Below are 52424 nucleotides of genomic sequence, written 5' to 3' on the forward strand. Positions count from 1 at the left end.
GGCAGTTCGGGCGTGAAGACGACGGCCTCGGGTCTGGCGAACGGACCGATCGCCTCCTCGACGCTCGCGACGATCCGCTCGCGCAGCGCCTCGCTCGGCTCGTGGCTGTGGTCGGTGCTGACGTAGGCGTGGACCGCGGTCCCGTCGCGTTCGTGATCGCCGCCGACGACGGCGGCCTCGGCGACGCCCTCGATATCGACGATGGCGCTCTCGATCTCCATGGTTCCCAGGCGATGGCCCGAGACGTTGATCACGTCGTCGACCCGGCCGAGCACCGTGATGTAGCCGTCCTCGTCGACTTTCGCGCCGTCGCCGGAGAAGTAGACCCAGTCGTCGCCCTCCGAGAACGGTTCCCAGTACTCGTCCCGGTAGCGCTCGTCGTCCCCGTAGAGGCTCCGGAACATCCCCGGCCACGGCCGGTCGACGACGAGGTAGCCCGTCTCGCCGGGATCGACCGGCGATCCGTCCTCGCCGACGACGCGCGCGCCGATCCCCGGGAGCGGCGGGCCCGCCGAGCCGGGCTTCATCGACGAGACCCCTGGCAGGGTGGTGACCATCATCCCGCCGGTCTCGGTCTGCCACCACGTGTCCACGACCGGGCAGTCACCACCGCCGATATGCTCGCGGTACCAGTTCCAGGCCCGTGGGTTGATGGGCTCTCCGACGGTGCCCAACAACCGCAGCGAGGAGAGGTCGTGCCCGTCGGGGTACTCCTCGCCCCACTTCATGAACGCCCGAATCGCGGTGGGGGCCGTGTAGAACACGTCGACGGCGTTCCGTTCGACGATCTCCCAGAGCCGCGAGCGATCGGGGTAGTCCGGCGTCCCCTCGTACAGCAGCGTCGTCGTCCCGAGCGCGAGCGGGCCGTAGACGGTGTAGGAGTGGCCGGTGATCCAGCCGATGTCGGCCGAACACCAGTAGGTGTCCTCGGGTTCGAGGTCGAGCACCGCCCGGGAGGTCCAGGCGGCATAGGAGAGATACCCCCCCGTCGAGTGGGTGATGCCCTTTGGCTCGCCGGTGGTGCCGGAGGTGTACATCAGGAACAGCATGTCACCGGCCTCGCGCGGGACGGGGTCGACGGTCGCGCCCGCGTGGGCGAACAACAGCTCCCCGTAGTCGTACTGGCCGGCGTCGAGGCCGTGATCGAGGTCGGGTCCGAGGCGATCGACGACCACCGTCGTCACCTCGCGGTCGAGCGCCATGAGCGCGTTGTCGGCCTTGCTCTTCTGGTTGAAGGCGTTGCCCCGGCGGTAGTAGCCGTCGCAGGTGATCAGGTACTCCGAGTCGGCCGACTCCATCCGGGTGGCGAGCGCATCGGCGGAGAACCCCGCAAAGACGGCCGAGTGGGGTGCCCCGATGCGCGCGCACGCGAGCATCGTGATCGGGAGCTCGGGGATCATCGGGAGGTAGATCGTCACGACGTCGCCCTCCTCGACGCCCAGGTCGCGCAGCGCTGCGGCGGCCTCGTTGACCTCGCCGTAGAGGTCCTGGTAGGTGTAGGTGCGCGTCTCGCGGCGCTTTCCCTCCCACTTGAGCGCGGCCTGGGTCTTGCGGCCCGCCTCGATGTGGCGGTCGACGCAGTTGTAGGCGGCGTTGAGCTCTCCGCCGGGGAACCACTCGTAGAAGGGCGCGTTCGCGTCGTCGAGGACCCGATCGTGTTCGCGGTGCCAGTCCAGGAGGGCGGCCGCTCGCTCCCAACAGTCGGGCCACTCGTCCTCGAACTCCTCGTAGATCCCCGGATCCGAGACGTTCGCCTGCTCGGCGAACGGACGGGGCGGCTCGTATCGCTCGTCCGCGGGGGCGGTCATCGTGTGAACGTTCATGAGGATCGACGAATAAGTTTTCGCCCCCGACGACAGCCATTTCTACACGGCGGCGGTACTGTGAGTGTGCAGATCGTGGGCTACGAGTCGGGGGCCGGAGACGGGGAGCCGGCCCTGCTTCTCGCATGGGAGGGGGCGCTCGAACGCGAGCCGCTGCGCCCGGGCGATCCCCTCGAGTACGCCCTCGGCGAGCGCCGCTGTGCGGGAACGATCACCGACGAGGGTCATCGAGCGTGCCCGAACTCCGATGCCCCCTACTGCGAGGACCACAGCTACACCTGGGTCTGTGCGCGCTGTACGGGCACCTGCCTGAAGGACCAGATGGACTGTTTCGAGGAGCACGCGGTCTACCTCGCCGCCTTCGCCCCGGCGACGTTCAAGGTCGGCGTCACCAAGGCGTGGCGCCTCGAGACCCGCCTGCGCGAGCAGGGCGCCGACCGCGCGGCCCACCTCCACACGGTGTCGAACGGCCGGATCGCCCGCGAGATCGAGAGCGAGATCGCCCGCGAGGTCGGCGACAGCGTGCGCGTCCCGACGAAGATCCGCGGGCTGGCCGCCCCGGTCGACGCCGCGGCCTGGGACGCGCTCGTGGGGGAGTACGATCCCATCGAGACGTTCGCCTTCGAGTACGGCCTCGCGCTCACCGAGCGCCCGGTCCGGGAGACGATCGCGAGCGGAACGGTTCTGGGAACCAAGGGGAGGGTCCTGGTGCTCGAACGCGGCGCGACGACCTACGCGGTCGACATGCGCGACCTCGTGGGCTACGAGGTCCGCGAGGGCACGAGCGATCGCGCGCTCCAGTCGAGCCTGGGCGCGTTCGGCTGAAATGGCTCCGTTGAAATGCTCTACAGATGATCTATTAGAGATACCCAGCGTTACATACAGGAGAAGGAAGTAACGGGACAGCAATCAACCTCACCGGTAGCTGGCAAGAACAGCATGCGAGGTACAGAGTATGAGTTCAGCACAACTACTTCGCTCGTTTCGAGCGGATCTAGTAATCTAACAACCACTATTCAGTAAATTCATCTGTGTAATTATATACCATGTCATAATATATGCTGTGGATCCCAACAGATGATAGGATATGCTCACAGAAGACTGGGAGGAACTTTCCATTGAGACTCTTATTCGAGCTATAGAAAACGGGTACTCAGAAGGAAAGGAGCTTGAATTCAAACGTCAGCAAAACCCGGATGAAGTAGGCCACAAACAGACGACAGTTGGAGAGGTGATTTCGTTCGCAAACGCGAGTGGCGGTGATCTCGTCATTGGGATGGCCGAGGATGAAGGAGTAGCATCCGGACTCTGGCCAGTCCAGTATGACGATGTTGACGATGAGAAGAATCGTTGGATTGATATTATTAAACGGAATACAGATCCGGAACTTCCACAACATCTCATCGACATTAAACCCGTGGAGGTCACAGACGACTATGCGGAATATGTTGATGACGACTGTCCATTACAAACAGGTTATGTTCTCGTAACCCGAGTCCAACGCAGTTGGCGAGCCCCACACCGGGAGACACTGAAACACCAGTTTTATGAACGGAGTTCAGGAGGGAAGACCGAGTTAGATACTGGGGCAATTCGACAGGCAATGTTCCAAGGCGAATTACTCACCGAAAGGGCGCGCGAGTTTCGTGATAATCGGCTTGCTGCAATCCGTGCTGATGATGTGACGGTACGGATGAAGTCTGACCCGAAAATGGTCCTCCATGTCGTTCCGAGTAATGCCTTCTCTCTTGAACGCTTGATCGATCCGTCTGCTGCGGCTCCAGACCAAGCAGATCAGGATGTTCCTTCTCTTCTGCATCCAAGAGGAATTATTGGTAACTGGACACGGTATACTGCTGATGGCTTTCTTCGTGCACAAACTGATTCGGAAGACTGGTGTACGAGTTATACGTTAACGTTCCGTTCTGGCGTCATCGAGGCACTAACTACAAATTCGTATATCGAGGACTCTGAATACATTTCTTCGGGGCACGTTCGGAACTGTCTGGAAGAGGGACTTCCAACATACGAGGAGTTCCTAGTTCATCAAGGCGGTACGTATCCAATATACTGTTTCTTAAGCGTACTCGGGGGGCAGGGACTTCCAGTACAGGAAACTTCCCATCGAAAACCTGATGATCTGGAGAGGATTGACCGAGATGTGGCTCAATTACCAGCAGTTCGGATTGAGTCCTCCCAGACCGATCTCGGTACTATAATCAATGAACTGCTTGATTCCTTATATAATGCGAGCGGAAGGGCTCAGGAGATGAGATCTGAGGATTGAGTATAGTTTTCGGTTGTGCTGCATTTGCGCGCTGTATTCAGTACAACTCTATTAATATCACTAATAACTGACAGAAGAACTTGTGTTAGATTCGCACGAACTACCTAACGGTTGTTTCGGTAGCGAGGATGTCGAATTAATAGAATTTCCACAGAGCCGCTGAAATAGGATCAGTCGTCGGCGCGCGCTTCCGTGCCCGCGAGCATTTCGATGACCTGCATCACGCCCGAGTTGTCGTCCCGGCCTATGTCGTTGCCGACCATCGACTTGTAGAGCTCGTGGGCCAGTTCGGTCTGGGGCATCGGGGCGCCGAACGCCTCGCCCGCGTCGGTGGCGATCCGGAGGTCCTTGTACTGGTACTCGGCGAAGAACCCTGGATCGAAGTCGCCCTGGATCATGTCCGGCGCGCGGTTGTCGAGCGTCCAGCAGCCCGCCGCGCCCCCACTGATGGCGTCGACGACGCTCTCGAGGTCCGCGCCCGCTTGGCTCGCGAACACCAGCGCCTCGCTGACGCCGACCATCTGGGCGGCGACGACGATCTGGTTCGCGGCCTTGGTCGTCTGGCCCGCGCCGCTCGGGCCACAGTGCGTCACCGTCTCGCCCATCACGTCGAGCAGGTCGCGCTGCTCCTCGAGGGCCTCCTCGCTTCCCCCGACCATGATCGAGAGCGTCCCCTCGATCGCTCCCTCCTCACCACCCGAAATCGGTGCGTCGAGCAGTTCAATACCCAATTCCGCGAGCTCCGCGGCAATCTCCTCGGTGACCGTCGGCGAGATCGTCGAGTGATCTATGACAACCATTCCGTCGCTCAGTCCCTCGGTTATCGGACTGTCCTCGTTCTCATCACCGAGGATGATCCGCTCGACGTCCGGCGAGTCGGGGAGACACATGAGAACTACGTCGCTTTCTTCGGCGACACCCGCGGGGGATTCCCCATTCTTGCCGCCGTGCTCGACCAACTCCTCGACGGGGTCCGCAGAACGGTTGTGCCCGACAACGGGATACCCTGCATCGAGGAGGTTTTTCGCCATCGCCAATCCCATGATTCCGAGTCCGACGAAACCGATCGTTTTGTCTGGCATCTCGGCGAATCGTCTCGCGCTAGCAGTAAATACGTTGAGCATCCACACAGAAATCGCCTGCAAAAACCGCAAACAGGTCGGCGGTTCGATCCGTGTTCCGAATTAGCACTCGATGACCATCGGTTATTCCATCGACTCGGCGATCTTCTCGATAGCCAGTACGGCTCTCCAGAGCAGGTACAGCAGTACGCCCGAGAGGATGATTCCGACCCACGCAACGAGCACCGGAAGAATGGGTTGTGCAAGCAGGATCGTGTACAGGAGGCTCAGCCCCACCAATGCCCAAATAGCGAAGACAAGGTATTTGCTCTGATCCGTGTCGAGGAACTCGTTATTTCTGACGAACATGTGATAATAAACACTATGAAATGATAAAATCTTTTGGTTCATGTGTTTGGTAGTGCCACTCTATGTCTGTTTGAGAAAACAGTATTTCAGAAACTAGATTTTTATATTTTCCAGTAATATTATTTATATAGATGTAGGCGGAATACGACCTTGGTTTCTTTTTCGGAAATAAAACGCCAGAACAAGGATTCCGCCGATCATTGGTAGTGCAATGAATGCGATGAAGAATCCAATTGCCCACAAGTCTGCCGTATTCATGTTTCGTTTTTCCCCGTCTTGATAGATCCATATGGCTCCAAGAATCCCTGAAAGAATTCCAATGGATAATGGTAAATGAAGGTCAATCTGAAACATTTTAACGATATTTCATGAATGTTCTAGCCAATTCTGGAAATCAGAGATTATTACTTAGCAGGTCGAACTGTGAATGTTCCATGTATGGGTCAGTTCGTACGCTAACCCCCATGTAGCTTCGGCTTCAAGAGCGACGACATCTTGGTCACCAGAGCAATGTGCGGGATCCGAAACGACGTGGCTACCGGGGTAGAACCAGCTTGTTCCGCTGTTCGGGATGTCGTTTGTCCACGACACAGTAGCGCCCGCATTATTGAGGCCCTGGGTAATGTCTCCGTCCGCGTTGAAGGTCCAACTCAGATCAGCGGACGGCGGGAATCCGATACTAGCGGTTGTGGTACCAGATCCGGTTGTTGACGGATCAGCATCGTGGAGGCTTTCGTTGTTCAGTTGACTGACGCTCCAATCGTGTTCGATGTTGATGTGGCGGTTGTATGGATTAATCGTATCGTCGGTACTCGCAGCGCTTGTTCGAAATGCGTTGCGTTCTTGAGCTGAATCACGAATGCGGTACCGCTCGTAATTGTTGTTCAGTTCCCCCCAGTGGTCGGTTAAGTGAGCCTGATTGTCTCCGATATAACTCCAATCTGGCCCCGCACTGACCGACTGGATCGAAACATCTTGCTGCTCAAGAGAATCTTCCTTGTCATCAGCCTTATCGTGGGCTTCTGCCTCTTTCTCTTCGACTGTTGAACCGTAGTACTGGCTCAAGCTTCCGTGAGAATCGATCCGAGCGAGGTATTCAACGATCTCGTGATCTCCCCCAAATTCAGGCACTGCCCAATCGTTGAGAGAGGACTCGCTTATTCGCGGGTTGCGAGCGACGACTTTTTCAAGACGCTCTCTTGTCTCCTCGAAAGAGAGGGGGCTCTTATACGTTCCCTTTAGGCGAACGATCACGGGTTCATCTTCAGACGCAGCAACAGGAGCGGTGCTTCCGATACCGGCAACCGACATTACTCCGACTGCCTTGAGCAATTTCCGTCGGCTAACACCACCTCCATCAGCATCTGTATGATTGGTGGGCATATATAATCAGAAACCACGTCCTATGTATTAAAACTATTTTTAGTAGAATTGAATCACCGGCAGATAGTGTGTAATATTCTTCCCCACGCTGGACCCGGCAGGAGACAACCCAACCCTTTTCGGTTCGGCCGAAGAACCCGGGGGCATGGCAGAAGACAACGGCGAGAGCGGCGAGCCCGGCGAGGGTGGCGAGGAGGAGAAATCGTTCCGCGAGCGCGTCGAGGAGATCCGCGAGCAGCGCGAGGCCGAGGGCGGGCCCGACGGCGAGGGCGAGGGCTCCCGGGAGGAGCGCCTCGAGGAGATGATGGGCGGCGGCGGTGGCGGCCCCGGCGGCATGGGCGGCAACCCGTTCGCCCAGATGATGGGCGGCATGATGGGCGGCGGCGGTGGCGGCCCCGGCGCGATGGGCGGCGGCCCCGGTGGCGGCGGTCCCGGCGGCGAGGGCGACAACGAGCAGCTCGTGCGCGAGGTCCGTCAGCTGCGCGACGAGGTCCGCGACGTCAATCGACACCTCGAGCGCATCGCCGACTCCCTCGAGGACTGAGGCACCGGGAGCTCCGACCGGCATCGAACACCGCTTTTTCGCGTCCCGTCGTATCCCGTGCCCCGACGAGCCTCCCGGCTACCGATCAGGGTTCGCCGTCACGGGGTCACCGATCGAGTCCCCTCACCGTGTCGAACTTCATAAAGGAAGAGGGGAGCAGAAGAACCATGCAAGGACGGACTCCGGACCCAACGAACACGCCGTACAGCCCCCACCTCCGTGCGATACGGTCGGCGATAGCCGCGCTGGCGCTCGCGGTGCTGGCCGTTCCACTACTCTCCCAGGGGGGCGGCGAGCTCGGGCTCTGGTTCGTGGCGGGCGCGCTCCTCCTGCTCGCCCATGCGTTTGCGGTGCCGGCGTGGGATCGGTACGAGTCGCCCCGATCGCACAAGAGCTAAACGGCCCTGCCGTCCTCTTCGAGGTAGTATGTCCATCGCCCGCGAGCGCATCGACCGACTGGAGGCGCTGGCCCGCGAGGCCGCCGCCGAGGGCGAGGACGACCGGGCCCGCGAGTACGTCGCGCTCGCGCGGCGGATCGCCGAGCGGAACCGCCTTCGGTTCCCCCGGTCGTTCGAGCGGGCGACCTGTAGTCGCTGTGATCGGTACCACCGTCCGGGCCGCAACGCCCGCGTCAGGCTGCAGGACGGCCACGTCGTCGTGACCTGCGAGTGTGGTGCCCACGGCCGATACCCCTATCGCTCGTAGCTTCTCCGTAGCTCGCCCGTACGTCCGCGGATCGAACGTTCAAAGTGTGCCGGCCGTATAGCGGGGGTAATGAGCGACCAGCGAGACGTGCAGGACCTCCGCAAGGAGGCCCACGAAACGGACGTGACGGTGTGGGTCGGTAAGAGCGGGATCGACGCGGTCACCGAGGAGCTCGACGACCAGCTCTCGGCCCGCGAACTGGTGAAGGTGAAGTTCCACCGGGCGGCCCGCGGCGGGACGACGACCGAGGCGCTCGCCGAGGAGCTCGCCGACGCGGTCGACGCTACCCTCGTCGAGACGCGGGGCAACACGGCGGTGTACCACTGATGGTGCTGGAGGGGGTCCTCGTCGATCTCGGGCTCGCGCAGGGTCCGGCGGCCGCGATCGACGGCGCGATCCGCTTTCTCGTCGCGTTCGTCGTCCTCCTGCTGGTCGGGCGCGCGCTCGTCCTGCCGGTCCTCGACCGAGCCTTCGAGAGCCGCGACCTCGATCCCCACGCCCGCCGCCCGCTGCGGAAGCTCGCGTGGTTCGGGCTGCTGTTCGGGATCGTCGCGGTCGCCTTCGGCTTCGCGGGTTACGGGAACTTCCTCACCTCGCTGGCGACGATCGCCGCCGCCGCGGCGCTCGCGATCGGGATCGCGATGCAGTCGGTGATCTCGAACTTCGTCGCCGGCGTCTTCATCTTCACCGAGAAGCCGTTCCGGATCGGCGACTGGATCGAGTGGGATGGCGGCGAGTACTCGGGGATCGTCGAGGACATCAGCCTCCGCGTGACGCGGGTGCGTACCTTCGACAACGAGCTCGTCACCGTCCCGAACTCCGAGCTCACGGACAACGCGGTGAAGAACCCCGTCGCGAAGGACAAGCTCCGACAGAAGTTCGTCTTCGGCGTCGGCTACGACGACGACATCGGGCAGGCGAGCGATATCATCATCGAGGAGGCCGAGGACCACGAGGAGATCCTCGAGAGCCCCGAGCCGACGGTCAGGCTCACGGAGCTCAACGACTCCGACGTCGGCCTGCAGTCGCGCTACTGGATCGCCGACCCCGCCCGCGCGGACTTCGTTCGGATCCGCGGGGAGTACGTCCAACGGGTGAAGGAGCGCTTCGACCGCGAGGCGATCGACATTCCCTACCCGTATCGCACCCTCGAGGGCGGCCTCTCCGTCGAGAGCCTCGATTCGCTCCGCCAGGGCGGCGAACCGGCCGAGTAGGCCACGGCATCTGCAAGTCGAGAACTGATTTAGATACGTATCGCAGTGCGGTGTGGGTGTATGATGCGCTACGTCTGTACCGACTGCGATTGGCACGTCGACTCGGACGGATCGATCGCTGACGACCTCGGCGCGCTGGCCGTCGAGCATCACGTTCGTTTCGGACACCCGGTCGAACTGAGGAACGGCGACCGCCCGCGGGACGAACGGACGGCCGACAATCCGGTCGAGACGTAGCTCGCGGGCGGTTCGTCGTTCTTCGACGGTTCTTATCGCTCGTCCTGGCTGTTGGCGACGCCGCTCGTGATGATCGCCTGGACGCTCTCCTCGACGGTCATGTCGACGTCGATCACCCGCTTCTCGGGGACGTAGATCAGGAAGCCGCCCATCACGGGGTTGGGCGCGAACGGCACGAAGATCGTCAACATCTCGTCGTAACCCGCTGCCGCGACCATCTCCGCGGGCGGCCGTCCCGTCAGGTAGCCGATCGTGTAGGTACCGTCCCGCGGGAACTCGACGAGCTTGACGTCCTGAAAGCTCTCGACGTCGCTCTCGATGAGGATGTCGCTCATTCGGCGGAAGCTGTTGTAGATCGAGCTCACGCCGGGGATCGACTCCATCGCGGCGTGAAAGCCGCCCTCGATGCGCTCGCCGTCGGTGTGCTCGGCGACGAGCCCCACGACGACGATCAGCGCGATCAGGGTGAGGATCGTCGTCAGCTGGACGATCGGGTCGGCGACCTCGACCTCCGCGTAGTCCGCGAGCCAGACCACGGGGTTGAGCGTCTGGGCGACGAAGCTCAGGACGAACCCGAGGACGATCAGCGTGAGGATGAACGGGATCGTGATCGCGGTGCCGGTGATCACCGACTGGCGGAGGCGCTCGCGGAGGGAGGGCCGGCGCTGCGGGGAGGGCATGCCCAGTAAGAATTACCTCATATCTGATATGAATGTCGGTTGCACTCGCCTGGCGGGAACCGAGTGACGTCCGTGGAGACACCGGGTAGTCGTGGTTCTGGTGTGGTCGCTCGGGCGAGCCGCCGGCTGCTCGGAAGAGGTATGCGTATGAATGGTGGACGCCCGGGGTTGCCCGGCGTTCCGGCGCGGGGAGTCCCGGTTGCCTCCTCCACCCCGCGATCCGTCGAGCGACAGGTGTCCGATGGCCCGCTGCTCACTTCCGTGCCTGACGGATTTCCATCGGCCAACCGCGACGGCACGTCCCTGCGGACGCTCGCCGCGGACCGCTGTCCCCGACGGACGAGGTTTCTCAGTTGGCTCCCGGGGCCCGCGCCGGTCGGACCGGACGCGCCCGGGGTTCGGTCCCCGCTGAAGACCGTAGTGCGGGTTTCGAGCAGGGCCTAACTGCCCGACCTAGTCCATTCCTCACTACTCGCGTCGACCATAAGAGGGTTTCGCCTCACCGCCCTCGTGCGCTTTACAGCACGCCCAGCGCCCGCGCGTAGAGACCCGCGGCGACCGCCGTGAGTGCGGAGAAGGCCAGAACGAACCAGCGGTGATACGCGAGCCAGTCCTGGGTGGTGATCCCCGTCACGGCGTCGGGCGTCAGCGAGACGATCCACTCGATCGACATCACGGTCATGAACAGCCCGATCACCAGCGCCGCGCCGGCGATCGTCACCGGGTCCGAGCGTTCGCCGAGCCCCGCCCCGAGGACGACGATCGCGACGGCGGCGAAGACGCCGACGAGCCGCGGACCGAAGAAGCCGGCCTCGTAGTAGATGGCGAGCCCGGTCGCGGCGTCCTCCGGGAGGGCGACGTAGGGCGCGATGACGGCGCCGATGACGGCCAGGCAGGCGGCGATCCCCAGCTGCGGGGCGCGTCGCGTGAGGTCCATATCGGGGGGTTCGGCCGACCGGAACCTAAAGTCGGCGTTCACGGACGAACGTAACACCCACATAGCACCGGAAAAAACGATGGGGTATGGGACTCGGAAGCACCACCAAGAAGATCCAGATGATGGCCGACAAGGCCGAACAGCTCTACGCGCAGCTCAACGAGGTCAAGAAACAGCTCGAGGACCTCCGCACGAAGGTCGACACGACCCACGACACGATCTCCGAGCTCGAGGTCCGCCACCAGCAGAACCGCGCGATCCTCGAGGCGCTCGCCGAGGAGCAGGGGATCGACGTCGAGCAGGTGATCACCGACGCCTCGATCGAGGACGCCGAAAGCCGGACGGGCGACGACGGGCCCGACGCCGCCCCCGACGAGGTCGCTCCGGGCGAGCCTGACGAGCCCGCCGGGACTACCGGAACCGCCGGCGACGACGCCGCCTGAACCGAGACCAGTTAAGTAGCTCCGGCAAGCATTGCCAGTCGATGAGCGCCCCTCCCGTCGACAGCGTTCTGGAGACCGTGGGTCGGACGCCGCTGGTCTCCCTGCAGGCCGCCCCCGATTCGGTCCCCGTCTACGCCAAGCTCGAGTCGTTCAACCCCGGCGCGAGCGTCAAGGACCGCATCGGGAAGTACATGCTCGAACGGATGCTCGAGCGGGGCGACGTCTCGCCGGGCGGGACGGTGATCGAGCCCACCGCCGGCAACACGGGGATCGGGATCGCCGTCGCGGCCGGCCAGCTCGATCTGGACGCCGTCTTCGTCGTCCCCGAGCGATTTAGCGTCGAAAAACAGCAGCTCATGGCCGCGCTCGGTGCCGAGGTGATCAACACGCCCACCAGCGAGGGGATGGGCGGCGCGATCGATCGGGCCCACGAGCTCGCCGAGGAGCTCGACGACAGCGTGGTCCCCCAGCAGTTCGCGAACCCGCTGAACACCGAGGCCCACTACGAGACGACCGCTCCCGAGGTTTACGGGGCGCTGGAGGGCGAGGTCGGTGCGGTCGTCGCCGGCTGCGGGACCGCGGGCACGCTGATGGGCCTTGCGAGGTATGCCCGCGAGCAGGACCCCGGCACCTACATCGGGGCGGTCGAACCCGAGGGCTCGCTGTACGCGACGACCAAAGGGGCCGAAAGTGAGGAGGGCGAGTACAAAACGGAGGGGATCGGCACCCACGACCCCGCGACCAACGAGCTGTTCGAGCCCGAACTGGTCGACGACGTGCTCCAAGTGGGCGACCGGGAGACCCACGACGAGCTCAAACGCCTCGCGAGCGAGGAAGGGCACTTGGTCGCCTCCAGCGCGGGCGCGGCGAGCGTCGCCGCGGTACGAGTGGCCGAGCGGATCGCGGCGGGCGAACTCGAGGTCCCCTACGACAGCGTGGTTACGGTCTTCCCGGACTCGAGCGAGCGATACCTCTCGAAGGGGATCTATCGGGAGTTCGAGGAGTGGGAGGATTAGGGTGCGTGCAGGCGCTGGTGTTCGACCTTCATACAGCGGTCGGGAACGACGTGGATCCCCGCCTCCTCGGCACGGGCTTCGGCGTCGGGATCGGAGATGCCGAGCTGGAGCCAGAGCACCTTGGCGTCGTCGCGTTCGAGGGTCTCGTCGACGATCCCCGCCACCTCCTCGCTCGGGCGGAAGACGTCGACGATGTCGATCTCCTCCTCGACGGCCGAGAGCGAGTCGTAGGCGCGCTCGTCGAGGATTTCGTCAGCGTTCGGGTTGACCGGGATCACGTCATAGCCGTGTTCGGTGAGGTATCTCGGGATCTCGTGGGCGTCCTTGCCCGGGGTTGACGAACAGCCGACGACGGCGACTGTGCGAAGGCCGAGCAGCTCGCGCAACTCGGCATCGCTCTCGACTGGCATACACGGACCGAGTACGCCCCTCGGAATAACGCTTCTGACCGCGGCCGATCCTACGCGATCAGACCGGAACGACGGGCGCGGCCCGCCCGAGGACGAACGCCGCCGCCGCGAGGAACATCCCGTACTTCAGGCGCTTCTGGCCCGCCGTCGGGTCCCGAAAGCTCGTCGCTGCCGCCCAGAGCATCACGGCGTTCGCCGGGAGCACGGCGAGCAGGTAGAGGTCGCCGAGCTCGCCCAACAGGTACGGAAGCGGGCTCGCGAGCACGGCCACGAGGAGACAGGCGATGCCGACCCACAGCGCGGGGCGCTCGCCGATCGCGATGGGCAGCGTGTTCAGCCCCTCCTCGCGGTCGCCCGCGACGTCCTCGACGTCCTTGATCACCTCCCGCGTGAACGTCGAGAGGGCGGCGAGAACGAACAGCACGCCCGGCGCGGCGACGTTTCCCACCGCGGCGCCGCCGAACAGGAAGGTGCTGCCCCCGAGGGCGGCGACGACGGCGTTTCCAACTCCAGGGAGACCCTTGAACAGCTGCGTGTAGGCGACCAGCAGGAGGAGGTTCACGATAGCGATCCCGATCGCCAGCGGCGGGAGGGACAGCGCGAGGACGACGGCCCCGGCGAACAGCGCGAGGCTGAACGCGAGCGCGCCCCGCGGCGAGACGGCTCCTCTAGGAATCGGGCGGCCGGGCTGGTTGATCCGGTCGATCTCCCGGTCGAAGTAGTCGTTGATCGCGTTGCCCGCGCCGGTGGCGAAGACGGTCGCGCCGGCCGCGGCGCCCGCGGCGAGCGGGGCGTCGAGCAGCCCGCCGGCGACGAACGCCCCGATCAGGGTCAGGACACCCGCGACGAGCGCGTTGACCGGCCGTGTGAGCTCGAGCAGCCCCCGCCCCGTCGCCCTGACAGCCATTACTCGCCCTCCACGAGCGGGGGGGATAAAAGGCCCGTCTCAGCCCGACCCCTCGAGCGCCTCGACGAGCGAGGCGGTCTTCGAGACCACCCGTTCGACCAGCGCCTCGCCCGCCTCCGCGCTCGCGGCGGTCGGATCGCCGAGGTTCCCAGTCGGTGTGAGCTCGTCCATCTCCTCGGCCGAGAGCGCCCAGCCGACCTCGTTGTCGCCGAGAGCGTCGTAGTCGGTTAGCGGGAGCGACTCGTCGGGTCCCGCGACCGGCTCCGCCCGGTCCATCTCGACGAGCTCGGGAAAGAGCGCGAGCATCATGCTCGTCTCGAACTCCGAGGCGTGAAAGGACAGCTCGCTCTCGCGGATCTCGCTTGCGACGTCCGCGAAGAGGGTCACGAGGGGAACGTGGAACGCCCGTATCCCGTGGTCGGTTCTGAGGTCCCGGACCACGATCTCGAGCTCGGGGTCCTGGACGAGGTAGTGGCCGTTCACCAGCAACACGTTCTCGATGCCCCACTCGCCGGCCGAGACGCAGACGTCCCGGACGTACCGCCGGAACGTCTCGCTCTCGACGGTGACGGTCCCCGGCTTGAACGTGTGATGGGGACTCACCCCGTAGGGGATCGCGGGCGCGAGCAGGCAGGGGCTCCGCTCGGCGATCCGTCGACAGACCGCCTCGGGCATGAAGGTATCGACACCCAGCGGGAGATGCGGGCCGTGCTGTTCGGTGCTTCCCACGGGGAGCAACAGCGTTCCCGTCTCGTCGGTCGCGGCGTCGAGCTCCTCCCACGTCAGGTCGGCGATGGCGTAGCTCTCGATCACGTCGTTCCCTTCCCGGACCCGGTAATAAGTGATCCTGCCGGGCCAATCAGCGCTTCTCGATCCGGTAGATGACGCCGACGTCGCTCGTCGAGAGGTCGGCCCGGCGCTGGCTCGCCTCGCGATGGGTCTCGAACGGTCCCTCGACCACCGTTTCGCCGGTGAGGATGTAGTAATCCGACACGGATTCCGTTCGCGAACCCCGCGGATAGCCGTTTCGCTCGCCCGATCCCATGCAGGTGCAAGCCGAATTATTAGATATATACAGTGACTTCGTTCATTCCCGTCCGGGACGACGTGGGGCGTTCATCCGCAGCCTCGTTACTGCCCCCGTCCCCGGAACATCGAACACACTCATACCGCTATCCATGGGCCACTCACAACGACAGTCGGAACCGAAGGGGGAACTGCGTCCACAATCAACGGCCGTCGACGAGCCGCCCACGAACGAGAACGGCGAGTACGTCTGTAGTCGCCGTTGTGCGAACGGAACGCGCTGCATGATCACGGTCTCGCTCCCGAACATATCGTGTCACCAGCACGATCAGTCGAAGCCAATCGTCACCGAGGAGTGAGCGAAAGGGGGACCCGCGACCCTCGGCCCGATCGAGGCGACGGGACTCGCGCGCCACATACATAGGCCTCGACCCCCTATCGAACGGTATGACGAGCGAAACTGCGACGTTCGGCGGCGGCTGTTTCTGGTGTACCGAGGCCGCGATGAAGGAACTGGAGGGTGTCAGGTCGGTCACCTCGGGCTACGCCGGCGGCGAAACCGCGGACCCGAGCTACGAGGCGGTCTGTTCGGGAAGCACGGGCCACGCGGAGGTCGTCCAGGTCGAGTACGACCCCGGGACGATCACCTACGACGAACTGCTCGAGGTCTTCTTCGCGACCCACGACCCGACCCAGCTGAACCGCCAGGGCCCCGACGTCGGCAGCCAGTACCGATCGATCGTGCTCGCCCACGACGACGAGCAGCGCGAGCAGGCGGCGGCCTACATCGAGGCGCTCAACGAGGAGTACAGCGACGACGTCGTGACCGAGCTCGAACCGCTCGAACGGTTCTGGGCGGCCGAGGAGCACCACCAGGACTACTTCGAGAAGAACCCCACCGACGCCTACTGCCGGATGCACGCCCAGCCGAAGGTCGAGAAGGTCCGCGAACGGTTCCAGAGCAAGCTCCAGCAGGCCTGACCCGGGCGATTTCCCGGCGCGTGCATCGTTTTCCAGCCCTACCCATCTGGACCTCGGGCCGTCCCCCTCCTTTCGACGGCCCGTCACCTCGTTGTCGTCCTATCGGCATCGACACCGTTCTCGATCCGTTCCCTGCCACTCTTCGACTACGGTCCCACCTAATCCATTCCGTATATATAGTCGAAACAAAATTATCGGAATAGATAAATAAGAAAGGAGTCAATAGGCTGCCATGCAACGGAGGAAATTCCTACTGACGACCGGCGCGGCGACCACGGCGCTCCTCGCGGGTTGCACCGGCGACGACGAGGAGGAAGACGACGCCGACCTCGACGACGCCGAGGCCGAAGCCGCCGAGGACGAGGACGGAAACGGTGGGGACGAGGAGGAAGAAGGGGACGGAGGGGACGAAGAGGACGACATCGACCCCGAGGAGGCCCTCGAGGACGAGGACACCGAATCGACGGTCGAAGGGTTAGAGCTCGTCGAACACGAGCTCGTCTCGGACGAGTTCAGCGCCCAGGTCGAGGGCGTCGTCGCGAACGAGACGGGCGAGGAGCTCGGCTACGTCGAGGTCGGCGTCGTCCTCTACAACGAGGAGGAACAGCGTATCGGGGACTCCTTTACCAACACGACGGACCTCCCCGACGGCCAGGAGTGGGCCTTCGAGGTCCTGCTGACGGAGGACGCCGACGACATCGACGACTACGACATCACGGTGACCGACAGCGCGTTCTGAACCGATCGGGCCGTAGGGGGTCTTCGGGGACACACGGTCCGACGGTCGATCGATCAGCGATCTCGGCAGCCGAATCAGTGCCGTACGAACCCGAATCGATCACATCGGAGAACGCCGTCGAGCTCTTACCGTGACGGTTCCGGGGAGAGCCACCGTGTCCGATCGACCCGGTCCGCCGTGACTACCGACGGCCGAACTTCCAGACCGCGGACGACCCGGCCACAGTCATGACCAGCCCGGCGACCGCGGACGCGATGATCCCCAGCTCCAGACCGGCGGTGAGGCTCTCGCCCGCCACGATGACGATGAACCCACCCAGCGCGGCAATGGCACCGGCAGTCGTCTTTCGCCACTCCATCCAGGCGAGAAGTCCCACCAGTGCCGCGACCGAGACGGTGACGAGACCGTCGGAGTCGATCCCCCAGAGGGACGGACCGACGTGCGTCCAGACGAGGAACCCGCTCGTCAACGCCCCGACGGACGCCACGAGTACGGACTGTCGCTCCGTCGATGCGGTCTCCAAGCTGGCGTCGGACTGACGGCCGTCTTTCGTGTTCACGATCGAGTCACCCTCCACTGGCCACGCGAGACCGATAACGCCTGTGTTGTCGCCTGTTGCTCATTCGTTACTCAGGTCGGACGCCTCGAACTGCTGACGGTCCTGGTGATCGTCACGCCGAGCTTCTGCCGGTCGAAGCCGATCGAAACGGGGTCAGATCGCCAATCATTATACACCTCGTGTGACACACCGTTGAACTTCACCCCCGCCTACCGAGTCCGCTCTGTGTGGCTACTCTCGGATACCGACATCTCTTCGATACTTCCCTACGGTTTGGCTCCTGCCGATCGCACGAAGGCGACGACCCGGAACATGGAACGACTTTGGATCAATCGACGGTTTCGTGGGTTCTTTTATAGGGCTCCCGACGCCGTCGTTTGGATTCAGTTCGATAGGAAAACGCATGGGCGCTGCAGGATTTGAACCCGCGGCAGCTTGGTCCGAAGCCAAGTACTCTGTCCAGACTGAGCTAAGCGCCCGACACCTCCGATTCGGGGCTGGCGTTGATAAGTCCCGCGATTCTCTCAGAGATACGCCAGCCACCCGGCGAGCATCAGCACCACGCCGATCCCCATCCCGCTGTAGTTGATCATCCCGCTTGGGGTCATCAGCTCGCTGTAGACGATCAGCGGTATCGCCACGACGATCAGCGAACGGATCACCCATTTTCGCCGGCTCGAACCGCCCGACGTAGCGTCCGCCTCCAGATCCCGTCTGCTCGCCATCAGCTCGCCCGCCCGCTGTACACAGTCGTGTTCCGTCGAAAGTCGCCCCTCGATCCGCTCGCGCCACTCGCGCTCCTCGGCGTCCCTCGCATGGACGGCCGCTCGATCGCTCATCACCCCCCGTTCCCCTTCACCGTGCTTAACCCTTTGTCAGACGTATAGAAAGTTTGTGACACGTTCCTCGTCGTTTTTATCCCTGTCCTTGGAATGTCCGGCAGGGGCTATAAAGGGCTCTCTCGTGTAGCATCGGGTATGGTACTCGGATCGATCGTCGCGTTCGTCGTTGCACTGCTCGTCGGTGGGTTGGCGATCTACCTCAGCGCCAACGTCGTCATGGACGTCCAGGACTACAGCCACGCCGTGATCACGGCGCTCGTGGGGGCCATCGCCTGGGGGCTGACCGCCTGGATCCCGCTGTTCGGACCGATCCTCGCGCTGATCGTCTGGATCGGCGTGATCAACTGGCGCTACCCCGGCGGCTGGGTCGACGCCGCGATCATCGGCGTCATCGCGTGGCTCGCCGCGCTCGCGCTGCTGTTCGTGCTCAACAGCGTTCTGGGCCTCGGCGTCGGCGCGTTCGGCGTCCCGGGCGCCTAATCGGCCCGTAGTTCTTCGTTCACCAGTTCGACGGCGTCGCGGACCGCTCCGATCGAGGAGAGGTATCCGGCGCCGACGCTCGCCTTGAGCGCGAGCGCCGCCCGTCCCCGCAGCACGGTCGGGCCGACCTGCGCGACCGCGCCGTCGCCGATACTGACGAGCCAGCCCGGCGAGTCGAACGAGAAACGCTCGGGCCGGGGACTGAAGCCGCCCGATCCGCCCCCGACCAGCGCCGCGAGGCTCTTCGCGACCACGCGGGCTTCGCGGATCGCCGCCTGCGCGCTCGCGGGGACGGGCTCGCCGTCGTCGTCGATCACGCGGGCAGTGTCGCCGACGACGAAAGTCCGCGAATCGAGCCGCAGGTCGCTTCGGACCCCGGGGCGCTCGCCGCCGAAGGCGCTCGGCCCGCGGATGCCGCCGGTCCAGACGAAGGTATCGTAGGGGATCGACCCGTCGGCCGTCTCGACGGCGTTTTCGGTCGCGCGCTCGACGGTCGTCCCCGTCCGCACGTCGACGCCCCGCGATCCGAGCTCCTCCGCGACCGCCGCCCGGAAGTTCGCCGGGAAGTTCGGGGCCACGCTGTCGAACCGTTCGAGCAGGACCACCGAGAGCTCCCGGTCCATCGCGGCGATCTCGCCCGCGACCTGCACGCCCGAGAGCCCCGCTCCGCCGACGACCACTCGCGACCTACCCTCGACGCTCGCGCGGATCGCTTCGGCGTGTTCGAGGCGCTTCAGCGGGATCGAGAACTCCTCGACGCCCGGCAGGCCGTAGTAGTTCGTTTCGGCGCCGAGACAGACCGCCGCGTAGTCGTACTCGATATCGCCGTCGGACGTGTGGATCACGCGCGCGTCGCGGTCAACCGCCTCGACGGTCGCCTCCCGGACCTCCACCCGATCGAACAGCGAGTCGAGCGAGAGGCTGATCGCGTCCGCGAGGTCGGGCCGGCGGATCACGCGATGGAGCTCGTGTTGGATCAGGTGGTCGGGGTCCCGGTCGACGAGAACGATCCCGGCGTCCGGGAGCTCCCCTTCGAGGCGCTTCGCGAGCGTGACACCGGCGTAGCCCGCCCCACAGACGACGATTCGCATACGCTCGATACGGAGGGCGGGCTAAAAGAGGTGGTCGTCGACCGTCCGGGCTGGGCCACCCACTTCCCAGACGTGGGTCTCGACGCCCGCCTTCGCTACTTCGTCTTCGACCCGCTCGACGTGCTCCTCGGTGGTGTTGACGTAGACGCTCGCGCCCGTGTCAGTCGAGTAGTAGACCGGCACGCCCTCCTCGCGGAGCTCGCGCACGCGATTGAATATCTCGATCGTCTCGGGCTGCCAGTAGACCCAACCCGCGGGTCCGGTCATGGTCGTCGCCGCGAGCGAGAGCGAGTCGTGTTCGGCGAGCTCGAAGGTCCGCTCGAAGTCGCCCTCCCGAAGCGCGTCGCGCAGTTCGGCGATCTGGCCGTGCATGTGGGCCATCCGCGCCTGGAACATGTGGCTGTCGGCGGCTTCTTCATGAGCTTGCTCTGTCTCCTTATACGAGGGGACGAGCCCGCCGACGATCCGCAGCTCCTCCTCGAGCTCGGTCTCGATCCGCTCGGAGCGACAGTCCTCGTCGTTCAACCCGGTATGGAGGTGGCTGAACGCACCCGTGACCGCGCGCGCAGCCGACGACGAACCCCGGCGGGCGACTGTCGAGATCTCGGGCCGCGAGAGGTCGAGCTCCGCGGCCGCACAGAGCGCCATCGCCGCCGCGGCGAAGCCCGACGACGAGGAGCCGAAGCCGACGTTCGACTGAAAGGAGTTCTCGCTTTCGAGGCGCACCCGGTCGTCGAACCCGCCGAGCTCGCGGACGCGATCGACCACCATCTCGACGCGCTCGCGGCCCCGTCCCGTGAGCTCCTCGCCGCCGACGACGTAGACGTCCTCATCGGCGCCGAACTCCGCGGTCGTCTTCGTGTGGCTCGGCGCGGTACAGACGCTGATCGAGTCGTGATACGGCAGCCTGAGCTCCGGGTCGCGCATCCCGTGGTACTTCGCGAGCCCCTGGATAGGATGGGCGATCGCGGTCGCTTTCTTCATACCACGACCGGCGGGTGACTGGCGCATAAACGCTGTGTTGTCCGACCGGCGCGGATCGAACCGCTCAACACGCCAGCCCCTCGACTCCCGGTATGGGAACCCGACTGGACTCGCCGGAGGCGCAGGCCGCGGAGGTCGTCGACCGCCTCTCCGTTGAGTACCCCGATACGACCATCTCGCTTCGTTTCTCGAACCGGCTCGAACTCCTCATCGCGGTGATCCTCTCGGCCCAGTGTACCGACGAGCGGGTCAACCAGGAGACCGAACACCTCTTCGCGAAGTACGACGGGCCCGAGGAGTACGCGAACGCCGATCAGGAGGAGCTCGCCGAGGACCTCAGCTCGATCACCTACTACAACAACAAGGCGGGCTACATCCGCGAGGCCTGCGGGATCATCGTCGAGGAGCACGACGGCGAGGTGCCCGACACGATGAGCAAGCTGACCGATCTACCGGGCGTCGGCAGGAAGACCGCGAACGTCGTGCTCCAGCACGGTCACGAGCTCGTCGAGGGCGTCGTCGTCGACACCCACGTCCAGCGCCTGACCCGTCGGCTCGGGATCACCGAGGAGCGCTCGCCCGAGAAGATCGAACGGGTGCTGATGGAGCTACTCGCGCGCGAGGACTGGCAGGATTTCACCCACCTGTGTATCAGCCACGGCCGGGCGACCTGCACCGCGAGGAACCCGGACTGTTCGGAGTGCGTCCTCGAGGACGTCTGTCCCTCCTCGAAGCTCGACAGCGAGGTGGACCTCGCGAGCGGCGAGGCCTGGTGAGCCGGCGCGGGCGGGCCGAACCGTTTTCATCCTCCGTCGAGAAGGCGAGGGTGTCATGACTGAATCAGACGAACACGGCCGGGACGTCGAACTCGAGAAGGAAAAGGACGAGGAAGAGGAGGCCGACGTCGACGAGGAAATCGCCGAGAAGGACGAGGAGGAGCTCCAACGCCAGCAGGAGGAGGAAGTCGAGGAGAAGCTCGACGCTGAGGACGAACAGCGCGAGGCCGCCGCCGAGGAGACGGCCAACCCCGACGCCCACCGCGACGAGCGACCGTACAACAACGGCTGACCCGGTCTCAGACCGCCGGTAGGACGTAGTTCAGCGCGAACTGGGCGACCCCCAGGACGTACGCGACCAGCCAGCACAGCACGTAGCCGATCACGCCGACGCGCAGCCGGAAGCGCCACGCGCCCATGTTCTCGTGGAGGTCGTCGATGTCAACCTCCTGTCCGGGGTCGCCGTAGAGGTCGTGGCCGTACTTAGCTTGGAAGATCCGGACGATGCCGGTGAGCGCGAACAGGAGGAAGGCGTAGGCCTGGACGCCGAAGACGGCGTGCATCGCCTGGACCCCGGTGAGCTGATCGAGCAGGCGCGGGGCCATCCAGAGCACGACCGGCCCCGTCGTCAGTACGAGACCGGTGACGATGTATTTGAGGTGGCGCGTCAGCACCGCCCAGGTCACCGGCTCGTTCTCGACGATGATCCACGCCCCGTAGAGGTAGAACGGGAAGCTCACCGTCACCGACACCAGGGCGATCGTCGCCCACACGGCTGCCTCGACCATCACTGGCGCTTGGCGTGGGGGCGCGTTAAGCGGCCCGGATCCGCCCGTCCCGGAACACGTATGCCTGCGCCGGTCCAACCGCCGGGCAATGGCTGACGGTCGATCCTCGAGCGACGAGGGGACCCGGAGCGACGAGCCCGAGCGACCGCCGCTCGACGAGGACGTCGACTTCGACGACTTCGGGCCCGAGGACATGGCGCGGATGGACGCCGACGACTGGGAGGCGGCGTTCGATCCCGACTCCTGGATCACCGGCCGGGAGCTGATCGATCGGGTCGAGGCCGACCTTCAGCGGCGGATCGCCGATCGGGACGTCTTCGCGGTGCTCGAACGCTTCGAGGACCCTCCACGGATGCTCGCCTACTCGGACGAGGGGTACGCCATCGTCTACCCCGACGGCAGCGTCGAGGGCCGGGGGACGGTGGTCCGGGACGTGAAGCCGACGGTCGCGCTCTGCTCGATGGACGACTACGAGGTGCCCGACCCGCCCGAGGAGTGGTCGCTGCCCGATCCGCAGGAGGTCCCGGAGGGCAGCGGCGACCTCGGCAACAAGATGCTACAGGTAATCGCCTTCGGGCTGTTGCTCGCGGGGATCGCCGCCTTCGTCGGGCTGTTCGTCGGCGACGTGGGTGATTCGGCGGTGATCGTCCTGGTCGTCTCGATCCTGTTCGTCATCGCGAGCGTCTTCCTCTTCCTGGTCGTCGCCAACGCACGCCTTTCGGATCGCTTCCGCGCCGTCGAATACCGCAACCGCCTCCGTGCGGCGGGCGCCGAGTCGGGCGAGCGCCCGGAGTTCGTCCCCGTCGAGGACGGTGAACTCGTCCCGCTCGAGGAGGGTCGAGAGGGCGCCGAATAGGACGCCTCGTCCGGTCCCCGCGAGCATCCCGAGTCAGCGTCATCGGTGGGTTTAAGCGAACACGGTCCTGAATCCTGCCTGTATGAAGAGGCGGGAGTTTATCACGGCGGCGGGTGTCGGGAGCGCCGCGACAGCGGTCGGTGCGACCGGCGCCGTCGGTACCGCGGCCGCCCAGGAAGACGAGGAGCCCGACTGGGGCGAGTTCGTCGAGGACGCGCCGAACTTCGACGAGACCGAAGACCTGCGCGGCGAGGAAGAGGTCGAAGTGACCGTCGGCGCCGGCGACGGCCTCCAGTTCGAGCCGGCGGCGATCTGGGTCGATCCGGGGACGAACGTCGTCTGGGAGTGGACCGGCGACGGCGGTGGCCACAACGTCGCGAGCACCGAGGGCGAGGAGTTCGAGACCGACGTCACCGACGAGGCCGGCTTCACTTTCGAGCACACCTTCGAGGAGGAGGACCAGATCAACGAGTACGAGTGTACGCCACACACCGCTCAGGACATGCACGGCGGGGTCGCCGTCGGCGACGGCGTCGAGACCCGGGAGGTGGCCGACGAGGGCGTCGTCGAGGACCCCACCGAGATGGGCGTCCAGATCCAGGAGCACTACGTCGGGATCGGGGCGATCCTCATGATCACCGTCTCGCTGGTGTTCACGTTCTTCGTCCTGAAGTACGGCGAGTCGCCACACGCGAAAGGGGGTAACTAAATGTCATCATCAGGAAGCACGTACGGCGATATCCACCGGTACGAGCCGGCCCGCGAGAGCACCGTCGCCGTCATCGGAATCGTCCTCCTGACGCTCCTCGAGGTCGTGTTGGTCGGCCTGTTCACCTACGGGCTCGTGATGGCCTGGGGGACGACCCAAATCGGCAACATCTATCTCGGGCTGCTGCTCGCACTGATCTTCATCGATCTGGCGTTCATCCTTGTGCTCTATCGCAAGGAGTTCCTCCCCGACGTGATGATCGTCAAGAAGCGACGCCGGAAGTGGGAGGACCTCTACGTCCGCGAGGAGCAGGCCGAAGGACAGGAGTTCGCTGACGGCGCACTGGAACACTTCAAACGCGCGGTCTACCCGTACTACAAGAAGAACTAATAATGTCAACAGAAGAAGACAAATATCCGGTCGAATCCGACCGCCGACGGTTCGTCAAGGGCGTCGTCGGCGCGGCGGCGATCGCCGGCATCGGTTCGACGGGCGCAGCGGCAGTCAACACCGCCACCCCGCCGACGGGGACCGGCGGCGGCGTCATCGACTTCATGGGGATCGAGCGAACGGGCGGTCCGGCCCCCCGTGGAATGCCGATCATCCCGGTCGAGATCGACGACGACGGCACCATCAGCGGTCGGTGGCCCGAGGTACAGGAAGTCGAGGTCGAGGGTCAAACGGAGTTCATCGCCGAGGAGGAGCTCGGCGGGCTCACCTACTCCTCGCAGTGGTACCAGTACTGCGGGAAACAGACCTCGCCGGCGCTGCTCCCCCAGGCCCAGCAGAACAACGAGTTCCTCTCCTCGCCCCAGTCGCAGTACGAGTGGCAGGGCGAGCTCGGCGAGGACGAAGCCTTGAACCTCGATCACTTCGACGACTACGAGGAGTGGGGCAACGAGATCGGCGACGACGGCGTCGGCAAGCCCGCCGCCGCGACGTGGCGCTCTGACGGCCTCGACGGCGGGGACGTCCTCGAAGTGATCGTCATCCGCAGCACGGCGATCGAGGAAGCGGCCGAGGAGGACGAGTTCCTCGAGGCCGCAACAGAGGAGGGCGTGTTTGCGTTCCTCAACGTCTGTACGCACTTCTGTTGCATCCCCGGGTTCAAGGTCTCGGAGACCGCCGACAACATCGGCGCTGGAGACAGCGTCTTCTGTCAGTGCCACCAGTCGGTCTACGACCCCTTCTCGATCTTCGAGCAGTCGTTCATCTCGTTCCCGCAGCCCGACGACGTCGAGGAGCCCGAGGGTGGCGGCGACGACGAGGAGGACGGCGATGGCGAAGAGGAAGAAGGCGGTGAAGACGAGGAGGGTGGTGAGGAAGAAGGTGGCGGCGACGAGGACGGCGGCGGTGATGAAGAGGAAGAAGGCGGAGAGGAAGGCGACGACGAGGTCGGCGAAGAAGGCGGCGGCGAAGGAGCCGACGAGGGAGACGAAGAGGACGCCGCCCAAGGCGGGGATGACGGTGCCGAGGGCGCCGAAGGTGCCGCGGGAGGCGGCGGAGAGGACGATAACGGCGGGGAATCGGGTCTATGAGCCTCGAACGCAAGGACGAGCACGATCACCGCGGCTGGATGCAGGAGCGGGATCTGACCCCCATCGAGCAGGGCTATCTGATGACCCTGATGTGGCTCGACAAGCGCTTTCGCATCGTCGACTATCTGGAGCTGCTGGAGACGATGTACTACCGGGTCAACCTCCAGATGCCCAAGAGCCACACCGAGCAGTACAACCTCGACAACAAGTTCTGGTACTGGTACCCGCTGTACTCGCTGGGGGCGTTCTCGACGATCGCATATATCGTCGCGGCGGTGACGGGGGCCTTACTGGGCTTCTACTACGCGCCCTCGACCGCCGACGGGATGGAGGAGACCGTCGCGTACGACGACGTCGTCTTCATCATGCAGGACCTGAACTTCGGGTACTTCCTCCGGAGTCTGCATCGGTGGTCCGCCCAGATCATGACCGCGGCGGTGTTCCTGCACATGCTGCGGGTCTACTTCACGGGCTCGTACAAGGAGCCCCGGGAGGTCAACTGGCTGATCGGGATCGTCCTGATCAGTCTGACGATGGTGTTCGGCTACACGGGCTACCTGCTGCCCTGGAGCCAGCTGTCGTACTGGGCCGGCCAGATCGGCGTCGAGATGGCGCTGTCGATCCCCTTCATCGGCGAGTGGATCGCGCAGCTGATCTTCGGCGGGTTCAGCCTCGACGCATCGACACTCCAGCGGATGTACATCCTGCACGTGTTCATCCTGCCGTTCGTGGTGACGGCGCTGATCGCCATCCACATCGGCATCGTCTGGATGCAGGGAATCGCGGAGCCACACTGATCGACAATGAGCGAAGAAAACGACACACAGACCGACGGGGGAGAGCCCCAGACCGATGGTGGCGGCGGCGTTCCGGCCGTTCCGCCGGACGACGAGACGCCCACCTGGCGCGAGCGTAAGGAACGAACCCAGGGCCTCTCGCGGCTGACCTACGAGTACTTCGAGCGCTCGCGGCGCGAGGACGAGGACCTCAGGCGCGAGTCGACGTACGTCGAGCGCGACGTGCTCGCCTTCCCGACCTGGCCCCACGAGACCATCCGGAACCTCGCACTGACGTGCTTCTTCCTCGGCATGATGTTCTTCGTGGCCGCGGCGCTGCCGCCGCACATGCCGTCGCCGGCGGACCCGAGCTCGACGCCCGAGGTCATCCTGCCCGACTGGTATCTCTACTGGTCGTTCGGCCTGCTGCACCTCGACCCGATCAATCCCGAACTCGCCATTCTCGGCGGCGAGAAGCTGATGAGCGACCGCGTCTACGGCGTGATGGCGAACATCGTCGTCGTCAGCTTCATCGCGATCGTCCCCTTCCTCAACAAGGGGAGCGCCCGTCGGCCCGTCGAGGAGCCATTCTGGGCGGCGCTCGGCGTCGCCGGGATCGTCCTCGCGATCACGCTCGCCGCGCTGCCGCTACAGGACCTGATCGATTTCATCGCGACGGACCTGCTGTTCAACCTGGCGTTCTTCCTGCCGCTGATCGCCTTCTTCATCAGCTACGCGATCCTGAAGACGATGCGCGAGGGCTACATGTACTCGCTCAACCGGCGGTACTACCGGCTCCGACCGCCGAGGTAATACGGCTCCCCGCCTAACCTCACAGCATGTCGGAGTCGTCACCGGAACCGTCGGACGACGGGGTCGTCGTCCCGATGCGCGTCTACAAGACCGTCACCGTGTTCTCGACGCTGTTCGCGGTCGTCGGCGTTGTCGGGGGGTTCGTTCTGCTCGACGTCGCCACCAACCGCGCACAGGCCGATCTCGGGGACGTGAACCCGCTGCTCGCGCTGCTGGGCGTGGCACTGATCGTCGTTTCGGCGGCCACCTACGCCTTTTCGACTCGCTTCCGGGCTGCGGAAATGGGAAACGCTAAAGAGAGCGAGGACGAAGAATCGAACAATGGCTGACGAGTTCATGAAAGGGTTCGGGATCCTGATGGGGTCCGGACTGCTCTGGTTCACGATCGCGTCGTGGTTCAACACCCCCGGGTTCGAGGACACGCAGCTGATCGCGCCCAATCCGGACGACGTCGGCCTCTACGCCGAGGTCCTGATCGCGGTCAAGGACATCGCCTTCTGGTTCGCGATCCTCGGCGCGCTCACCTTCTGGATCGTCATCCCCGCCGCCCGCGAGGGCCGCCGCGCCTACGAGGAGCGCCAGCGGAACGCCGACTAACCGCTCGTTCCCGACGGCCACGGTCCTCGACCGTCGGCGGATCGGCGCCGACGGCCTGACCAGCGATTCCCGGTCACTGTCCCGGGACCGATGGTTCCGCCGTGTTCTCCGTTCCATCCTCTCTTCTCCATCACACTCTATATCGTTCGCACTCCTTCCCGTATCTATACCAGCGAGTAGCGAGTCGATGCCGATCGAGCCAACGGCCCGTCAGTCCGTCAGACGTGGCACTTGGGACTCGCGTCCGGGGACAGGTCAACGCGAACACGGGACGCTTTGCGGTCGAGGGATGAGAAGAAGGCGGAACGAAAACGCGGTTGACAAAGACCTTTCAAAGGTGCGACGGACGAGACTGGAGACTGAACGCGGGACGCGAGAACGAGAGTCCGGGGTAGCTCGCCGCGAGTCGACCGGGACGCTCAAATGACGGGCGTCCAGAACGCGCCGAACGCCGTGAAGAGCGCCGCGAACCCGCCGTAGATGACGACGAACAGCGTCGCGCCGATGGCGGCCTTCGGGGCCTCGAGCGGGCGGTCGGTGCGGGCCTCGACCAGGCGCGACTCGAACTCAAAGAAGTCCGAGATGAACGCCGCCAGGGCGAAAGACGCGAGCGCGACGCCGAAGTGTAGGTCCACAAGGACGTAGTAGAACGTCGCGAAGACGAGCGCGAGCGTCGTCAGTTCGTGGAGGGTGTGCCGCTCGATCCCGTCGGCTCCGTGCTCTTCGGCCTGTGAGACGTGCGAACGGTGCGCGAGGAGTCTCGTCACGAGGTTTGCGAGCGCGAGAGCGAAGACGATGAACGGGATCGCGAACGCGAGCGCCCCGTCGATCGCCTCGAGCTGCAGGGGTAGCATATGCGGATAACGGTCGTTCGTCCATTAGAGTGTTTCCAATTCTCGTCCCCGCGGATGGAGCGTCCGCATGCGACCCCCGACGGTCAATCCGACGCTCCGGCCGGCCTCGACGGAGCCATGGTTGGTTCCGTCGACAAGCAGCGACACGGCGCCCTCCTCGCGAAGCACCGACAGCGAGAGCCCTCCCGACTCCAGCACCCAGTGGCCCGACTGGGTGTGGAAGGGGGCGATCGGAACGGCACAGACCACCGCCGCCGTCGGCGAGAGCCTCGGTCCGCCCGCCGCGGCGGCGTAGCCGAGGCTCCCCGCGGGGGTCGCGACCACGATCCCATCCGCCCGGAAGGACGCGACACGCTCGCCGCGGGCGTCCCCGATCGCGTACTCCGAGATCCGCGCCGGCTCGCTGGTGACGAGGGCGACGTCGAACAGCGCGCTCGCCACTGACTCGTCGCCCATCGAGACGTCCAACAGCGGGCGATCGTACTCGCGACCGTCCGCGAGGGCCTCGCGGATCGCCGCCCGATCGTCTACGCCGGGTCCGATCCCGGTATCAAGCGCCAACACCGGGGCCGACGGACGGCCCGTGGCGACCTCGAGGAGGTCGTCCTCGCCGGCGGTGACGATGGCCGACGCGTCGCTCGCTATCGACGTCGGCGTCGTCCGATTGACGGCATGGCCCGCCCCCTCGATCGTCTCGATCACCCGCTCGGGAACCCCGACGGCGGAGACCGTCACCGCCGGCTCACCCGGGATCGATCGCACATGTCACCGGCTACGCCCCGCAGGCCAAAAGCCCCCGGGATCACTCGTCGTAGGGCCAGTCGCCGATCACGCGCATGCCGGTCGCCTGATCCTCCGCCTCGAGCGCCGCCGCGATCTCCTCGGGCGAACGGTGCTCAACGCTCACGTCCTCGCGCGCGAGCTCGACGACGAGCTCCGTGAGCACGATCGCCTGCTCGCGCAGGTCCCGAACGTCGACCTTCTCGAGGGTGTCGGCGAACGTGTGGCCCCAGCCGCGACCCTGCTCGCCGGTGTCGCTCATGACGTGATAGCCCGGCACGCCCCACTTCACGAACGGCCAGTGGTCGCTGTGGGGACCCATCCGCGGAATCGTCCTCACTGGATGGGAGAAGCGCTCCGCGACCCGCTCGGCCGCCGCTTCGAGTTCGGGGAAGCCGTGGGTGTAGAACTCGAGCGTGCGCCCCCGGACGACGCCGTCGCTGTTGACGATCGCTTTTATCGAACCGTGCTCGGCGTTCGCGGCGTGGTGTTCCGAGCCCACCAGTCCCACCTCCTCGGCGCCGTAGACGACGAACTCCACGCGGGTCTCGAGCTCGTCCGATCGCTCGGAGAGGGCGTTCGCGATCTCGACGACCATCGCGGTCCCCGCCCCGTTGTCCGCGGCGCCCTCCGCGATGTCGTGGGCGTCGACGTGGCCCGTCACGAGGATCGCCTCGTCGGTGTCGGGGCCCATTTCGGCGTGAACGTTGTAGCTCGTCGCGTCGTCGATCCCCGCCTCGACCGAGACGGTCAGCTCCGCGCCGTCGAACCGCCGGGCGAGGCGCGCGCCGACCTCGCTGCTGACGCCTACTGCCGGAACGTCGCCGATCGGGTCCGCCTCGGTTCCCACGCTCCCCGTCGGCGGCAGACAGCCCTCGACGTGGTTGCGATAAATGAAGGCGGCCGCGCCGCCCTCGACCGCGTAGTAGTACTTCTCGCGGCGGTGGATGTAGCGGTCGAAGTAGTCGGGGACGTCGCTTCGGACCATCACGACCTTCCCCTCGATCTCCGCCTCCTCGAAGTCCTCGGGCAGCCCGTAGCCCAGATCGACCAGCTCGCCGCTCGCGTCCTCGCTCGGGCTGCGGGGCAGCGCGATGCAGTCCTGTACCGTCCCCCCGGCCCGGATCTCGCTGTCTTCCCGGACCCAGCCCTGGATGGGGAACGCCTCGAGGCGTGCGTCCCGCGCGCCCGCTTCTGCGAGCGCGTCGCGAGTCAGCTCCGCGCCGCGGCGCTCGCCCTCGGTGCCCGCCATCCGGTCCTCGAGGTCGACGAGCGCCTCTAAGTGATCCCATCCGGCGTCGCTCGTGAACGTCCGTCCGATCCACTCTGTCATACGCTGGCGTGGACCGGACTATGGCCTAAGCGTTTCGTTTCGAAACTCCGCCGATCAGTTCCGATACACGAGGAAACAGCTATGATCTGATAGAACGTCGGACAGGTCATGTTACTGTTCGGCCTCTCTGCGTTCTGCCTCCTGATCGGCTGCTGGGTAGCGGTAAGTGCAAAGCGGGCTGGCGGCCCATCGCCGGCTGCCCGCGGGCTGGGCGTCGCGGCGGTGCTGTTCGTGTCGCCCTTCGTCGTGTTCTTCGCGGTCGGTTCGATGCTCACCGGCACTCTCGCCGCGGTGCTCATGGCGATCCCGGTTGCACTGCTCGGGTTCGGCGCGTACGTGTTCGCGACGGGGACGGTGCCGACGAAACTGCGTGCCCTTCGATAGTCGCTTCGGCCGGTCTCTCGTAGACCTCAAACCCCTGATCGGATGCGAACCGAGCGCGCGGAGCGCGCTCGGAGGTTTTTGCGCCCAGCGCGGGACCAGCGGTCCCGCGGGCCGTGCGAACGGGCGCTTCGCGCCCGTGAGCAGAGAGCGGTTCGGTCGCTTTGCGACCGAATCCCGAGTCGGAAAAAGGTGCGTTTAGAGGATCCGTTTGCCGAGCGCGCTCGCGGCGAGCTCGACGGCGAGGCTCGCGGTCTCGTTCTCGGTATCGAGGATGGGGTTCACCTCCACCACTTCGAGCGAGCGCAGCGACCCCTCGCGTGCGACCATCTCGAGGGCGGCGTGGGCCTCGCGGTAGGTGACGCCACCGCGGACGGGCGTGCCGACGCCGGGGGCTTCCTTGGGGTCGAGCCAGTCGAGGTCGAGGCTGGCGTGGATCCCGTCGGTGTCGTCGCCGGCCACCGCGAGGGCGTCCTCCGTGACGGCGGTGATCCCCCGTTCGTCGATGTCGGACATCGTGTAGGCGGTGACGGGGCTGTCGCGGATCGCGAGGCGTTCCTCCTCGTCGAGGCTCCGGAGGCCGACCAGGGCGACGTTTTCGGGGTCGACGCCGGGCGCGTTCGCCCAGGGAGTATCGACAAAGGAGCCGTGGCCCAGCGCCGCGGCCATCGGCATCCCGTGGACGTTGCCGCTGGGGGAGGTCTCGGGGGTGTTGAAGTCGCCGTGGGCGTCGAACCAGAGCACGCCGACGTCCGCGTCGCGGCTCGACCCCTGGATCGAGCCGATGGCGATCGAGTGATCGCCGCCCAGGACCAGCGGGAACTCCCCCGCCGCGCAGGCCTCCGCGACCGACCTCGAGAGTCGCTCGCAGACGTCGCGTACCTCCTTGAGGAACTTCGCGGAACCGGCCCGGGGCTGCTCGGCATCCGGGTCCCGCTCCTCGGCGCGTGGGACGCTCAGGTCGCCGTGATCGAGACATTCCACGTCGCCGGTAGCCAGTCCCTCCGCGAGCCCGGCGTACCTGATCGCCGAGGGACCCATGTCCACGCCACGGCGATCGGCGCCGTAATCGAGCGGCGCGCCGATGATCCTGATCCGTTCGGTCATGCCCGTTCAATCGCATATATATGAATTAAGTCTGCGGATTTGTCCTCGGATTCACTAGACATTACCGGTGTATACCACCGGCGGGTCACGGTTCGAACCGGTCTGCCAACGTATTCGTCGCATTTAAGCGAACCTGTCCCGAACGTAACGGTATGTCATCGATCGAACTCACGCCGAGTCAGAAGACGATCCTCACCGCGTTGATCAACCTCCATCGTGAGGCCGAGGACGCGGTGAAGGGCGAGGAGATCGCGGGGGAGGTCGACCGCAACCCCGGAACGATCCGCAACCAGATGCAGAGCCTGAAGGCGCTCCAACTGGTCGAGGGCGTCCCCGGGCCGAAGGGCGGCTACAAGCCGACCGCGACCGCCTACGAGACGCTCGACGTCCAGCAGATGGACGAGCCCGCGGCGGTACCCCTCGAACACGAGGGCGAGCCGGTCGAGGACGTCAACATCGAGGAGATCAACCTCTCGAACGTCCACCACCCCGAGCTCTGTCGGGCGGAGATCCACATCCAGGGCTCGGTCCGCGAGTACCACGAGGGTGACTCGGTCACCGTCGGCCCGACGCCGCTCTCGAAGCTCCTGATCGAAGGGACCCTCGACGGAAAGGACGACACCAACAACATCCTCATCCTCCAGATCGACTCGATGGAAGCGCCCGTCGGCGAGCCGTCTCACTGAGGTCTGTCAACGTCCCACACTCCGGTTCGGGTTTCAACAGCTTTGTATCAGTGGCTCGCCGAGTGGCCCATATGACAGAGCAGGTCGTCGTGCTCGGGGCCGGGTACGCCGGTGCGGGCGCCATCCCAGAACTCGAAAACGAGCTGAGCGACGCACAGATCACGTGGATCTCGGATACTGACTACCATCTCGTCCTCCACGAGTCCCACCGCGTGATCCGCGATCCCTCCGTGCGAGAGCACGTCACGATCCCCGTCGACGAGATCAAGTCGCCCTCCACGCGCTTCATCGAGGGCGAGGTGACCGACCTCGACACCGACGACCGGGTCGTCACCCTCGCCGACGACACCGAGGTCGACTACGACTACGTGTTGGTCGCGCTCGGCTCCTCGACGGCCTACTACGGCATCCCCGGGCTCGACGAGCACTCGCTCACCCTCAAGAACCTCGACGACGCCCTCGGGATCCACGAGGCGGTCAAGGAGGCCGCACGCGAGGCCACCCGCGACGAGCCCGCACAGGTCGCGATTGGCGGCGCGGGACTCTCGGGTATCCAGAGCGCCGGCGAGGTCGCGGAGTTCCGCGACAAGCACAACGCGCCCATCGAGATCTCGCTGATCGAGGCGCTTCCGGAGATCATGCCCGGCCAGGACCCCGAGCTCCAGGGCGCGGTCAAGAAGCGCCTGCTCGACGCCGACATCGAGATCATGACCGACGATCCCATCACGGAGGCCGACGAGGACGCGATCCACTTCGACCAGGGCGAACCGCTGGAGTACGACGTCTTCGTCTGGACCGGCGGCATCACCGGCCGGGAGTGCCTCGAGAACGCGAACGTCGAGAAGGAGCACAACCGGATCGTCGCCGAGTCGACCTTCCAGACCGACGACGAGCGCGTCTTCGCCATCGGCGACTCGGCGATCGTCGATCAGGGCGAGAGCCCCGCACCGCCGACCGCACAGGCCGCCTGGCAGGCCGCCGAGCTCGTCGGCGAGAACATCGCCCGCGCGAGCGAGGGTCGCCCGCTGAAGACCTGGACGTTCGAGGACAAGGGGACGCTCATCTCGATCGGCGACCGGGCGGTCGCGCACAACGTCCAGGCGATGCCGATCAACACCTTCGGCTGGTTCGGCGCCGAGACCCTGAAGAAAGCCGTCGCGGCCCGATGGATCAAGGACGTCTCCTCGGCGAAGCGCGCGAAGCGCGCCTGGAAGTATCTCTAGCAACGGATCTTTTTACTCGTCGGGTTCGCGCTTCGCGCGAACCGCTCTCTGCTCACGGGCGCGAAGCGCCCGTTCGCACGGCCCGCGGGACCGCTGGTCCCGCGCTGGGCGCAAAAATCTCCTCCAAAAAATCGCGGCTCGCTCCCCTCGTTCGCTCGCCGCGTCCGCGGTTACGATGTCGGGCTCACTCAGTCCAGACTCAGCCCCGCGTGCCACCGCTCGGCACCCGTCTCCGCCTTCACCTCGTCCATCCGCGCCAGCAGCTTCACCGCGAGCGAGGCGGTCTCGCTGGCCTTTCCCTCGCCCTCCGTGCGGAACTCGCCGGTAACGCGGTTGGCGTAGACCGAACAGACCGCGCCCGCGCGCAGCCCGTAGACGTTCGCGATCGTGAGGATCGTGCTCGCCTCCATCTCGATGTTCTTCACGTTCGCCTCCCGGAGCTCCTCGACGAGGTCGGCGCTCCCGGCGGCCTCGAACCCCTCGAACCCCGGTCGCCCTTGCCCCGCGTAGAAGGAGTCGGCGCTCATCGTGATCCCGGTGTGGTGGTCGTAGCCCAGCCGCTCGGCCGCGGCGATCAGCGCACAGACCACCTCGTGGTCGGCGCTCGCGGAGTAGTCCTCGCGGACGTACTCGTCGCTGGTGCCCTCCTGTCTGACCCCACCGGTAGTGATCACCAGATCGCCGACGTCCATCCCTTCCTGGATCGCGCCACACGAGCCCACTCGGATGAACGTATCGGCGCCGATCCGCGCGAGCTCCTCGACGGCGATGGCAGCGGAGGGTCCGCCGATCCCCGTCGAGGTCACGCTGATCGGCGCGCCGTCGTAGCTCCCGGTCAGTGTACGGTACTCCCGGTGGTTCCCTTTCTCCTCGAAATCGTCCCAGAACTCCGCGATCGTCCCGACGCGTCCGGGGTTGCCCGGGAGGAGAACCGAGGGCGCGACGTCGTCGGGCCCGACCTCGATGTGGTACTGTTCGTCGGCGTTGGGGTCCTCGCTGTCGTCGGCCGGCATGGGCCGAGGATTCGCGTTCACGGCGCAAATAACCGCGCCATTCGACGTCGCCTACTCCAGATGCTCCCGGGTGATCGTGTTCGGCAGCAGCTCCCCGAGGGTGTACTTCTCGTAGCCCTCCTCACCGTCGCAGACGATCGGGAACCCCTCGCGACAGAACTCCGCGAGCGTCTGTCTGCACATCCCGCAGGGGGTGACGCCGTCGCGCTTGCTCGAGCTCACGGCGAGCCTGGCGAAGCCACGATGCCCGGTCGCGATCGCCTGCGAGAGGGCGACCTCCTCGGCGTGGAGGCTGTTGGAGTAGTTGGCGTTCTCGATGTTACAGCCGGTGAACACGGTGCCGTCCTCGGTCTCGAGGGCCGCCCCGACCCGGTACTCCGAGTAGGGCACGTGGGCGTGTTCCTGTGCCTCACGGGCGGCCTGAACGAGGTCCTCGATCTCCATGGCTCACGTACGGACGGGGGGTTGATAAACGCCTACTCGTCGACCGCCGCCTCGATGACCGCCGTCGCCTCCTCGATCAGCCGTTCGACCTCGTCGCTCTCGGCGTAGAGGCGGACGTACGGTTCGGTCCCGCTGGGGCGGACGAGGATCCACGAGCCGTCGGGCCACTCCAACCGGACCCCGTAGGCGGTATCGACCGCCGCGTCGGGGAACGCCTCGGGCAGCGCGCTCTCGAGGCGGCCCATCGTGCGCTCCTTGAGTGCGTCGGGGCAGTCGACGGCGACCTTCCGGTAGGGGCGTTCGGTCACCGGCTCGCGAAGCGAGCCGACCCCGCCGGCCTCGCCGACCAGCCGGGCCAGGACGGCGGCGCTCGCGACGCCGTCGATCCAGCCGCCGAAGGCGGGGTGGATGTGCTTCCAGGGTTCGGCGGCGAAGACGACGTCGCCGCCCGATTCGCGAACGCGGGCGATCCCCTCGTGGAGCGCGCCCAGCCGGACGCGCTCGACCCGGCCGCCCGCGGCGTCGACGCGCTCGTCGATCCGCGCGGAGGCGTTGGGCGTCGTGACGACGACGGGGTCGGTTCCCTCGAACTCCCGGACGTAGCGCTCGGCGAGGATCGCCAGTATCGTGTCCTCGTGGACCACCTCACCGTCCCCGTCGACGACCACGATCCGGTCGGCGTCGCCGTCGTGGCCGATCCCGACGTCGTGGGGACCGTCGGCGACGAACGCCCGGAGGTCCGACAGCGTCTCGGGGGTCGGCTTGCTGCCCCGGCCCGGGAAGTGGCCGTCGACGTTCGCGTTCAGCGTCGTGACCGCGGCGCCGAGGCTCGTCAACACCTGCGGGGTCGCGAGGCTCGCCATCCCGTTCCCGCAGTCGACGGCGATCCGCAGTCCCTCCGCGCTCTCGCCGAGCCCGCGGGCGTACTCGACGACCGCGCGCCGGTAGCGATCGAGGGCGTCGCGCTCGATCGAGTCGCCCCATTCGTCCCACTCGGCCGGGCCCGTTCCCGCGGCGAGGGACTCCTCGACGTCCGTCTCGGCCCCGCGATCGAACTCGACGCCGTCCGCGAAGAGCTTGATGCCGTTGTCGGCGGGCGGGTTGTGCGAGGCGGTGAGCATCACGCCGTAGCGCCCCTGCGAGGCGAAGGCCACCGTCGGGGTGGGGACGACGCCGATCCGGATCACCCGGCTGCCGGCGCTCTCGAGGCCGGCGGCCATCGCGTCGGCGAGCGCGGTCCCCGTCTCGCGCCCGTCGCGTCCCAGAACGACCGTTCGATCCTCCCGACCGACGGCTTGTCCGACGGCGAGACAGACGGAAGGGGTGACCCGGTCGCGTGCGGGCCCGCGGATACCCGCGGTTCCGAACTGGATCATATAGCGGCGCTTTCGCCGGCAGGCATATAGGTCCCGCCCATTAGAGCTCGACGCCGCTGGGGATCAGGCTGTGCTGGCGAAGCAGGTTCCCCTCCTCGTCGTAGACGAGGAACGTCGACTTCTCGTAGGTGATGAGCTCCTCGCCCTCGACGCGGATCAGCACGCGGTAGCGCTCGTCGGACTCCGATTCCTTGCCGTAGGCGCGCGCGGCGCGGATGAACCGGAGGACGTCCTCGGCCTCCTCGTTCAGCTCGAGGACGAAGTCCCCGGTGGTTCGATTGGTGACGCTCACGACCCCGGTCGTCCCCGGCGCCTCGACGTCGCCCTGGAGCCGGAGCGCGACGTCGGTCTGGCTCGCGGAGAGGCGTTCGCCGTCGAAGCCGGTCAGGCGCTCCTCGAGCTCGTCGACCGGGCCCTCGAAGTCGATGACGACCGTCGGCGTCGCTGGCTCACCCCCTTCGTCCACCCAGTCGATCCCCCGCACGTCGAGCGTGAAATACTCGCGCCTCATCGATTACCGGAGCGTACGAACCGCGAGGCCATGAACGTAACGCCGGCCCCCTCAAGGGTATCGGGACGGGCACCGCCGTTCTCCCGGCGCTCGACCGGAGCGGGTTTGGCACGCGGCGTCCGATCCCCTCCCATGGACGACCCGCGGACCGTCCGCGAGACCTACGACCGGATCGCGAGCCACTTCGCGTCGACCCGCGAACACGCCTGGCCCGAGGTCGAACGGTTCCTCGCGGACCACGAGGGCCGGCTCGGCCTCGATCTGGGCTGTGCGAACGGACGCCACGCCCAGCTGCTCGCAGGACGGGTCGATCGCGTCGTCGGCGTGGACGTCAGCCGCGGGCTGCTCGAGGAGGCCCGAACCCGATCGCGCGAGCGGGGCTTCGACGCCGAGCTCCTGCAGGGCGACGCGGCCCGCATCCCCCTTCGGGACGACCGGGTCGACCTCGCGGTCTACATCGCGACGATCCACCACCTGCGCGACCGCGAGCAGCGGGTCCGGAGCCTCGACGAGCTCGCACGGATCCTCGCACCCGGGGGTCGGGCGCTGGTGAGCGCCTGGAGCACGGTCCATCGGAAGTTCGACCGCGGGGAGGGGTTCGACACGACGGTCGACTGGACGTTACCCGGCGGGGAGACGGTGCCGCGGTTCTACCACATCTACGCGCCCGAGGAGTTCGAGGCCGACGTCGAGGACAGCGCGCTCGTGGCCGAGTCGTTCGAGGTCTCGAGCGGGAACTGCTACGCGGTGGTGGGAAAGAAACAGTAAGGCCCTTAACCGGGGCAGGGCTACTGCGTGATAGCTGCGTTCGCCCGTTCGCGCCGGATCGGCGCGGGCGAAGCGCCGGTGTCCCCGTGAACGAAGTGAACGGGGGCTCGGCGCAAGCGAACGGAGTGAGCTTGCGCCGGTGGTCTAGCGGTATGACTATGGCCTTCCAAGCCATCGACCCGGGTTCAACTCCCGGCCGGCGCATTTTCCGAGCGTAATCGGCGAGCAGCCGGCTGGCCGTAAGCGTCGGAGGGAATCGGGACGCCGTGGCACGTTCGCGCGTGGCGCAGCACACTATTTAACCGTCCGCCACACATACGAGTACCCATGAGCGAAGAAGGCGGCCGAAAGAACCTCCGCATGCCCGACGACGACGAGATGTTCGCCGTCGTCACCGACATGCTCGGTGGCGGGCGCGTCAGACTCCAGTGTAACGACGGGAAGGAACGCATGGGCCGGATCCCCGGCCGGATGCGCTTTCGGACCTGGATCAACGAGGACGACGTCGTCCTGATCGAGCCCTGGGACTGGCAGGACGAGAAGGCGGACATCGAATGGCGATACGACAGCCAGGACGCCGCCCAGCTGCGGCGCGAAGGCCACATCGACTGACGACCTTTTCGAAGCATACCGACACGACCAGCGGCGCCGCCGGAAGGATCATGCCCCAGGGTTTTGAGCGTCGGGATCGTCGTTCCCTCCATGGACGAGATGGACGTTCCCGATCCGGAGCTCGGCATGGCGACGATCGTCTTCGAGACGCCCGACGGCGAGACCGACCAGTTCACCGTCGAGAACGAGTACATCATCTATTTCCAGGACCACTGGCAGGTCAAGGCCGGCGAGGACGACGACGGTAACGACGTCGTCCGGCGGATCCCCAAGGAGAAGGTCTTCTACGTCGAGCGTTCCGTCGAGGAGTTCCAGGACCGCATCGACGCGCTGCTCGACCGGGCGAAGGACCGCTTCGACCTCGACAACCTGAACCTCGGGTAGACCACTCGGCGCGACCATGCACCGCCGTACCGCGCTTCGAACGGGGGCCGCGCTGTTCTGCGGGACGACGCTCGCCGGCTGTCTCGACACCCTCGGCTCCGAGTCGGCCTGGCGGGACCTCGTCATCGACCGGCCCGACGAGATCTACGTCCCCCCGAAGGCCGACGGGATGGTCGTCTGGGCCAACGAGACGAACGGAGAGAGCGAGGAAGGCGGGCGCGAATACGCGCTCGCGCTCTCGGCGACCCGCCCGCACCGCTTCTGGACGGTCACGGGCAGGGAAACCAACCAGATCTCGATGCGCGACGCCCACTCGGCACACCTGATGGTCTCGGTCTGGGAGCCCGAGTCGGGTCGGCTCCTCCCGGCGGAGGTCCGGATCTCGATCGAGCGCAGCGGCGAGTCCGTCCTCGACCGGACGCTCTGGCCGATGCTCTCCCAGCGGATGGGGTTTCACTACGGCGACAACGTCGCACTGCCCGACGCCGGCGAATATCGGGCCTCGGTCCGGGTGCTCCCGCTGGGGATCGCCTACCGAGGCGGGTTCGAGGGCGGCTTCGAGCCCGCGTCCTTCGACCTCGGGTTCGAGTACGACCCGGACGGGATCGAGGCCCTCGACCTGACGGTCCACGAGGAGTCCCGGCGCGGCCGGTCCGGCGCGGTCGAGCCGATGGAGGGCGATCACGGGCACGGGCACGAGGACGGCGACGGGAACGACCACGAGGACCACGACGGTCCCTCACACCCCCCGGTTCCGATCGCGCCGCCCGCAGAGGCGTTCCCCACGGTCGTCGGTGAGGAGCAAGCCGGCGACTATCGGCTCGTCGTCGCGACGGCCGACCACGAGGAGGGGACCTACCTGATCGCCTCGCCGCGGACCCCCTACAACGGGTTCCCGTTGCCGTTCTGTTCGCTGTCGGCAGAGGTCGATCGCGGGTCGTCGGGCGCCGAGTCGGTGTCGCTCGCCGAGGCGACCGATCCCGAGTTCGGCCACCACTACGGCGCGGTGGTCGAATCCTTTTCGGGGGCCGAGCTGACTGTCGGCGTCGAGTCACCCCCACAGATCACGCGCCACGAGGGATACGAGACCGCCTTCTTCGATCTCCCCGAGCTCAGTCTGCGGGCTCCGTAGCGGGTTCACGGGGGTCGCCGCGCCGATCCGCGAGCCGGAGGACCAGCAGCCCGGCCCCGAGCATCAGCAGGCTGACGGCGACCCAGTGGGGGTTCCAGGCTTCGGTACCGTGAACCACGTTGTGCAGATCGAGCAGGTAGTGGTTGACGACGCCGTCGAAGACGTTGAAGACGCCCGCGCCGACCAGCGAGGCGCCGACGACGACCAGCGAGGACAGCGGCCGGGTCGCACGGTTCGCGGTCCGCCAGAGCATCGCCGCGCCGACGGTCGCGACCAGCAACATTCCCATCGAGAACAGCCCGTCGAACATGACGTTCGTCCGCAGCCCGTCGTAGGTCAGCGGGTCGTAGTACCCCGAGAGCAGGTGATGGGTCTGGAAGATCTGATGGAAGATCATCACGTCGATCAGCGCGCCGAACCCGAAGCCGAAGACGCCGCCCCACAACAGCAGTGAACGGCGATGGCCGTCTGTATCGCTCATGGGCGGGGTTTGCGGGTCAGTCCCAAAAGCGTGTGCCCGGAGCGCGCAACCCCGATCAGGGGATGAGCGTCACCGGCAGGTCGCTCTCCTCGATGACCGCCTCCGAGGCGCTGCCGACGACGAACCGCTCGAGGCGGTTGCTGGTCGCCCGCCCCATCACGACGTGGTCGTAGCCCCGCTCTTCGGCGATCCCGATGACCCGCTGGCCGACCTTCCGGGCCGCTCCCGACTCCGTGACGACCTCGGTCTCGATCAGCTCGGGCTCGGCGTCAAGGCCCGCTTCAGCGATCGCCGCGCGCGCCCGCTCGAACAGCTCGTCGGTGGCGTCGGTGCGTTCGGCGGCGAAGTGGATCACGGCGAGGCCGGCGTCGAAGCCGCGTGCGAACTCGATGCCGAAGCGGAGCGCGTCGAAGCTGCTGTCCGAGCCGTCGATCGGGACGAGGATCTGCATATCCCGTCACACGCGCCCCGGGTAAAAAGTGGGCAGGCTTTCGGCTCCCCGGCCCCATCATTCCCCATGGGCTGTGAACTCTGCGGGCGTGCGGTCGAGACTACGACCCACCACCTGATCCCGAAGAACCGCAAGGATAGCCCGACGGTCCAGCTGTGTCAGCCCTGCCACAAGCAGGTCCACGCGACGTTCACCAACCACGAGCTCAAACAGGAGTACGACACGATCGAGGCGCTGCGCGAGGCCGATCGCCTGCAGTCGTTCGTCGAGTGGATCAGCAAGACCGACAAGACCGACGTTCAGGTCGACGAGAGCGATCGGGTCCGGCGGTGGCGGGGATAGCGGCCGATCGCTCAGTCCTCATCGTGACGGGGAACGCGAGCCGGCGCGGTGAAGCCGCGCCGGGATTTTTTGGAGGAGTAAAAAGGTCCGTTCTCAGAACCCGAAGACCGGGACGAACCGGAAGACGAGGTACGCGCCGACGGTCGCGAGCACCGGCACGAAGTTCTGGACGACGATCACCCGCGCGGTCGTGGTCGGGTCGAAGAGGTCGGACGTTCGGGGCAGGTCCTCGGGGCGCTCGTCGCCGATCGGGGGCAGCTCCTCGCCCTCGGTGTCGGCCGCGAGCGCCCCCACCGAAACCTGGCCCTCGCCGGCGACGGTTTCCGAGGCGGTCGCGGTGCGGGTCGCCCGTCCCCAGCCCAGCCCGATGATGCTCATCGTCGAGACGACGACCAGCTGGACGGGGATGCCGATCGCCGACAGCAGGGTGACGATCGTCGCCGAGACGACCATGACGACGACGGCCGCCGTCAGCGGCAGGTTCGTGATGTCGTTGCCCATCGTCTCGAGGGTCCGCCGGGCGATGGTGAACGCGCCGATGGTGACGGCGATCCCCGCGATGAGCACGCCCCAGCTCATCGAGAGGGCGCCGCTTCCCACCAGCGGCGCGACGGCGTTGGCGACGTTCGACGCGCCCGAGCTGAACGCCATGTAACAGCCGATGGCGACGACGATCAGCGAGCCGGTGACCTCGCGGCGATCGGCGTCGTCGGCGGCGCGGATCCGCGGGATCGACGAGCCCCGATCGACGATCCACAGGTTCGTCTCCCGTTTCGAGATGGCGACCCACTCGTTGATCCGGGCGTAGAAGTACCGCCCGATCACGCCGCTGACCCAGAAGGCGACGACGGGCGCGACGATCCACCACGAGACGATCTCGCCCATCGTCGCCCAGTCGAGCGTCCCGGTCGCGATCCCCAGCCCGGCGATCGACCCCACGGCCGTCATCGACGTCGAGGCGGGAACCCCGAAGACGTTGCCCGCGAACAGGGCCAGCCCGATGAAGAACAGCACGGCGATCCCCGTCTCGAGGGTCAGTATCGTTCCCGGGACGAGGTCCTCGCCGAGGGTCTCGACGACCGCCGGGCCGATGAGCCAGCCCCCGACGAAGAAGAACACCGACATGAGCGCCGCCGCGCCGAGCTTCGAGACGACGTTCGCGCCGACTGCCGGCCCAAAGGAGACGCCGGTGGTCGATCCGCCGATGTTGTATCCGACGAAGACGGCGACGACGATCCCGATGACGAGGAGTGCCTCGACCACGACGGAACCAACGGACGGTCGTGATATAAGGGATACTACTCGGGATCAGAGCTCGATGCGCTGGACGAGCTCGTTCTCGCTTCTGGTGTTGAGCGCGACGATCCGGATGAACTCCTCGAGCCCCGAGTCGTCGAGCTTCGCCTTCAGCAGGCTATCGACCTGGTAGACGCCCGCCGCGTCGGTCATCTCGATGGCGACGTGGACCGGGACGTCCTCGCCCTCCTGGAGGGAGACGCGCTGGATCGCCTGGCTCGAGACGGTGTTGATCCCGCGTCCGCCGCGCTCATAGGGGTTTCTCGAACGGCCCCGTTCCATGTCGAGGCCGTCACAGACCCGGATGACGCCCGCCTCGCGGGTCAGGGGGACCTCCTCGGTGTGGTGACAGAGGATCGCGTGCAGCACCTCGCCCTTCACTCGTACCTGCTCGCCGAGGTCGTAGAACTCCGGAAGGATCCGGTCGAGGACGTCCGCGGCCAGCGGGATCGAGTAGTAGGCGTGGTCCGAGCGGTGGACGACGTGGCCGATGTCGTGGAGCTTCGCGGCCAGCGCGATGATCACCGGCTCGTCCTCCTCGGCCAGCCCCTGGTCGCGTGCCCCGTTGAACTCGACGCCGCCGCGCTTGAGCAGGTCGTAGAGACAGAGCGCGCGGTTCAGCACGATCTCGATGTGTTTCGACCCGTGATCGTTGTAGCGCATCCGGGTGACCGGGTTGACGTTCTGGGCCTCGAGATAGACCCGGATCTCCTCGTCGTTCTCGACGTAGGAGAGCACCTCGTTGAGCTTCTCGTCGGGGAAGGCGTGCTCCGCGTCGGGGTCGTACTGTCTGTTTTCGGTCGTCTCGGCCATACTCCCGTTCCGTTCGCGAGGTAGAAAAACCCCCTTCAGGCGGCGTCGCCCGCGGCCTCCGCGACCTCGTCGTAGTCGGGCTCGGCGCCGGGGTCGTCGCTCACCCATGCGTAGGTGACCTCGCCGTCGGCGTCGAGGACGAAGACGGCGCGCTTCGCGACGCCGTGATAACCCATCTCCTCGAAGTCCATCTCCGCGTCGTAGGCGTCGATGATCTCCTTGTTCGTGTCGCTGACGAGGCCGAACTCCAGACCCTCCTGCTCGCGGAACTCGTTGAGCGCGAAGGGGGTGTCGACGCTCACCCCGTAGAGGGTCGCGCCGCTCTCCTGGAGGCGGTCGAGGTCGCCCTGGAGCGTGTTCATCTCGGAGGTACAGACGCTCGTGAACGCGCCGGGGAAGAAGGCCAGTACGACGGGGCCGTCCCCGAGGTTCTCGGAGAGCGTGAACGGCTCGACGTCGCCGTTCGCGAGCGGTGCGGTGAAGTCGGGGGCTGCGTCGCCTACGTCTACCATATCAGGGCCAACGACCGCCGGCCGGAAACAGGTTGTGTTCGCGGCGAGCCCCGTTCCGAGGCTCAGTCCGCTCGGGCCAGCGCCGCCGGCGGTTCGCCCTCCAGTTCGCCGCGGTCGTGGGGCGCCTCGAAGTCCAGATCCGGCCCGCGCGCGATGATCCGCGTGGGAGTGACGTCCGGGTGGGTGGTGTAGTAGTGTTCCTTGATGTGGTCCATGTCCACCGTCTCGGCGACGCCGGGGGTCTGGTACAGGTCGCGCAGATACGGCCAGAGGTTCTCGTAGTCCCGGATCTGCATCACGTTACACATGAAGTGGGTGTGATAGACCTGATCGAATCGAACGAGGGTGGTGAACATGCAGACGTCGGCATCGGTGAGGCGGTCCCCGGCGAGGTAGCGCTGCTCTCCGAGGACCGAATCCCAGTGGTCGAGCGCCGAGAAGAGGTCGTCGATGGCCTCGTCGTAAGCCTCCTGTGAGCCCGCAAAGCCCGCCCGGTAGACCCCGTTGTTGATCGGCTCGTAGATTGCGTCGATGATCTCGTCGACCTCCTCGCGATAGCCTTCGGGATAGAGGTCGACGTCGCGGGTCGCCTGCTCCTCGAACTCGGTGTCGAGCATCCGCAGGACCTCGCGGGACTCGTTGTTGACGATGGTCCCTTCCTCCTCGTCCCAGAGCACCGGGACGGTCACCCGGGCGGTGACGTCGGGGTCGGCCTGCACGTAGAGCTCCCGGAGGTAGTCGGCGCCCAGCACCGGATCCTCGGTACAGCCCTCCTTCTCGGGGCTGAACTGCCAGCCGTCCTCGTCGCGGAAGGGATCGACCACCGAGACGGAAATCGCGTCCTCCAGGCCCTTCAGCGAGCGCGCGATCAGGGTCCGGTGGGCCCATGGGCAGGCATAGGAGACGTAGAGGCGGTAGCGGCCGGCCTCGGCGGGGAACTCCTCGCCGATCCAGTCGCGGAAGGTGGTCTCCTGGCGCTCGAACGCGCCGTCGTCGTTCGTCGTCTCGTAGGCGTCGGTGCGCCACTCGCCGTCGACCAGTTGGTTCACGTGAACTCTACGGCTCGGAGATATAAAACCGCTCAGCCCGCGTCCGGGACGGAGGTTATCACGTACCACTCGTCCCACTCCTCCTCGCTTTCGGGCCGCGAGCGGCGCTCGACCTCGACGCCGTAGGCGGTCTCGTCGGCGTGGTCGGCACAGACCGGCCGTACCTCGTCGTCGACGCCCCGGACGTAGATCCCGCCGCGCGGGTCGATCTCGTCGTCGCAGTCCTGACAAGCGATCGAGGGCGGGAGGGTCCGGCCGATCAGCTCCATGGTCGGCGTTGGCCCGCCACCGTGATAAGTGATGGTCACTACCGCGCCCGTCAGTTCACTCCAGCGCGTCCAGCCGGAATTCGAAGGCCGCGACGGGGAGCTCGAGGTCGTGTTCGACGAGAACGGCGGGGTGGATCTCGCCGACGATTCCGGCTTCCTCGCCGTCGAGCACGACCGAGGCCGCCCGTCCGTCGATGAAGGAGGGGTGCTCGGTCGGCGGCGTCTCCAGCTCGACGTCGAAGCTCCGCGCGAGCGCCTGCAGGCGGCCCTTGGTGTCCTCGTAGGAGGCGTCGGTCCGCGCGAGAACGCCGGCCACCGTGCGCCGCTCGGCGACGCCCGTCTCTGTCGAGTCGTCGAGCTCGGCGGCGAAGCCGACCTCCGCGAGGTCCTGGGGGTAGGATCGATGCGTGTTGTTCTCGAGGACCATCAGCAGCGAGGGCAGCGCCCACGTGCGGACGATCGTGTAGTCCTCGCTGTAGGGCTCGCGGATGGTCGCGGGCTCGCCGGCGCCGAGGACGCCCTCGCCGGGCTCTATGCCCATCCGTTCCGCATTCTCGGCCTCGTTGGTGAGGTGGAAGTTGAGCGTGTCCTCGAAGCCGAGCCCGACCAGGACGTTCCGCGTTGCGTCCTCCAGCCGAGTCCGTTCATGGCGCCCGCCGACGGTGCTCACGTCGGGGTAGCTGGGGATCAGCCCGTCGAAGCCGTAGGCCCGGCCCACGTCGTCGATCAGGTCCACCGGATGGAGGACGTCGACGCGATAGGGCGGGATCTCGACGTCGTAGGCGGTCTCCTCGCCGAGTACCTGGGTCGCGGACAGCCCCGAGCGCTCGAAGCAGTCGATGAGCGTCTCGGGGTCGAACTCCATGCCGAGCATCCGCTCGATGCGGTCGTGGGAGACGCGCTTTTCACGAACTTCGAAATCCGGCCTGAGCAGCGTGCCGTCGGGGTGCTCGACCTCGACCTCCTCGATCGTCGCGCCGCGGGCCGACAGCGCGTAGCAGACGATCGCGCACATCCGGTCGATCGTCCACTGGTCGGTGCCCGTGAGCTCGACGAACAGCTCCCGCGAGTCCGTCGAGACCTCCGTGCGCCGCCCGTTGATCACCGGCGGGAACGAAAAGAGGCCGAGCTCGTCGTAGATCGCCGGATACCGGTCGTAATCCTCGACGAGGTCGGCGTACTCCCGTCCCGTGGCGTGGTCCTCGAGCACCTCCGCGGGCGTGAGCTCGCGGTCGGAATCGAGGGGGACGAACCGTGGCTCGTCGGGCTCGACGCCCGTATACCGGATCGACGGGCCGGCCTCCTCCGAGAGGGACTTACCCTTCAGCATCGTCAGGTCGTGGATGCCGATCGCGCCCTTCGCGCGTTTCCGGCCCATCGTCGCGTGGAGCTTCTCCTGGAGCTGGATCAGCGAGTCTAGCCCCGCCTCGTCGAGGTCGACCCCGCGGATCACCGCGCCGGTGACGTAGGGTCGCTCCTCGGGAACGTCGTCGATCTCGATCGTCCAGTCGGGGTCGTTCGTCGGCGGGACGTAGGTGCCCCGCTCCTCGCCGTAGTGATACCTGAGCGAGCGCGCGACCCCCTCGACCGAGAGGCGATCGAGCCGGTCGGGCGCGAACTCGAACTGGAGCTCGCCCTCCTCCGTCTCGCCCTCGTACTCCAGGCCCAATCCGAACAGGTCGTCCTTCAGCCGGTCGTCGTCCTTGTCGGTGCCCGTGAGCTGTCGCAGTTCGTCGGGATCGATGTCGACGACGGGCATCAGTAGGTCACCTCCGCGTTCCGGAGGAACTCGATGTCCGCAAGCGTCCCATGGAGGTCGCGGATGTCCTCGGCGCCGGTGATGAGCATCGCGAGGCGTTCGAGGGCCAGTCCCCAGGCCATCACGTCACACTCGACGCCGAGCGGCTCGAGCACCTCGGGGCGGAACATCCCCGAGTTCCCGATCTCGATCAGCTCGCCCGTCTCGGGGTGGTGGCCGAACAGCTCGAAGCTCGGCTCGGTGTAGGGGTTGTAGTGGGGCTTGAACTGCAGGTCGGTGATGCCGAAGCGCTCGTAGAACTCGGTGAAGGTGCCCTTCAGATCCCGTACTGATAGATCGTCGGCCATCACCCAGCCCTCGATCTGGAAGAACTCCAGCAGGTGGGTCGGATCGAGCGTGTCGTTTCGATACACCTTCTCGACCGAGAAGTAGCGCTGGGGCGGTTCGAGCTCGCCGACCGCCTCGCCGGAGAGGTAGCGCATCGACAGCGAGGTGGTGTGGCCCCGCAGGTCCATCCCGCGGGCGACCTCCTCGGTCCACGGCGAGTGATACCCGTCGCCGTCCGCGCCGACGCCTTCCAAGTGGGCCGAGCGCACGCGTTCGAGGAGCTCCTCGGGGAGTTCGTCGGCCTCGTCGGGCCGCTCGAGGGCGAACTGGTCCCAGTGCGTTCTCGCGGGGTGGTCCTGGGGCATGAACAGCGCGTCGTTGATCCAGAACTCCGAGTCGACGTGCGGGCCGTCCATCTCCTCGAAGCCCATCCCGACCAGGACGTCCTTTACGCGGTCCGCGGTCTGGCGGAGGACGTGCTTCTTCCCGCCGACTACTTCGGCGGCGTCTGCCTCGACGTTGTACTCGGCGAACTCCACCTCCTCCCACTCGCCGGTCGTGAGCAGTTCGGGGGTGAGCTGGCCCACCGTCTCGCTCTCCTCGATCCCCTCCATCAGCGCGGTGACGCCCGCGTCCGTCAGCGTCACCGAGCGGACCGTCGACTCGCGGCGGGAGACGAGGTCGCGCCGATCGAGGGTCGACAGCACCAACTCGTCGGTCACGGGCTCGCCGGCGTCGATCAGCGCCAACGCGTCGGCCTCCTCGTCCTCCTCGCGATCGGTCGCCGAGAGCTCGCCCGAGTCGATCTCGCCGTATCCCTTCCGGGCGTAGTTCGACAGCGCGATGTCGACCTCGCCGCCTTCGAGGCCCGATCGACCGATGACCTCGCCCATCGGGACGGGTTCCTCGTCGGCGTCGAGCTCGAGGGCGGCCTCGTGGAGCCGTCGCTCGGGCAGTCCCATCTCGGCGTACTGCTCGCCCTCCTCGGTCAGCGAGACGCCTTCGATCGCCTCCTCGGAGACCTCGAGCAGCCCCTCCTCCTCGAGCGCGAAGACCGCGCCGGTGACGGTTTCCGGTTTTTCGCCGAGCTCCTCGGCGAGCTGTGCAATCGTGCGCTCCTCGGTGGCGCTTGCCGCCTCGAGGACCGCCGCTTGTGTCGATGGCAGTCGCATTCGTTGTGTGAGTGGTCGCAAAGCAGTCGTTTAGCGGTTCCGGACTCCGCGGGCTCGTCGAGCGGACGCGGCTATTCGAGGAAGTCCGGCTCGGTGCGCTTCTGGCCGACCTCGCTGCCGAGGTGGTCGCGGAACTCGACCGGCGAGACGTCGTCGCGCTCGCGCTCGAAGCGATCCCGGACCGAGACCGTGCCGGCCTCCTCCTCGTTGCCCCCGACGATCAGCATGTATGGAACGCGGTCGTCGTGCGCTGTTTGAATCTTCTTGCCGATGGTCCACGATCGGTCCTCGATCCCCACGCGGAACTCCGAGAGTTCGTCCTTGACCTCCTCGGCGTACGCGACGTTGTCGTCGCTGATCGGCAGGATCCGCACCTGCTCGGGCGCGAGCCACGTCGGGAAGTTCCCGTTGAAGTGCTCGATCATCACGCCCATGAACCGCTCGAAGCTTCCTAACAGAGCCCGGTGGACCATCACGGGGCGGTGTTCCTCGTTGTCCTCGCCCGTGTAGGTGAGATCGAGGCGCTCGGGGATGTTGAAGTCGAGCTGGACGGTGCCGATCGTCCACTCCCGTCCGAGGGTGTCCCGGGCGTCGAGGCCGATCTTCGGGCCGTAGAAGGCCGCCTCGCCCTCCTCGACGTCGTAGTCGAGGCCCTCGTTCTCGAGGGACTCCCGCAGGGCCTCGGTGGCCTCCGACCAGACCTCGTCGCTTCCCACTGCCGTCTCGCCCTTCGTCTCGAGCTTGTAGATGACCTCGAGGTCGAACTCGGTGTAGATCTCCTCGATAACGCGCAGCGTCTCGGTGATCTCGCGCTCGATCTGGTCGGGGCGGATGAAGGCGTGGCCGTCGTCCTGGGTCATGCCCCGGACCCTGAGCAGCCCCGAGAGCTCGCCCGACTGCTCGTTGCGATAGACGTTGCCGAACTCCGAGAACCGCACGGGCAGATCCCGATAGGAGCGGATCTGCTGGTCGAAGATGTAGGCGTGGTTCGCACAGTTCATCGGCTTCAGGCCGTACTCGGTGCCCTCGCCCTCCGACGTCCCGGGGCTCTCCTGCTCCCAGGCGAACATCTCGCCCTGCTCGGTGAACGTCTCGTAGTGGCCCGTCGGTTTCCAGAGCTCGGCCTTGTTGAGCTCGGGCGTCCTGACTTCTTCGTAGCCCAGCTCGTCGTTCTGCTCGCGGATGTACTCCTCCAGTTCCCGGCGGATCGTCATCCCGTTGGGGTGGTAGTGGGGACAGCCCGGCGCGTGGTCGGGCACCGAGAAGAGGTCCATCTCGCGGCCGATCTTGCGGTGGTCGCGCTCCTTGGCCTGCTCGCGGCGCTCGAGGAACTCCTCGAGTTCCGACTCGCTGGGGAACGCCGTGCCGTACACACGAGTCAGCATCTCGTTGTCCTCGGTGCCGCGCCAGTAGGCCCCCGAGATCTCGAGCAGGGCGAACCCGCCGATCTCGCCGGTCGACTCGACGTGCGGGCCCCGACAGAGGTCGCGGAACTCCGCCTGCTCGTAGAAGCTCACGGGGTCCTCGCCGACGACCTCCTCCTCCAGGATATCGCGCTTGAACGGGTTGTCCTCGTAGTACTCGAAGGCCTCCTCGCGACTCATCTCGACGCGCTCGATCGGGACGTCGGCCTCGATGATCTCCTCGGCCTCGGCACTGATCTCTTCGAGGTCGGCCTCGTCGAGATCGACGCCGGTAACGTCGTAGTAGAAGCCGTCGTCGGTCCACGGACCGATGGTGAGCTTCGCGTCGGGATGGAGGCGCTGGAGGGCCTGGGCGAAGACGTGGGCTGCCGTGTGGCGCAGCGCGTCGACGTACTCGTCGCTGCCGTCGGTGACGATCTCGATCTCGACGTCCCCCTCGATCGGGTGTTCCTTGGCGACGAACTCGCCGTCGACGACGCCGGCGACGGTGTCGCGCCCGAGACCGGGGCCGATCTCGTAGGCGACGTCCTCGACCGTCGAACCGGCCTCGACGGCGAGCTCGGAGCCGTCGGGGAGGGTTACGGTGACGCTCATACCTACCCTGAACCGGGGCGGCGTAAATAAGCGTTCATCCGACCCGTAGACGGCACCGCTGTCCCCTCCTCCGGCCCCACGGCGTCCGTTCGCGGCGATCCGTGACGCAAGCGAGGCCATGGGCGACGACACGGATTATATACGCACACCGAAAGACTAATTCCATATCTATTAGAGTAATAATTATGGTACGATCGAAGCGCCATGCGGTACTGACCGTTCTCGTCTGTCTGACTGTTCTTCTGGCCGGTTGTTCGGGCTGGGGAACCGACGGGCCGGTGGACGAGGAGGCCGAGTCGAACGGGAGCGATGACCTCGAGGAAGCCGACGCCGAGGCCGACGACGACGGAACGGCCGACGGATCGGACGATGTCGGAGCCGACGGGGCTGACGACGCCGACACCGACGACGGCGAACTACCGGAGTCCGGAACCGATGACGAGGATAGCGACGTGACGGACGACGAGACGGACGCCCCCGAGGGCGATTCCGACGGGGAGACCGGTGCTGACGACGGCGATGATGCCAGCGTCGACGACGGTGACGCGGAGGAGGGCGACGAGGCTGATGAGGGCGAGGGTGATGGAACAGACGGCGATGAGGCTGACGACGCCGATGGAGGCGACGCCGACGAGAACGACGGCTCCACGCTCACCGTCGAGACCGCCGACGTCGTCACCGACGAGCCGGTCGACGCCGACGTGATCTCGCTCGCGCAGGACGGCGAGACGGTCGACGAGGCGAGCGGCGAATCGGCGACCTTCGAGGGCCTCGCGGACGGCGAGTACGACCTCGAGCTCCACGACAGCTTCGGCGACTGGGCCTACGGCGACACGATCACGATCGACGGCGAGGACGCGACGCACGTCGCCGAGATCGACCAAGGCCACACCTACTGGCCCGGCGTCGAAGTGACGATCGTCGACGGCGACGGCGAGCCCGTCGAGGGCGAGATGGTGACAATCGACGGCGAGGAGTTCGTGACCGGGCCTGACGGCACCGTCGAGGAGGAGATCGAGTCGAGCTACACCGACGAACGGGAGTTCGTCGTCGAGTACGGCGAGCAAAGCGAGACCGTCGAGACCGATTGGGAGACCTGGGACGGGGAACCCGAGACCGTGACGTTCGAGACCGAGGACGGTGACGCGGACGGCGACGCCGCATTGGCGATCGCGGCGTAGACCGCGGCGTTCGGATATCCCTTTTCGCTGGCCATTCGGCGGCTGGAAGCCTCACGACGGAGACCGGCCGAGGCGTGAGAATACCCCTCACAGAGGGATTCTTCCGAGCCTGGGCGAGGCAAAAAGCCTATAACTCAGACGGGGTTACCGACTACTAGGATGACAGTACAATTTGCCCCGTTGTTCGGGCCGATCCCTGGCGGGATCGAACTGGCAGTGATCGTGCTCATCGCGATCCTGCTTTTCGGTGCGAACAAGATCCCGAAGCTCGCCCGTTCGACCGGGCAGGCGATGGGTGAGTTCCAGAAAGGCCGCGAGGAGATCGACCAGGAGCTCAAGGAGATGCGCGACGGCGCGACCCAGACCGAGGACGAGCCCGAACCCGAGATCGGCGAGGACGAGGAGCCCGAGATCGGCGCCGACGAACCCACCGCCGAGATGGAGTCCGACACCGGGGCCGACCTCGAGACCGAGACGAGCACCGAGACCGACGAGAACCGATAACAGTTTTTCCCTCCCCACGCCACGTCCGAACGGGGCGTGTGGCCTAGCGGATAGGGCGGAAGGTTCCTAACCTTC

The 52424-nt window shown here is 66.0% G+C and carries 66 protein-coding genes, 3 tRNA genes and 1 other RNA gene (2 of these 70 cut by a window edge); 35 read left to right on the plus strand and 35 right to left on the minus strand.

Translation table 11 applies throughout. The annotated features are described in order from the left end of the window. A protein-coding gene (gene acs, locus WOA58_RS13575) for an acetate--CoA ligase (protein WP_340604786.1) crosses the window boundary here: on the minus strand, nucleotides 1-1823 show its 5' portion. 133 nt of this gene lie to the left of the window's left edge; the window shows 1823 of its 1956 coding nt (coding positions 1-1823); it begins with the start codon at nucleotides 1821-1823; the stop codon falls past the left edge of the window. A 66-nt stretch (nucleotides 1824-1889) separates the two neighbouring features. Here acs and WOA58_RS13580 point away from each other — a divergent pair, with 66 nt between their 5' ends. Both WOA58_RS13580 and WOA58_RS13585 read left to right on the plus strand, forming a co-directional pair. Then, the gene (locus WOA58_RS13580; RefSeq protein ID WP_340605269.1) at nucleotides 1890-2648 is read left to right on the plus strand and encodes a DUF2797 domain-containing protein; all 759 of its coding nucleotides are present in this window, start codon (nucleotides 1890-1892) and stop codon (nucleotides 2646-2648) included. Nucleotides 2649-2910: 262 nt separating this feature from the next. After that, nucleotides 2911-4110, plus strand: a complete 1200-nt coding sequence (locus WOA58_RS13585) for an AlbA family DNA-binding domain-containing protein (protein ID WP_340604787.1) — start codon at nucleotides 2911-2913, stop codon at nucleotides 4108-4110. 170 nt (nucleotides 4111-4280) lie between these two features. On the opposite strand, the gene WOA58_RS13590 is transcribed toward WOA58_RS13585, so the two are convergent. The 3 genes from WOA58_RS13590 to WOA58_RS13600 form a co-directional block, all read right to left on the minus strand. After that, nucleotides 4281-5234: an NAD(P)-dependent oxidoreductase gene (locus WOA58_RS13590; RefSeq protein WP_340604788.1), complete on the minus strand. Its 954-nt coding sequence runs from the start codon at nucleotides 5232-5234 to the stop codon at nucleotides 4281-4283. A gap of 81 nt (nucleotides 5235-5315) precedes the next feature. Then, nucleotides 5316-5540: a hypothetical protein gene (locus tag WOA58_RS13595; RefSeq protein WP_340604789.1), complete on the minus strand. Its 225-nt coding sequence runs from the start codon at nucleotides 5538-5540 to the stop codon at nucleotides 5316-5318. A 408-nt stretch (nucleotides 5541-5948) separates the two neighbouring features. Further along, nucleotides 5949-6923, minus strand: coding sequence for a hypothetical protein (locus tag WOA58_RS13600; protein ID WP_340604790.1), 975 nt, complete (start codon nucleotides 6921-6923; stop codon nucleotides 5949-5951). Nucleotides 6924-7068: 145 nt separating this feature from the next. Between WOA58_RS13600 and WOA58_RS13605 the strand changes: the two genes are divergently transcribed. From WOA58_RS13605 to WOA58_RS13630, 6 genes are all read left to right on the plus strand, one after another. Further along, on the plus strand, nucleotides 7069-7467 hold the full coding sequence (locus WOA58_RS13605) for a hypothetical protein (RefSeq protein WP_340604791.1): 399 nt from the start codon (nucleotides 7069-7071) through the stop codon (nucleotides 7465-7467). Between the two features lie 167 nt (nucleotides 7468-7634). Beyond that, entirely contained in the window at nucleotides 7635-7865 is a 231-nt protein-coding gene (locus WOA58_RS13610) for a hypothetical protein (protein WP_340604792.1), read from the plus strand. 28 nt (nucleotides 7866-7893) lie between these two features. Next, on the plus strand, nucleotides 7894-8172 hold the full coding sequence (locus WOA58_RS13615; RefSeq protein WP_340604793.1) for a ribonuclease P protein component 4: 279 nt from the start codon (nucleotides 7894-7896) through the stop codon (nucleotides 8170-8172). A gap of 69 nt (nucleotides 8173-8241) precedes the next feature. Next, nucleotides 8242-8499 (plus strand): YhbY family RNA-binding protein, encoded by a 258-nt coding sequence (locus WOA58_RS13620; protein ID WP_340604794.1) that lies wholly within the window; start codon nucleotides 8242-8244, stop codon nucleotides 8497-8499. Continuing rightward, nucleotides 8499-9386: a mechanosensitive ion channel family protein gene (locus WOA58_RS13625; protein ID WP_340604795.1), complete on the plus strand. Its 888-nt coding sequence runs from the start codon at nucleotides 8499-8501 to the stop codon at nucleotides 9384-9386. Before WOA58_RS13620 ends, WOA58_RS13625 begins: the two co-directional genes overlap by 1 nt. 60 nt (nucleotides 9387-9446) lie before the next feature. After that, complete coding sequence (locus WOA58_RS13630) at nucleotides 9447-9623, plus strand: hypothetical protein (RefSeq protein WP_340604796.1); 177 nt, start codon at nucleotides 9447-9449, stop codon at nucleotides 9621-9623. A gap of 32 nt (nucleotides 9624-9655) precedes the next feature. Here WOA58_RS13630 and WOA58_RS13635 read toward each other — a convergent pair whose 3' ends face one another. The 3 genes from WOA58_RS13635 to WOA58_RS13645 form a co-directional block, all read right to left on the minus strand. Continuing rightward, nucleotides 9656-10303 (minus strand): DUF502 domain-containing protein, encoded by a 648-nt coding sequence (locus tag WOA58_RS13635; protein ID WP_340604797.1) that lies wholly within the window; start codon nucleotides 10301-10303, stop codon nucleotides 9656-9658. A 152-nt stretch (nucleotides 10304-10455) separates the two neighbouring features. Next, nucleotides 10456-10767: signal recognition particle sRNA (gene ffs, locus WOA58_RS13640), an RNA gene on the minus strand. A gap of 53 nt (nucleotides 10768-10820) precedes the next feature. Continuing rightward, the gene (locus WOA58_RS13645; RefSeq protein ID WP_340604798.1) at nucleotides 10821-11240 is read right to left on the minus strand and encodes a DUF7548 family protein; all 420 of its coding nucleotides are present in this window, start codon (nucleotides 11238-11240) and stop codon (nucleotides 10821-10823) included. An 86-nt stretch (nucleotides 11241-11326) separates the two neighbouring features. Between WOA58_RS13645 and WOA58_RS13650 the strand changes: the two genes are divergently transcribed. Continuing rightward, entirely contained in the window at nucleotides 11327-11683 is a 357-nt protein-coding gene (locus tag WOA58_RS13650) for a DUF5798 family protein (protein WP_340604799.1), read from the plus strand. Between the two features lie 41 nt (nucleotides 11684-11724). Further along, nucleotides 11725-12699, plus strand: coding sequence for a PLP-dependent cysteine synthase family protein (locus WOA58_RS13655; protein WP_340604800.1), 975 nt, complete (start codon nucleotides 11725-11727; stop codon nucleotides 12697-12699). Here WOA58_RS13655 and WOA58_RS13660 read toward each other — a convergent pair. Genes WOA58_RS13660 through WOA58_RS13675 form a run of 4 tightly spaced genes read right to left on the minus strand, consistent with a single transcriptional unit; the run spans nucleotide 12696 to nucleotide 15010 of the window. Continuing rightward, complete coding sequence (locus tag WOA58_RS13660; RefSeq protein ID WP_340604801.1) at nucleotides 12696-13109, minus strand: CoA-binding protein; 414 nt, start codon at nucleotides 13107-13109, stop codon at nucleotides 12696-12698. The two genes, WOA58_RS13655 and WOA58_RS13660, sit on opposite strands and share 4 nt — an antisense overlap. A gap of 58 nt (nucleotides 13110-13167) precedes the next feature. Continuing rightward, nucleotides 13168-14016 (minus strand): geranylgeranylglycerol-phosphate geranylgeranyltransferase, encoded by an 849-nt coding sequence (locus WOA58_RS13665; protein ID WP_340604802.1) that lies wholly within the window; start codon nucleotides 14014-14016, stop codon nucleotides 13168-13170. 39 nt (nucleotides 14017-14055) lie between these two features. Then, entirely contained in the window at nucleotides 14056-14829 is a 774-nt protein-coding gene (locus WOA58_RS13670) for a creatininase family protein (RefSeq protein ID WP_340604803.1), read from the minus strand. Between the two features lie 46 nt (nucleotides 14830-14875). Further along, nucleotides 14876-15010, minus strand: coding sequence for a hypothetical protein (locus WOA58_RS13675; RefSeq protein ID WP_340604804.1), 135 nt, complete (start codon nucleotides 15008-15010; stop codon nucleotides 14876-14878). Between the two features lie 479 nt (nucleotides 15011-15489). On the opposite strand from WOA58_RS13675, the gene msrA reads away from it, so the two are divergent. Further along, nucleotides 15490-16023, plus strand: coding sequence for a peptide-methionine (S)-S-oxide reductase MsrA (msrA, locus tag WOA58_RS13680; RefSeq protein ID WP_340604805.1), 534 nt, complete (start codon nucleotides 15490-15492; stop codon nucleotides 16021-16023). Nucleotides 16024-16255: 232 nt separating this feature from the next. Beyond that, nucleotides 16256-16762: an FxLYD domain-containing protein gene (locus WOA58_RS13685; protein ID WP_340604806.1), complete on the plus strand. Its 507-nt coding sequence runs from the start codon at nucleotides 16256-16258 to the stop codon at nucleotides 16760-16762. A gap of 181 nt (nucleotides 16763-16943) precedes the next feature. Here the strand turns inward: WOA58_RS13685 and WOA58_RS13690 are convergent, their stop codons facing one another. The 3 genes from WOA58_RS13690 to WOA58_RS13700 form a co-directional block, all read right to left on the minus strand. Further along, the gene (locus WOA58_RS13690) at nucleotides 16944-17321 is read right to left on the minus strand and encodes a hypothetical protein (RefSeq protein ID WP_340604807.1); all 378 of its coding nucleotides are present in this window, start codon (nucleotides 17319-17321) and stop codon (nucleotides 16944-16946) included. A 404-nt stretch (nucleotides 17322-17725) separates the two neighbouring features. Continuing rightward, nucleotides 17726-17800: transfer RNA gene (locus tag WOA58_RS13695), tRNA-Arg, on the minus strand. Nucleotides 17801-17845: 45 nt separating this feature from the next. After that, nucleotides 17846-18160: a hypothetical protein gene (locus WOA58_RS13700; protein ID WP_340604808.1), complete on the minus strand. Its 315-nt coding sequence runs from the start codon at nucleotides 18158-18160 to the stop codon at nucleotides 17846-17848. Between the two features lie 138 nt (nucleotides 18161-18298). Here WOA58_RS13700 and WOA58_RS13705 point away from each other — a divergent pair, with 138 nt between their 5' ends. Next, nucleotides 18299-18643 (plus strand): hypothetical protein, encoded by a 345-nt coding sequence (locus tag WOA58_RS13705; RefSeq protein WP_340604809.1) that lies wholly within the window; start codon nucleotides 18299-18301, stop codon nucleotides 18641-18643. Here WOA58_RS13705 and WOA58_RS13710 read toward each other — a convergent pair. Both WOA58_RS13710 and mvaD read right to left on the minus strand, forming a co-directional pair. Then, entirely contained in the window at nucleotides 18640-19734 is a 1095-nt protein-coding gene (locus WOA58_RS13710) for an NAD(P)/FAD-dependent oxidoreductase (RefSeq protein WP_340604810.1), read from the minus strand. The genes WOA58_RS13705 and WOA58_RS13710 overlap by 4 nt on opposite strands. A 21-nt stretch (nucleotides 19735-19755) precedes the next feature. Then, on the minus strand, nucleotides 19756-20718 hold the full coding sequence (gene mvaD, locus WOA58_RS13715; protein WP_340604811.1) for a phosphomevalonate decarboxylase MvaD: 963 nt from the start codon (nucleotides 20716-20718) through the stop codon (nucleotides 19756-19758). A gap of 92 nt (nucleotides 20719-20810) precedes the next feature. Between mvaD and nth the strand changes: the two genes are divergently transcribed. Further along, nucleotides 20811-21494 (plus strand): endonuclease III, encoded by a 684-nt coding sequence (gene nth / locus WOA58_RS13720; RefSeq protein ID WP_340604812.1) that lies wholly within the window; start codon nucleotides 20811-20813, stop codon nucleotides 21492-21494. Nucleotides 21495-21549: 55 nt separating this feature from the next. Next, the gene (locus tag WOA58_RS13725; RefSeq protein ID WP_340604813.1) at nucleotides 21550-21786 is read left to right on the plus strand and encodes a hypothetical protein; all 237 of its coding nucleotides are present in this window, start codon (nucleotides 21550-21552) and stop codon (nucleotides 21784-21786) included. A 7-nt stretch (nucleotides 21787-21793) separates the two neighbouring features. Here WOA58_RS13725 and WOA58_RS13730 read toward each other — a convergent pair whose 3' ends face one another. Beyond that, the gene (locus WOA58_RS13730) at nucleotides 21794-22282 is read right to left on the minus strand and encodes a DUF7321 family protein (RefSeq protein WP_340604814.1); all 489 of its coding nucleotides are present in this window, start codon (nucleotides 22280-22282) and stop codon (nucleotides 21794-21796) included. Between the two features lie 88 nt (nucleotides 22283-22370). Between WOA58_RS13730 and WOA58_RS13735 the strand changes: the two genes are divergently transcribed. The 8 genes from WOA58_RS13735 (at nucleotide 22371) to WOA58_RS13770 (ending at nucleotide 27571) form a co-directional block, all read left to right on the plus strand. After that, nucleotides 22371-23138, plus strand: a complete 768-nt coding sequence (locus tag WOA58_RS13735) for a DUF7319 domain-containing protein (protein ID WP_340604815.1) — start codon at nucleotides 22371-22373, stop codon at nucleotides 23136-23138. A gap of 82 nt (nucleotides 23139-23220) precedes the next feature. Next, a complete protein-coding gene (locus WOA58_RS13740; RefSeq protein WP_340604816.1) occupies nucleotides 23221-23847 on the plus strand; it encodes a halocyanin domain-containing protein in 627 nt (208 codons plus the stop codon). After that, nucleotides 23848-24237 (plus strand): DUF7318 family protein, encoded by a 390-nt coding sequence (locus WOA58_RS13745; RefSeq protein ID WP_340604817.1) that lies wholly within the window; start codon nucleotides 23848-23850, stop codon nucleotides 24235-24237. It abuts the gene before it with no gap. Between the two features lie 2 nt (nucleotides 24238-24239). Beyond that, complete coding sequence (locus WOA58_RS13750) at nucleotides 24240-25385, plus strand: ubiquinol-cytochrome c reductase iron-sulfur subunit (RefSeq protein WP_340604818.1); 1146 nt, start codon at nucleotides 24240-24242, stop codon at nucleotides 25383-25385. Then, the gene (locus WOA58_RS13755; protein ID WP_340604819.1) at nucleotides 25382-26182 is read left to right on the plus strand and encodes a cytochrome b; all 801 of its coding nucleotides are present in this window, start codon (nucleotides 25382-25384) and stop codon (nucleotides 26180-26182) included. Before WOA58_RS13750 ends, WOA58_RS13755 begins: the two co-directional genes overlap by 4 nt. Nucleotides 26183-26188: 6 nt before the next feature. Continuing rightward, entirely contained in the window at nucleotides 26189-26974 is a 786-nt protein-coding gene (locus WOA58_RS13760) for a cytochrome b family protein (protein ID WP_340604820.1), read from the plus strand. Between the two features lie 26 nt (nucleotides 26975-27000). Further along, entirely contained in the window at nucleotides 27001-27303 is a 303-nt protein-coding gene (locus WOA58_RS13765) for a DUF7315 family membrane protein (protein ID WP_340604821.1), read from the plus strand. After that, on the plus strand, nucleotides 27296-27571 hold the full coding sequence (locus WOA58_RS13770; protein WP_340604822.1) for a DUF7314 family protein: 276 nt from the start codon (nucleotides 27296-27298) through the stop codon (nucleotides 27569-27571). The genes WOA58_RS13765 and WOA58_RS13770 overlap by 8 nt, the downstream gene beginning before the upstream one ends. Before the next feature lie 419 nt (nucleotides 27572-27990). Here WOA58_RS13770 and WOA58_RS13775 read toward each other — a convergent pair whose 3' ends face one another. The 3 genes from WOA58_RS13775 to WOA58_RS13785 are packed head-to-tail and all read right to left on the minus strand — an operon-like array spanning nucleotide 27991 to nucleotide 30538. Further along, nucleotides 27991-28425, minus strand: a complete 435-nt coding sequence (locus WOA58_RS13775) for a DUF7313 family protein (RefSeq protein ID WP_340604823.1) — start codon at nucleotides 28423-28425, stop codon at nucleotides 27991-27993. A gap of 24 nt (nucleotides 28426-28449) precedes the next feature. After that, nucleotides 28450-29187, minus strand: coding sequence for an NAD(+)/NADH kinase (locus WOA58_RS13780; protein WP_340604824.1), 738 nt, complete (start codon nucleotides 29185-29187; stop codon nucleotides 28450-28452). A gap of 40 nt (nucleotides 29188-29227) precedes the next feature. After that, nucleotides 29228-30538, minus strand: coding sequence for a M28 family peptidase (locus WOA58_RS13785; RefSeq protein WP_340604825.1), 1311 nt, complete (start codon nucleotides 30536-30538; stop codon nucleotides 29228-29230). 108 nt (nucleotides 30539-30646) lie between these two features. Between WOA58_RS13785 and WOA58_RS13790 the strand changes: the two genes are divergently transcribed. Then, a complete protein-coding gene (locus WOA58_RS13790; RefSeq protein WP_340604826.1) occupies nucleotides 30647-30922 on the plus strand; it encodes a hypothetical protein in 276 nt (91 codons plus the stop codon). A gap of 195 nt (nucleotides 30923-31117) precedes the next feature. Here the strand turns inward: WOA58_RS13790 and rocF are convergent, their stop codons facing one another. Further along, the gene (gene rocF / locus WOA58_RS13795) at nucleotides 31118-32026 is read right to left on the minus strand and encodes an arginase (RefSeq protein ID WP_340604827.1); all 909 of its coding nucleotides are present in this window, start codon (nucleotides 32024-32026) and stop codon (nucleotides 31118-31120) included. Between the two features lie 152 nt (nucleotides 32027-32178). Between rocF and WOA58_RS13800 the strand changes: the two genes are divergently transcribed. Together WOA58_RS13800 and WOA58_RS13805 are read left to right on the plus strand one after the other, a co-directional pair. Continuing rightward, on the plus strand, nucleotides 32179-32712 hold the full coding sequence (locus WOA58_RS13800) for an Rrf2 family transcriptional regulator (protein ID WP_340604828.1): 534 nt from the start codon (nucleotides 32179-32181) through the stop codon (nucleotides 32710-32712). A 71-nt stretch (nucleotides 32713-32783) separates the two neighbouring features. Next, complete coding sequence (locus tag WOA58_RS13805) at nucleotides 32784-33935, plus strand: NAD(P)/FAD-dependent oxidoreductase (protein ID WP_340604829.1); 1152 nt, start codon at nucleotides 32784-32786, stop codon at nucleotides 33933-33935. Between the two features lie 188 nt (nucleotides 33936-34123). Here the strand turns inward: WOA58_RS13805 and WOA58_RS13810 are convergent, their stop codons facing one another. Genes WOA58_RS13810 through WOA58_RS13825 form a run of 4 tightly spaced genes read right to left on the minus strand, consistent with a single transcriptional unit; the run spans nucleotide 34124 to nucleotide 37279 of the window. Beyond that, nucleotides 34124-34948, minus strand: coding sequence for a nucleoside phosphorylase (locus tag WOA58_RS13810; protein ID WP_340604830.1), 825 nt, complete (start codon nucleotides 34946-34948; stop codon nucleotides 34124-34126). Nucleotides 34949-34999: 51 nt separating this feature from the next. Then, nucleotides 35000-35392 carry a cytidine deaminase gene (cdd, locus tag WOA58_RS13815; protein WP_340604831.1) on the minus strand — a complete coding sequence of 131 codons (393 nt, stop codon included), beginning with the start codon at nucleotides 35390-35392 and terminating at the stop codon, nucleotides 35000-35002. Nucleotides 35393-35424: 32 nt separating this feature from the next. After that, a complete protein-coding gene (locus tag WOA58_RS13820; protein WP_340604832.1) occupies nucleotides 35425-36768 on the minus strand; it encodes a phosphohexomutase domain-containing protein in 1344 nt (447 codons plus the stop codon). A 40-nt stretch (nucleotides 36769-36808) separates the two neighbouring features. Next, entirely contained in the window at nucleotides 36809-37279 is a 471-nt protein-coding gene (locus tag WOA58_RS13825) for a DUF5793 family protein (RefSeq protein ID WP_340604833.1), read from the minus strand. A gap of 132 nt (nucleotides 37280-37411) precedes the next feature. Between WOA58_RS13825 and WOA58_RS13830 the strand changes: the two genes are divergently transcribed. The 5 genes from WOA58_RS13830 (at nucleotide 37412) to WOA58_RS13850 (ending at nucleotide 40175) form a co-directional block, all read left to right on the plus strand. Continuing rightward, nucleotides 37412-38047: a class I SAM-dependent methyltransferase gene (locus tag WOA58_RS13830; protein WP_340604834.1), complete on the plus strand. Its 636-nt coding sequence runs from the start codon at nucleotides 37412-37414 to the stop codon at nucleotides 38045-38047. Nucleotides 38048-38180: 133 nt separating this feature from the next. Beyond that, nucleotides 38181-38251: transfer RNA gene (locus WOA58_RS13835), tRNA-Gly, on the plus strand. A gap of 123 nt (nucleotides 38252-38374) precedes the next feature. Continuing rightward, nucleotides 38375-38659: a translation initiation factor eIF-1A gene (gene eif1A / locus WOA58_RS13840; protein WP_340604835.1), complete on the plus strand. Its 285-nt coding sequence runs from the start codon at nucleotides 38375-38377 to the stop codon at nucleotides 38657-38659. A gap of 90 nt (nucleotides 38660-38749) precedes the next feature. After that, on the plus strand, nucleotides 38750-39043 hold the full coding sequence (locus tag WOA58_RS13845; protein ID WP_340604836.1) for a hypothetical protein: 294 nt from the start codon (nucleotides 38750-38752) through the stop codon (nucleotides 39041-39043). A 16-nt stretch (nucleotides 39044-39059) separates the two neighbouring features. Beyond that, nucleotides 39060-40175 (plus strand): DUF7350 domain-containing protein, encoded by a 1116-nt coding sequence (locus tag WOA58_RS13850; protein ID WP_340604837.1) that lies wholly within the window; start codon nucleotides 39060-39062, stop codon nucleotides 40173-40175. Here the strand turns inward: WOA58_RS13850 and WOA58_RS13855 are convergent. Both WOA58_RS13855 and WOA58_RS13860 read right to left on the minus strand, forming a co-directional pair. Then, a complete protein-coding gene (locus WOA58_RS13855) occupies nucleotides 40156-40656 on the minus strand; it encodes a DUF2243 domain-containing protein (protein ID WP_340604838.1) in 501 nt (166 codons plus the stop codon). The genes WOA58_RS13850 and WOA58_RS13855 overlap by 20 nt on opposite strands. A gap of 55 nt (nucleotides 40657-40711) precedes the next feature. Beyond that, nucleotides 40712-41107 carry a universal stress protein gene (locus WOA58_RS13860; RefSeq protein WP_340604839.1) on the minus strand — a complete coding sequence of 132 codons (396 nt, stop codon included), beginning with the start codon at nucleotides 41105-41107 and terminating at the stop codon, nucleotides 40712-40714. Between the two features lie 66 nt (nucleotides 41108-41173). On the opposite strand from WOA58_RS13860, the gene WOA58_RS13865 reads away from it, so the two are divergent. Beyond that, nucleotides 41174-41449, plus strand: a complete 276-nt coding sequence (locus WOA58_RS13865) for a hypothetical protein (RefSeq protein ID WP_340604840.1) — start codon at nucleotides 41174-41176, stop codon at nucleotides 41447-41449. Nucleotides 41450-41542: 93 nt separating this feature from the next. Here WOA58_RS13865 and WOA58_RS13870 read toward each other — a convergent pair whose 3' ends face one another. From WOA58_RS13870 to thrS, 8 genes are all read right to left on the minus strand, one after another. Continuing rightward, nucleotides 41543-42712 carry an inorganic phosphate transporter gene (locus tag WOA58_RS13870; RefSeq protein WP_340604841.1) on the minus strand — a complete coding sequence of 390 codons (1170 nt, stop codon included), beginning with the start codon at nucleotides 42710-42712 and terminating at the stop codon, nucleotides 41543-41545. 45 nt (nucleotides 42713-42757) lie between these two features. Next, complete coding sequence (locus WOA58_RS13875) at nucleotides 42758-43558, minus strand: HD domain-containing protein (RefSeq protein WP_340604842.1); 801 nt, start codon at nucleotides 43556-43558, stop codon at nucleotides 42758-42760. Nucleotides 43559-43593: 35 nt separating this feature from the next. Continuing rightward, entirely contained in the window at nucleotides 43594-44070 is a 477-nt protein-coding gene (locus WOA58_RS13880) for a redoxin domain-containing protein (protein ID WP_340604843.1), read from the minus strand. 62 nt (nucleotides 44071-44132) lie between these two features. Then, complete coding sequence (locus WOA58_RS13885) at nucleotides 44133-45119, minus strand: glutathione S-transferase family protein (RefSeq protein ID WP_340604844.1); 987 nt, start codon at nucleotides 45117-45119, stop codon at nucleotides 44133-44135. A 32-nt stretch (nucleotides 45120-45151) separates the two neighbouring features. Continuing rightward, nucleotides 45152-45388, minus strand: a complete 237-nt coding sequence (locus WOA58_RS13890) for a hypothetical protein (protein ID WP_340604845.1) — start codon at nucleotides 45386-45388, stop codon at nucleotides 45152-45154. Nucleotides 45389-45443: 55 nt separating this feature from the next. Then, nucleotides 45444-47147: a phenylalanine--tRNA ligase subunit beta gene (gene pheT / locus WOA58_RS13895; protein ID WP_340604846.1), complete on the minus strand. Its 1704-nt coding sequence runs from the start codon at nucleotides 47145-47147 to the stop codon at nucleotides 45444-45446. Further along, nucleotides 47147-48646, minus strand: coding sequence for a phenylalanine--tRNA ligase subunit alpha (gene pheS, locus WOA58_RS13900; protein WP_340604847.1), 1500 nt, complete (start codon nucleotides 48644-48646; stop codon nucleotides 47147-47149). Before pheS ends, pheT begins: the two co-directional genes overlap by 1 nt. Nucleotides 48647-48717: 71 nt before the next feature. Next, nucleotides 48718-50664: a threonine--tRNA ligase gene (gene thrS / locus WOA58_RS13905; RefSeq protein ID WP_340604848.1), complete on the minus strand. Its 1947-nt coding sequence runs from the start codon at nucleotides 50662-50664 to the stop codon at nucleotides 48718-48720. A gap of 185 nt (nucleotides 50665-50849) precedes the next feature. Here thrS and WOA58_RS13910 point away from each other — a divergent pair, with 185 nt between their 5' ends. The 3 genes from WOA58_RS13910 to WOA58_RS13920 all read left to right on the plus strand — a co-directional run. Beyond that, nucleotides 50850-51845, plus strand: a complete 996-nt coding sequence (locus WOA58_RS13910) for a hypothetical protein (RefSeq protein WP_340604849.1) — start codon at nucleotides 50850-50852, stop codon at nucleotides 51843-51845. A 159-nt stretch (nucleotides 51846-52004) separates the two neighbouring features. After that, complete coding sequence (locus WOA58_RS13915) at nucleotides 52005-52349, plus strand: Sec-independent protein translocase subunit TatA/TatB (RefSeq protein WP_340604850.1); 345 nt, start codon at nucleotides 52005-52007, stop codon at nucleotides 52347-52349. A 32-nt stretch (nucleotides 52350-52381) separates the two neighbouring features. After that, nucleotides 52382-52424: transfer RNA gene (locus WOA58_RS13920), tRNA-Arg, on the plus strand (it continues 30 nt past the right edge of the window).

The sequence above is a fragment of the Halalkalicoccus tibetensis genome (assembly GCF_037996645.1).
Taxonomy (GTDB): domain Archaea; phylum Halobacteriota; class Halobacteria; order Halobacteriales; family Halalkalicoccaceae; genus Halalkalicoccus; species Halalkalicoccus tibetensis.

Coding starts and splice junctions, on each gene's coding strand:
- WOA58_RS13745 (WP_340604817.1), top strand. CDS start 23,848: ATGTCATCATCAGGAAGCACGTACGGCGATATCCACCGGTACGAGCCG.
- WOA58_RS13730 (WP_340604814.1), bottom strand. CDS start 22,282: ATGGTCGAGGCAGCCGTGTGGGCGACGATCGCCCTGGTGTCGGTGACG.
- WOA58_RS13785 (WP_340604825.1), bottom strand. CDS start 30,538: ATGACAGAGTGGATCGGACGGACGTTCACGAGCGACGCCGGATGGGAT.
- WOA58_RS13775 (WP_340604823.1), bottom strand. CDS start 28,425: ATGCTACCCCTGCAGCTCGAGGCGATCGACGGGGCGCTCGCGTTCGCG.
- WOA58_RS13585 (WP_340604787.1), top strand. CDS start 2,911: ATGCTCACAGAAGACTGGGAGGAACTTTCCATTGAGACTCTTATTCGA.
- WOA58_RS13825 (WP_340604833.1), bottom strand. CDS start 37,279: ATGAGGCGCGAGTATTTCACGCTCGACGTGCGGGGGATCGACTGGGTG.
- pheT (WP_340604846.1), bottom strand. CDS start 47,147: ATGCCCGTCGTCGACATCGATCCCGACGAACTGCGACAGCTCACGGGC.
- WOA58_RS13800 (WP_340604828.1), top strand. CDS start 32,179: ATGTCATCGATCGAACTCACGCCGAGTCAGAAGACGATCCTCACCGCG.
- WOA58_RS13630 (WP_340604796.1), top strand. CDS start 9,447: ATGATGCGCTACGTCTGTACCGACTGCGATTGGCACGTCGACTCGGAC.
- WOA58_RS13615 (WP_340604793.1), top strand. CDS start 7,894: ATGTCCATCGCCCGCGAGCGCATCGACCGACTGGAGGCGCTGGCCCGC.
- cdd (WP_340604831.1), bottom strand. CDS start 35,392: ATGGAGATCGAGGACCTCGTTCAGGCCGCCCGTGAGGCACAGGAACAC.
- WOA58_RS13740 (WP_340604816.1), top strand. CDS start 23,221: ATGAAGAGGCGGGAGTTTATCACGGCGGCGGGTGTCGGGAGCGCCGCG.
- WOA58_RS13625 (WP_340604795.1), top strand. CDS start 8,499: ATGGTGCTGGAGGGGGTCCTCGTCGATCTCGGGCTCGCGCAGGGTCCG.
- WOA58_RS13850 (WP_340604837.1), top strand. CDS start 39,060: ATGCACCGCCGTACCGCGCTTCGAACGGGGGCCGCGCTGTTCTGCGGG.
- WOA58_RS13855 (WP_340604838.1), bottom strand. CDS start 40,656: ATGAGCGATACAGACGGCCATCGCCGTTCACTGCTGTTGTGGGGCGGC.
- mvaD (WP_340604811.1), bottom strand. CDS start 20,718: ATGAAGAAAGCGACCGCGATCGCCCATCCTATCCAGGGGCTCGCGAAG.
- WOA58_RS13620 (WP_340604794.1), top strand. CDS start 8,242: ATGAGCGACCAGCGAGACGTGCAGGACCTCCGCAAGGAGGCCCACGAA.
- WOA58_RS13860 (WP_340604839.1), bottom strand. CDS start 41,107: ATGCAGATCCTCGTCCCGATCGACGGCTCGGACAGCAGCTTCGACGCG.
- WOA58_RS13735 (WP_340604815.1), top strand. CDS start 22,371: ATGGCTGACGGTCGATCCTCGAGCGACGAGGGGACCCGGAGCGACGAG.
- WOA58_RS13710 (WP_340604810.1), bottom strand. CDS start 19,734: ATGCGAATCGTCGTCTGTGGGGCGGGCTACGCCGGTGTCACGCTCGCG.
- rocF (WP_340604827.1), bottom strand. CDS start 32,026: ATGACCGAACGGATCAGGATCATCGGCGCGCCGCTCGATTACGGCGCC.
- WOA58_RS13725 (WP_340604813.1), top strand. CDS start 21,550: ATGACTGAATCAGACGAACACGGCCGGGACGTCGAACTCGAGAAGGAA.
- WOA58_RS13820 (WP_340604832.1), bottom strand. CDS start 36,768: ATGATCCAGTTCGGAACCGCGGGTATCCGCGGGCCCGCACGCGACCGG.
- WOA58_RS13595 (WP_340604789.1), bottom strand. CDS start 5,540: ATGTTCGTCAGAAATAACGAGTTCCTCGACACGGATCAGAGCAAATAC.
- WOA58_RS13865 (WP_340604840.1), top strand. CDS start 41,174: ATGGGCTGTGAACTCTGCGGGCGTGCGGTCGAGACTACGACCCACCAC.
- WOA58_RS13890 (WP_340604845.1), bottom strand. CDS start 45,388: ATGGAGCTGATCGGCCGGACCCTCCCGCCCTCGATCGCTTGTCAGGAC.
- nth (WP_340604812.1), top strand. CDS start 20,811: ATGGGAACCCGACTGGACTCGCCGGAGGCGCAGGCCGCGGAGGTCGTC.
- WOA58_RS13590 (WP_340604788.1), bottom strand. CDS start 5,234: ATGCTCAACGTATTTACTGCTAGCGCGAGACGATTCGCCGAGATGCCA.
- WOA58_RS13790 (WP_340604826.1), top strand. CDS start 30,647: ATGTTACTGTTCGGCCTCTCTGCGTTCTGCCTCCTGATCGGCTGCTGG.
- WOA58_RS13770 (WP_340604822.1), top strand. CDS start 27,296: ATGGCTGACGAGTTCATGAAAGGGTTCGGGATCCTGATGGGGTCCGGA.
- thrS (WP_340604848.1), bottom strand. CDS start 50,664: ATGAGCGTCACCGTAACCCTCCCCGACGGCTCCGAGCTCGCCGTCGAG.
- WOA58_RS13875 (WP_340604842.1), bottom strand. CDS start 43,558: ATGGCCGAGACGACCGAAAACAGACAGTACGACCCCGACGCGGAGCAC.
- WOA58_RS13685 (WP_340604806.1), top strand. CDS start 16,256: ATGCAACGGAGGAAATTCCTACTGACGACCGGCGCGGCGACCACGGCG.
- WOA58_RS13880 (WP_340604843.1), bottom strand. CDS start 44,070: ATGGTAGACGTAGGCGACGCAGCCCCCGACTTCACCGCACCGCTCGCG.
- WOA58_RS13915 (WP_340604850.1), top strand. CDS start 52,005: ATGACAGTACAATTTGCCCCGTTGTTCGGGCCGATCCCTGGCGGGATC.
- WOA58_RS13650 (WP_340604799.1), top strand. CDS start 11,327: ATGGGACTCGGAAGCACCACCAAGAAGATCCAGATGATGGCCGACAAG.
- WOA58_RS13660 (WP_340604801.1), bottom strand. CDS start 13,109: ATGCCAGTCGAGAGCGATGCCGAGTTGCGCGAGCTGCTCGGCCTTCGC.
- WOA58_RS13600 (WP_340604790.1), bottom strand. CDS start 6,923: ATGCCCACCAATCATACAGATGCTGATGGAGGTGGTGTTAGCCGACGG.
- WOA58_RS13810 (WP_340604830.1), bottom strand. CDS start 34,948: ATGCCGGCCGACGACAGCGAGGACCCCAACGCCGACGAACAGTACCAC.
- WOA58_RS13765 (WP_340604821.1), top strand. CDS start 27,001: ATGTCGGAGTCGTCACCGGAACCGTCGGACGACGGGGTCGTCGTCCCG.
- WOA58_RS13610 (WP_340604792.1), top strand. CDS start 7,635: ATGCAAGGACGGACTCCGGACCCAACGAACACGCCGTACAGCCCCCAC.
- WOA58_RS13635 (WP_340604797.1), bottom strand. CDS start 10,303: ATGCCCTCCCCGCAGCGCCGGCCCTCCCTCCGCGAGCGCCTCCGCCAG.
- WOA58_RS13705 (WP_340604809.1), top strand. CDS start 18,299: ATGGTACTCGGATCGATCGTCGCGTTCGTCGTTGCACTGCTCGTCGGT.
- WOA58_RS13830 (WP_340604834.1), top strand. CDS start 37,412: ATGGACGACCCGCGGACCGTCCGCGAGACCTACGACCGGATCGCGAGC.
- eif1A (WP_340604835.1), top strand. CDS start 38,375: ATGAGCGAAGAAGGCGGCCGAAAGAACCTCCGCATGCCCGACGACGAC.
- WOA58_RS13760 (WP_340604820.1), top strand. CDS start 26,189: ATGAGCGAAGAAAACGACACACAGACCGACGGGGGAGAGCCCCAGACC.
- WOA58_RS13750 (WP_340604818.1), top strand. CDS start 24,240: ATGTCAACAGAAGAAGACAAATATCCGGTCGAATCCGACCGCCGACGG.
- WOA58_RS13605 (WP_340604791.1), top strand. CDS start 7,069: ATGGCAGAAGACAACGGCGAGAGCGGCGAGCCCGGCGAGGGTGGCGAG.
- WOA58_RS13910 (WP_340604849.1), top strand. CDS start 50,850: ATGGTACGATCGAAGCGCCATGCGGTACTGACCGTTCTCGTCTGTCTG.
- WOA58_RS13700 (WP_340604808.1), bottom strand. CDS start 18,160: ATGAGCGATCGAGCGGCCGTCCATGCGAGGGACGCCGAGGAGCGCGAG.
- WOA58_RS13655 (WP_340604800.1), top strand. CDS start 11,725: ATGAGCGCCCCTCCCGTCGACAGCGTTCTGGAGACCGTGGGTCGGACG.
- msrA (WP_340604805.1), top strand. CDS start 15,490: ATGACGAGCGAAACTGCGACGTTCGGCGGCGGCTGTTTCTGGTGTACC.
- WOA58_RS13755 (WP_340604819.1), top strand. CDS start 25,382: ATGAGCCTCGAACGCAAGGACGAGCACGATCACCGCGGCTGGATGCAG.
- WOA58_RS13665 (WP_340604802.1), bottom strand. CDS start 14,016: ATGGCTGTCAGGGCGACGGGGCGGGGGCTGCTCGAGCTCACACGGCCG.
- WOA58_RS13845 (WP_340604836.1), top strand. CDS start 38,750: ATGGACGAGATGGACGTTCCCGATCCGGAGCTCGGCATGGCGACGATC.
- pheS (WP_340604847.1), bottom strand. CDS start 48,646: ATGCGACTGCCATCGACACAAGCGGCGGTCCTCGAGGCGGCAAGCGCC.
- WOA58_RS13805 (WP_340604829.1), top strand. CDS start 32,784: ATGACAGAGCAGGTCGTCGTGCTCGGGGCCGGGTACGCCGGTGCGGGC.
- WOA58_RS13645 (WP_340604798.1), bottom strand. CDS start 11,240: ATGGACCTCACGCGACGCGCCCCGCAGCTGGGGATCGCCGCCTGCCTG.